Source organism: Lacihabitans sp. LS3-19 (genome assembly GCF_024343575.1).
Lineage (GTDB): Bacteria > Bacteroidota > Bacteroidia > Cytophagales > Spirosomataceae > Leadbetterella.
In genome coordinates this window covers 173,015-230,685 of sequence record NZ_RJUA01000003.1, presented here as the reverse complement: position 1 = coordinate 230,685, position 57,671 = coordinate 173,015, and the positions used below count along the sequence as shown (strand labels likewise).

Below are 57,671 nucleotides of genomic sequence, written 5' to 3'. Positions count from 1 at the left end.
AAAGGCAAAGCCGTTTCGGGCTTTGAAATTGGGGAAGAAGTATATGGATTTTTGGACCACGGTTTAGGCTCCCATGCCGACTATTATTGTATTAAAGCAGACCGTCCGATACTCAAAAAACCAGAAAATATTAGTCACGAGCAAGCAGCGGCAGCCTTGGAAGGAGCACATTATGCGTATTATTTTTTGAATAAAGTAGCACTTAAGCCAAATGACAATGTTTTGGTAAATGGAGCTACAGGAGCCATTGGCAATGCTGCAATTCAGTATTTAATTGAAAAAGGCATAAACGTAACTTTTACATATCCTACAGACAGTTACGAAAAAATAAAAAAAAATTAAAAGCCCTAAGAATCATTGATTATTTAAAAGAAGACTTCACAAAACAAAACAACCAATTTGATTTCATATTTGACGCAGTTGGTAAAAGTTCATTCGGTGCATGCAAACAACTTTTAAAACCCGCTGGCGTTTATATTTCATCAGAACTAGGTCCCAAAGGGGAAAATATTCCTTTGTCTATTTTAGGTTTGTTTAAAAAAGGCAAACGAGTGATTTTTCCATTTCCGGGTAGTCCAAAAGAAAGTATGGCCTATATAAAACCTCTTTTGGAACAAGGTAAATATGTACCACCGGTAGACAGATACTATACCTTAGAAAACATAAAAAAGGCTTACAAATTTATGATATCAGGTGAAAAAAGAGGCAATATTGTTCTACTTTTAGAAGATTGACAAAAACATTAAAAAAGGATTTGTATTATCGAAAATAAATGTCGTTTATTTTAAAGCACCTATTTATATCCCTCTCCATCGGGAGAGGGACTTAGGATGTCGGACTTTCCTTGAGGTTTTAGGATTACAAATTCCCTTTATTAAAAGAAATAATATTATTAATGCATATGTTAAAATCGAATCAAATCGATTTTCTTAACCAATCACTCATACTCACACAAATAGCTCGTTTGAAAAGGCACATTTACCTTAAACTTACTATTGGCAGGCACCTCAAAATATTCGCCATCGGTATAAACATTTGCCAAAGTTTCTCCTTCCAAAAGTACCTCCATAGTTCCTTGAACTACGGTCATTTTCTCTGCAGAACCTGTTCCAAATTCATATTCACCCTCATTCATCACTCCGATGGTAGACTTTCCATTTTCAGTTTTGTAGCCTAAAGACTTTACATTTCCATCAAAATATTCGTTAACCGATATCATATTGCTTCTTTATTTTTAAATTTTCTCAAAGGTAAATAAAGGCGGAATCAATAAAAATTCAGATTTAAAGTTTTACAAAAAATCGGTAATTAAATTTCTTTCAAACCAAAATTCAGATAAAATCTATATTTTTGACCTAAGCATTGTTCAATTCTAGAAAAATACTTCATCAATGAAATTAAAAATACTAATACTTCTTATTCTTAATATTTATTCGCAATTCTTATTAGCCCAAAACTATATCTTTCTAAAACCAGACAGAGTTTTTGATGGTGAAAAAATCATTGAAAATGCAGGCGTTTTAGTAAAAGACAATAAAATAGAAAAATATGGACTCCAGAATATTTTAGAAAAAAACCTTCCCCCAAATACGAAAGTAATTGACTTAAAAGGTAAAACGCTTCTTCCTGGCTTAATAGAAGGTCATTCTCACTTATTTCTTCATCCTTACAACGAAACCGCTTGGAACGACCAAGTACTTGAAGAATCTCGATCATATCGCACAGCCCGTGCCGTAAAACATGCTGAAAACACCCTTTTGGCGGGCTTTACGACAGTGAGAGACCTTGGAACAGAAGGTTCCGAATATGACGACGTAGGTCTCAAAAAAGCCATAGAAGATGGAATTATTTTAGGTCCAAGAATGCTCATTGCTACCAAAGCACTCATAGCCACAGGAAGCTATGGACCAAAAGGCTTTTCTGCGGATATTGAAGTGCCTCAGGGTGCCGAACAAGCCGATGGACATGATAATTTGACAAAAGCAGTAAGAACTCAAATAGGCAAAGGTGCAGATCTCATAAAAGTTTATGCCGACTACCGTTGGGGACTTAGGGCTGAGGCTATGCCGACATTCACTTTAGACGAGCTCAAACTCATAGTTGAAATTGCTAAAAGTAGCGGAAGACCAGTAGTAGCTCATGCCTCCACACCTGAAGGCATGCGAAGAGCAATACTAGCTGGAATTGAAACCATAGAACATGGAGATGGCGGCACACCAGAAATATGGAAAATGATGAAAGAAAAGGATGTATGCTTCTGCCCTACATTAGCTGCTGGAGATGCCATAAGCCAATACAGAGGTTGGAAAAAAGGCATAGATCCTGAGCCCGAGCGAATAATAGCAAAAAGAAAAAGCTTTGAAGAAGCACTAAAGTATGGAGTAAAAATCTGTATGGGAGGAGACGTGGGCGTATATCCTCATGGAGACAATGCCCGCGAGATAGAAATGATGGTGGAATACGGCATGAGCCCCTTGGAAGTTTTAAAATCTAGCACTTCAATAAACGCAAAAGTTTTTCACATTGACGACCAAGTTGGGAAAATCCAACAAGGTCTTTTGGCAGATATAATAGCTATTGAAGGAAATCCAATCCAGAAGATTTCGGATATCAGAAATATCCAATTGGTCATAAAAGACGGAAAAGTGATTTTGGAGAAGTAAAGAATTTCAATCCTTAAAATTCCTTAATCAACCAAATACTAAGCTTTTTTCCACTAATTTTGAATCGAAATAGGAATTGCACCAAATGAAGACCCTCGATAAGTATTTTATTAAAAAATTTCTCACCACTTATGTTTTTGCGGTATTCATAATCGTATTGGTCATCATTGTAATTGATTTTGTGGAAAAAAATGACAATTTCATAGAACACAAAGCTCCCACCAAAGCCATTTTCCTACAGTATTACGCCAACTTAGCACCTTACTGGGCAAACTACATCAGCCCATTGATGATTTTTATTTCAACAGTATTTTTCACTGCAAAACTTGCTGCTCATACTGAAATAGTGGCGATTTTAAGCACAGGAACGAGTTTCAGAAGATTAATGTATCCTTACTTTTTGGGTGCTAGTATAGTTGCAATTTTCTCATTTTTGATGGTAGGATGGATATTGCCCAAGGCAAACAAAACCAGAATAGCTTTCGAAAATAAATATATAGAAGATAAATATTATTTTGCCGACAGAGACATCCATATGGCCGTTGAAAAAAACGTTTATGCCTATCTTTCATCTTATGATTCACAAAGTCAAACCGCGTATGATCTAACTTTAGAGAAAATAGAAAATAACCAATTGGTGGAGAAACTCACGGCTAGGCGAGCTGTTTATGTCGATACACTAAGCAAATGGCAATTGTATGATTATAAAATTCGTAAAATTGGCATAATGAAAGACCAACTTACAATACAAGCCAATTCAATTCCACTAGATACTGTAATTAATATGCTTCCAGCGGATTTTGAGAACTCCAACAATATCCATGAAACGATGACAATCCCTCAACTTCGCAACCAGATAAGTCTCGTAAATAGTCGTGGAGCAGAAGGTGTAGAAACATTCCAGATAGAATATTACCAACGTTTTGCAACGCCTTTCGCAGTTATTATACTCTCTTTAATGGGTTTGATTGTGTCAGCCCGCAAAACCCGAGGCGGTGTAGGTTTACAGATAGCTATAGGGTTTGTACTAGCATTTGTCTATATACTTTTCTACATCATGTCTAAGGGCATAGCAGAGTCTGGAAATATGCCTCCGCTATTAGCAGTATGGTTGCCTAATATCGTTTTCTCTGTCATTGCCACCTTTATGTATTTTACCGTACCACGATAATCACTTCCACCTTATCTTTTTGGGATTGGAGAAAAGGGTTACAATTCCAAAAAATAATAGATAAACAGCATATAGAAAATCGAAGTAAGGAATTTTCCAAGATTTAATGGTATTACTTAATTTCTGGTTGGCTTTAGCCAAAACAAACCATTTGACCAGAATCCACAACACAAAAACACCCAAAACTAATCTCATCCAGTCATTAAAAGGATACCAATGAGCTAGATTATATTGTTTTAAAAATTCATTAGGTATCCTAGACCATTCTGGAGCCTGGTACCAATCTGGCAACATAAAAAAAACTGGAATAAAGAAAAACCAAGAGATTAATTCGCTCATCCAAAGTAAGCCAAGATTAAATTTGTCTCTAAATTTATATTTTTTACCAACAGATAAATGTCGACGCTTTTGGATAAACCAATCACCCCATGATTCTTTTGGGATGGAATTGGTTGCAGAGTCTTCGTCTATAGATATTGCCACATTATGCTTGTTTGCAGCTGCATTGATAAACAAATCATCGTCACCACTAAGTAAGCCGAAATGCTTGGTAAATCCATTGTTTTTCCAAAAGAGGGATTTTTTATACATTAAATTACGCCCAACACCCATGTAAGGAACTTTGGCCAATGCAAAAGAAAAATACTGCAAAGCTGTTTGAAATGTCTCGTACCTAATCAAAGCATTCAATGCTCCTGGGAAAAAATTATATTTTGAAAAACCCAATACTATATCTTTTTCTTCGTCCATTTGAGAAACCATCGTTTTCAACCATTGATCACTTTCTGGTCTACAATCAGCATCAGTAAATAGTAGGATTTCGTTTTTCGATTTCTTTACTGCCATCGTAACTGCATATTTTTTTGCAGTAAAATGTTGCGGCAAGTCTAATATTCTCAAAAAACTCAGATGTTTGATATTATCTTGATTGGTCAGTAAATAGTCATAAGTACCATCGCTAGATCTATCATCAGCAACCAAAATTTCAAAATTTGGATAATCTTGACTATCCAATATTGGCAATAATTGTCTTAAATTATCTAACTCATTTGAAGCTGCCAATATTATAGAAATTGGCGGTAAATGCTGACTAGTTTCTTTGTCTTCGTGCCTTACCAATTTGGTAAAAATAAATAGTACGAAAACCAATTGAACAGCTAGTGCAACAAAAAATATTATTGGGATTATAAACGCCAATGCTTTATGGTTTAATGGTTTTAACCGCAAAAATACTATTCCTTTTCTAGATTTAACAATATTGTGCTTTAATTAATCAAATGGTAGTATTAGAGCATACTTATTTTCCCATATTTATAAAAAAGAGTTTGTTATGAACTTTCAAAGGTTGAAATTTGCAGAATGAAATTCGAATTAGAAAAAACAGATACTAAAACAAAAGCCCGCGTAGGCAAAATCACCACAGATCATGGTGAGATACTAACACCTATTTTTATGCCTGTAGGTACAGCAGGAACAGTAAAAGGCCTCCACCAAAGAGAACTATTGGAAGATGTGGAAGCCCAAATAATTTTAGGAAATACCTACCATTTATATTTAAGACCTGGCCTTGACATTCTTGAGAAAGCTGGTGGATTACATAAATTTAACGGCTGGAGCAAACCCATCTTGACAGATTCGGGTGGTTATCAGGTATTTAGTTTAAAAGAAATAAGAAAAATTACTGAAGAAGGTGTGTATTTCAACTCACACATTGATGGCTCCAAACATTTGTTTACACCAGAATATGTGATGGATATTCAGCGAGTAATTGGTGCGGATATCATTATGGCTTTTGATGAGTGTCCACCCTACCCTTGCGATCATACTTATGCAAAAAAATCAATGCATCTTACACACCGTTGGCTGGAAAGATGTGTTAAAAGGATCTCTGAAACTGAGCCAAAATATGGATATTCTCAGGCACTTTTCCCTATAGTACAAGGTAGTGTTTACAAAGATTTAAGAATTCAATCTGCGGAATTTATAGCATCACAAAATCAAGCTGGTAATGCAATAGGTGGCTTATCGGTGGGCGAACCCGCAGAAGAAATGTATGAAATGTTGGAAATCGTAAATGGGATTTTACCAGCAGAAAAGCCTCGTTATCTTATGGGAGTTGGCACTCCAGAGAATATTTTAGAAGGCATAGCATTAGGAACTGACATGTTTGACTGCGTAATGCCTACTCGAAATGCAAGAAATGGAATGTTGTTTACCACCCAAGGAATAGTAAACATTCGCAACAAAAAATGGGAAGATGATTTCAGTCCTATTGATGCGGAATTGGGAGGTTATGTAAGTACTTTTTATTCAAAAGCTTACCTAAAGCACCTCAATAAATGCCAGGAAATGCTGGCAGCTCAAATAGCAAGTGTGCATAATTTGAGATTTTATTTATGGCTAGTGGGTGAAGCAAGAAAACATATTTTAGCAGGGGATTTTGCTGAATGGAAAGAAGTCGCAGTGAAAAAACTCATGCAAAGATTATAAGTAAAAAAGGGAGCGTTTGCTCCCTTTTTTTATTCAAAATAAAACCTATTTTCTTCTTAACCACCAACCTAACCATAAACCTACCAAGCCAAAACTAACCAAAGCATCTATTAAATCAGGCAAAGTCTTGGTTTCAAACCAAATAGAAAACGTATAAGTAGTTGATAAATAGCCAACAAAACCCATAATTATTGAAGTCAGAAATATTGTACTAAAACTAGCATTTCCCATTTTCATAATTACCCAAATCAAGAGCAACATCGCCACAAAGTCCACAAAAAGACCCCTAGACATATTAGAAGCCATGTTCATTTTCATAGATTTATGATAATACACCTGAGCCCACGGTTTGCCAAGCTGTTCTTCCATAAACTTTTGATTTTCTTCTTGAGAAGAGCCTTCAGGAAGCGTCGGCAAATAGTATGCTCCTTCTTCCAAATTATCACCTAAAAACTTCAGGACCTCGTCTTGATTAGGCGTATAAGTTTGGTTTCCTATGTGCAAATTGAGAATTGACCAAGACAAAAATTGCCAAAAGAATAAAATGATTCCGCCCACTAGGGCACCGATTAGTAGTTTTTTCATATCTGTAAGGGTTAAATTTAAACTAAATTTAACCCAAAATAATACATTTTCAGAAAACTATCAACCGAAAAGAAAAACTTGTTCTACTATTTATTTTGTCAAAGAAACCTCCATTGCTGGTTTTGGAGCAATAATACCTTCTGAAACAAAACTTCTTTTGATATTTTCTTGCATAAAATAATAGGTGTCCCAATAATGTTCACTATTACACCATGGTCTAACATCAAATTTGGTTATTCCTATTTCTTGGCTATTCACCAAAATATCTGTCGGTTTATCTTTCAATAAAAACGGACATGCGTCAGAAACAGATTTGATAACTTTAGTTACTTTGTCAATATCTTCAGCTCCCGAAACGGCATATTGCATGTCAACTCTAATAGTACCTTGACCTGAGATATTGGTAATAGGACCTGATGTTACCGATCCGTTAGGAATTATAATTTTTTTATTATCTAAGGTTCTAAGTACCGTATTGAAGACTTGAATTTCTTCAACTTCTCCAGTAAAACCGCTAATAACAACCAAATCGCCCACTTTATAAGGTCTAAAAGTTAGCAACAAAACACCACTAGCAAAATGCCCCAAACTACCTTGAAGTGCTAATCCAACTGCCAAGCCTGCAGAGGCAAGAATTGCTATGAAAGATGTGGTTTGAACTCCAAAAATTCCTGCAACACTAATAAGTACCACAACCTTAAGGAGTACACTTACAATGTTTGAAAGAAAAGGAATAACGGTATCATCCACTTTTCTATTTTTAAGAATTTTTGATGTAAAACCAGCAAGCTTATTTGCAATCCAAAAACCAATAATCAAAGTGATTACAGCCAATAATACTTTAGGTGCGAATTCAATCGCCAATGTTGAAATGTGATTCATTAATTTTTCCATATTTTTAAAATTTAGTTTATTTAGTGACTATAATTATTAAAAAAGGTAACAATCCTATTCCCTAAATGATGATAGATTATTAAATTTTTTGAGGTTAATTTCGTTAACAATAAGTTAAAGTCAAGATATCCTCTTATTCATTCTTAACTTTGAGGAGATTTTTGAATCTAATAATTAAACAACATAAAATCACGAATCATGAAATTGAAAATCAGTTTATTATGCTTAATCCTTCTACCATTTCTAAGCATAGCTCAATCAGCCGACGAAACCATCTCTAAATTTTTAACAGCAGCGGGCGGTGAAGATAAAATAGCAGCCATCAATAGTTTTCAATACAAAAGATCTTATAAAGCCAATGCTGCCACAGACTTTGATGAAGAAGTGACAGTTTCGATGAATGACAAGAAATTTTCAAGAAAAAAATCTATATTAGAAAGAGATTTTTATTATGTATTAAATGGAAATGCTGGTTGGGTAAAAATCCCAATGGGAAGCCGTGACAAAGCTCCTTCTTACACTACCAAAGATCTAAATACTAAGGAAAAAGCAGACCTGATGGTTGAAGTTAATGATGGTCTAATGCCATTTTACAAGTTCGAATCTAAAGGTTATAAACTTAGTAGCCCAGTTTCTCAAACCACTTTTGAAGGCAAAAATGTTGTGAAAATATCGATAGAAAAATCTGGAATCTCTAGAGAATATTTTTTTGATAAAGAAACAGGCCTTTTAGCAGGTGAATCTTGGACGGTAAATGGAATAACTTATAATCTAAACCATACTAAATATGCCGAGACTAGCAATGGAATTAAACTACCGACTGAGTCTATGTATACAAACTCTAAAGACAAAAAAGAAACTAAAGTAACTACCGAATGGAAACTTGAAAATCCAACCCAAGGGGTGTCATTTATAAAGTAAAACCGTTTTTAAGTTCCTTAAAAATATTAGCATCGGCTTCACCGTCGGTAAAAACTTCCAGAAGGGCGGCATGATTGTCGTCCTTTATTATTAAATCCAAACTTTCAGCCATTTCTACTATATCACTCGCTTTATAATATCTGACCCCAGCTTCCAGACTTAAGCTTTTCGCCATTCTGGTTTGTTTTGTCACAAAATGACTTTCCAATTCTTGCTGTTTGGAAGGCCCATCTATTATTCTAAAAATATTGCCTCCTGCATTGTTTATAACAACTATTCTAAGATTTTTGGGCAGGTTTTCTACAAAAAGAGCGTTGCTATCATAAAAGAAAGACACATCACCAAGCAAACATATTACCAATTTGTTGGTTTTCAGAGCCTGCCCAATAGCTGTACTCAATATGCCGTCTATTCCGCTAGTTCCACGGTTTGCGAAAACTTTAATCTGCGATTTACAAATGCCCCCAAGTAAGTTTCCATACCTAACTGGCATGCTATTTCCCAAATGCAAAATACTATCCAATTCTAAAGACTCTAATAACATGGAGGTCGCCTTCATTTCTCCAAAGTCAACAGTATTTAGAAATTTATATAAATACCTTTTAGATGTTTCGTCATTAATATTCCAGTCTAATTTAAAATCATTTTCTTCATCATTTTCACCACTTTTTATTTTTCTAAAATCAAGTGTTTCAAACAATTCTTTGAAGAAATACGCAGGAGAAACTTCTATTTTATGTGTAATACTTTGAAGTGGGTCTATCAGCTCTGGATTTTCTTGAATATGCCAATGAAAACGTGGTTTGTTATTTCTAATAAACTGTTTGAAAGGTTTTGAAATAAAGGATTTCCCGGCTGTAATTAGTAAATCTGCCTCTAAATCAGTGGATTTTGAAAGAAAAATATCATGAAAACTTATTTTACTTTCGATATTTATATTTGAAATAATATCTGCTAAAACCACCACACCTTCTTCTTCTGACAATCCCTTTAGGGCAGCATCCAAATCATAGAAATTTTGCCCAATAGCTATCATTTTCCTTTCCGAACTTTCCCAAATATCAATTAATTCAGACCAAGTTTCATTCGATATTATTTTTTCAGTAGAAATGAAATTCACCTTTCTATAATTAGCAAAAAAACGTTCCTTTTCATCAGGATAAAACGGCTCTCTAATCGGCACATTAATATGAACAGGCCCAAAAGGAACTTGAATTGATAAATTAACAGCCTCATTTACAATCCTTTCTACTTGCCATTGAGCATCACCGTGCAAAGTATCCACAGGTAATTCAAAGGATTTTTTTACGTGTTTACCATAGATATCTTTTTGAAAAATAGTTTGGCCGTCGTATTGGTGAATCCATTCTGGAGGACGATCTGCTGTTAAAATCAACAATGGAATTTCCTGAAAAAACGCCTCAGATATAGCTGGAGCAAAATTAAGAGCCGCAGAACCGGAAGTACAGACCAAAGCGACAATTTTACCAGATTGTTGTGCCATACCCAACGCCACAAAAGCTGCTGAACGCTCGTCTGCAATCACTTTGGTTTTAATTTTAGGATTTCTTGTGAAAGCCAATGTTAATGCCGCACTCCTAGAACCTGGACAAATTATTACGTCTTCTATTTCAAAAGCCGAACAAATCTCAGAAATTTTATACAAAGGCTCAATCAATGACATACTATTGGTTTTTTTACAAAGTTAAAGGATGTAAATAATTTGCATATAGAATTAACCACAAATAGTTATTTTTGAGAAGCTTTTGCAAATATTTTAGCCATCGAACTAGAGAATTAAATCCAAAATTATACTTGACACAACTTTTAATACTATTTTTACGTATTATAGATTAAATAATAAAAACAAAATGCAATTAAAACACTGGGGACTGATAGCATTAATTTTCACTTCTTTTTCTTGCAAAAAGTTAAGCGATGTTTTTCCAAAAAAAACAGAGACTTCTACGTCAGATAATCCGAATGCCGAAACAAATGCTTGGATTTATGACGAAATGAAAACCTATTACCTGTGGGAAAGTCAAATGACTGCCAAAACTAGCACTGATTATACTTTGGCCCCAATGGATTATTTCGAATCAATTCTTGTTAAGCCAGGTGAATTAGATAGATTCTCTTGGATTCAGGAAGATGTCGAGGCTCTTACGGCTTCGCTGCAGGGTGTAAATAAGGTGGTCGGAATAAGGTTTACTCCTTTTTTTGCTGACCCACCATTAAACTCCAAAGTAGCCCTATCCATAGCATATTCGCTGAAAGGCTCACCTGCAGATAAGGCAGGAATTAAAAGAGGAGATTTGATTACGCAGGTAAATGGTGTAGTGCTTACTGCTGAAAATTATTCTACCGCTTTTTCAAGTGATAATCTTGAATTAACTTTAGGTGATTATGCAAATGGCGTAATAACTAGTAATAGTAAAAAGGTAAGTTTAGTTAGAGCGGAAGTACAAACTGACCCTATTCAACACTATTCTATTATTGAAAAAGGAAATAAAAAAATTGGATATTTGGTTTATTTACAATTCCTTACGCAATACGACAACAATATTAGAGAAGTTTTCAAAGAGTTTAAAACCAAGGGCGTAAACGAACTTGTGTTGGATCTAAGATACAATGGAGGAGGATATATTTCGTCTTCAAATATCATAAGTTCATTAATAGTGAAAGACCTAAAACCTGGTACATTAATGAACACACAAGAATGGAATGCAGAACAATCATCCTATTATAAATCGAAATATGGCAATGACGTTTTCGATACCGATTGGCTTAATGAATCTAATAACCTAGGAAACTTAAATAGAGTTTATATACTTACTTCACCTGGAACAGCATCAGCCAGTGAATTGATAATAAACAACTTAAAACCATTTATGGACGTAATATTGATTGGAGATCACACTTACGGTAAAAATGTAGGTTCGATCACGTTATCAGATGAGAAAAAAAGATGGAAATATGGAATGCAACCAATAGTTTTAAAAACACTAAATGCTATAGGTCAGTCTGATTATGGATCGAAGGATGGTTTTGCTCCTACTATCAAAGTTTCGGATAGCTCTGTACCGTTCTTGCCTTTTGGAGACGAATCAGAAACATTATTGTCAGTTGCTATTGAACAGATTACGGGTGTTACGGCAAAAACTCAAGCACAAAATGCAAAAATCAAAGCTACGACCAAAGTTAGTGTTTTAAACAATGCATACCCTCTTGATAATCCAAAGCGTGAAATAAGAGATATGTATCTGGATAAATTACCTGGAAATTAACAGTAATAAACAATTGAGTCATAAATCTAAATGCTTGAATACCAAATTCAGGCATTTTTTTTGCTCTAAATATTTTACAGAAAAAATTACTTGCTTTGACAACTAATTTAAAAAAAATAAATAACTTGCAAACTCTAATTAAACAAGGTACAATGGAAACAGAAACAATGAACATCAAAATCAGGCTTACAGAAGAAAGCCGCGTAAATCAATTAGACCCAAATAATATAGTTTTCGGTACACTATTTACCGACCACATGTTTGTGGCCGATTGTGTCAATGGTGTTTGGCAAACTCCTGAAATTGTGCCTTATGGTGATATCGCTTACAATCCTGCATTTGCAACTTTACACTACGGACAGTCTATTTTTGAAGGGATGAAGGCTTTCAAAAACGAAGAGAACGATGTTTTGATATTTAGACCATTAGAAAACTTCAAACGTTTTAACATCTCTGCAGAAAGAATGTGCATGGCTCAAGTACCTGAGGAAATTTTTATTGGTGGCCTAGAAGAATTATTAAAAATAGATGCTGCATGGGTGCCTAAAGGTGAGGACAACTCACTGTATTTAAGACCATTTATGTTTGCTACAGATGTGTATTTGGGTGTAAGACCATCGCTGAACTACCGTTTCATGATTATAATGAGCCCAGCAGGTAAATATTACGCTACGCCTCCAAAGGTGAAAGTAGAGACAGAGTTTATCAGAGCTGCTCCGGGTGGTGTAGGCTATGCAAAATGTGCTGGTAACTACGCTGCTTCATTGTATCCAGCAAAACTAGCTGCAGAGCAAGGGTACACGCAATTGCTTTGGACTGATGCAATTGAGCACAAATATTTTGAAGAATCTGGCACCATGAATGTTATGTTTGTGAAAGACGGCAAAATAATAACGCCTGCTGTAAGTACGACGATTTTAAAAGGAATCACAAGAGATACTTTATTGAAACTAGCTCAATCAATGGGAATTGAAATAGAAGAAAGAAGAGTTTCTGTTGCAGAAATAATAGAAGGAATCTCTATTGGTAGTGTGACAGAAGTTTTTGGTGCTGGTACTGCAGTTGTAGTTTCGCCATTTGCTGCAATTGGTTTTGAAGGTACAGATTATGTATTGCCTGAAATAACTGAAAACTCGCTTTCAACAAAATTGAAAAATGCACTTAACGATATCAGAACTGGTAAAGTAGAAGATACTTTTGATTGGGTTTGGAAGGTATAATTTCCACTAAATTTGATTTCTTAAAATAAAAAGGTTTAATATTTGAAAATATTAAACCTTTTTATTTGTTCACAAATACCTAAAAATAAGCAAGTTAAAAAAACAACTATACCACTTAATAAGTTTTTTTTCAAATATACGCATCTCGTGGCAAGGTATTTGACGTTTTGTTAGTAGTTCAATAATAATAAGATGAAAAAAATAATAGCTTTTTTAATACTAACAATGGCTTTTACAGGATTTTCCTCGTTTAATAGCCTACCCGTAAAAACTGACAATGTAGAGTTTTATACTGGATCTTATGATAATTTAATAAGAGAAGCGAAAAAACAGAAAAAGGCCATCATACTTGACTTTTGGGCAGCCTGGTGCGGTCCATGTCAAAAACTCGACAAAGAAACTTTTACAAATAAAGAATTGGGAAATTATCTAAAAGATAATTTCTTGATATATAAAGTAGATATCGACACTTTTGATGGAATGGAAATAGTTGACAGGTTTGCAATTGATGTATTTCCAACATTGTTAGTTTTTGATCCAAAATCTGGACAAGTGGGTAAATTCAAAGGATTCTATCCTGCAGGATATCTTCAAAAAGAATTAGAAAAAATTCAAGCCACACATAATTTATTTCCGCCAAATTCTAAAGATGGATTGGTTGTAAATAGATAAAATCTTAGAATATAAACTCAAAAACTGTTTCCATTGGGAGACAGTTTTTTTTTGCTTAATATCCTAAAATAATAAAAGTAAAATAGCAAACTAAGCAAACTCAATTGAATAAACATTCATTTTCGAAAAATAATAATCCAAAGTTTAATAATGTTCGTAATTTTGCGATATGAAATTACAAAACGACCTATTGATAAGAGCTGCTAATGGTGAGCAAGTAGAAAGAATTCCAGTTTGGATGATGCGTCAAGCAGGAAGAATATTACCTGAATACCGTGCCGTAAGAGCAAAAGCTGGCAGTTTTATCACTTTAGCTACTACACCCGAAATGGCCGCCGAAGTCACCATACAACCCGTTGATATTTTAGGCGTAGATGCAGCCATTATTTTTTCTGACATTTTGGTGATACCTGAAGCTATGGGACTTCCTTACGAAATGGTAGAAGCCAAAGGCCCGTATTTTCCAAATACTATTTCGAATTTCGAAGACTTAAATAAACTCTCTCAAAGCAACCCCGTAGATAATCTCGCTTACGTATTTGATGCTTTAGATATTGTAAAAAAAGAACTGAATGGAAGGGTACCACTTTTAGGTTTTGCAGGAGCTCCATTTACTATTTTCTGTTACATGGTGGAAGGACAAGGCTCAAAGACCTTCTCAAAAGCTAAAAAAATGATGTATTCTGAGCCTGAATTGGCACATGAACTACTTCAAAAAATAACTAATGCTACAATAGGATATTTGAAAACTCAAATCATTCATGGGGCGGACTTAGTACAAATATTCGACTCTTGGGCAGGCGTACTTTCACCTGAACAATACAATGCTTTTTCGCTTCCATACATTGCTCAGATTTGTGATACTATTACAGAAGCTCCAGTAACAGTGTTTGCCAAAGGGGCATTTTTTGCTCGAGAGGACATCGGAAAAACAAGCTGTCAGGTAGTTGGATTGGATTGGAACATGGACATTAAAGAATCTAGAGCTTTGATACCAAATAAAACGCTTCAAGGCAATCTAGACCCATGTGTGCTTTATGCTCCCATGAAAGAAGTAGAAAAGCAAACTAAAAGTATGTTGACGGCCTTTGGAAAGCAAAAATATATAGCAAACCTTGGCCATGGCGTTTATCCTGACACCGACCCAGAAAAAGTAAAATGCTTCATAGAAACTGTTAAAGCCTTCTAACAAAATTTTTAAACAACATTTCCGTTTGATTATTAAGAACAAAATTCGTTTTTTTGTAAATAAACGCATTAGACCTGTAGATTTTTAATATATCAATTCACAAATGAGGTTTTTACTTTCTTTATTTTTTCTTCAGCTATTTGTTTGTTCCTATGCCCAAAAAGTGGAAACACTTGGTGGAGCCGTGAATACAGAATATAGCGAAATACACCCTCTAATAGCTCCTGATGGCCAAACACTTTATTTCGTAAGAGTAAGCCACCCATCCAACAATTTTGGAAAAGATGGTAGCAATGACGTTTGGTTTTCAGACCTAATGAGTGACAAAAGGTGGGCTGTGGCAAGAAAAATGGGCAATACCATTAATAAAGATCGCTATAATGACTTATTTAGTATAACACCTGATGGAAATACTGCCTTGATAAGAGGTGTGTATAACAACGGAAGAAAAACGGAAGAGGTTGGCATTTCTATTAGTAAAAAGAAAGGAAATAACTGGCAACAACCGAGCAAATTGGACATCCCGAAACTTGATGCCATGTGCAAAGGACAATTTTTAACGGCTTTTCTAAGTAACAGCGGAAAAGTTTTAATATTGGCTTTTAGTGAAAAGAAAAACAGCAAAGAAGACGACATATATATCAGCATTTTAGACAAATCTGGCAAATGGTCTAAACCCGAAAGTCTAGGAAATGACATAAATACCTCAGCTTCAGAAACCACGCCATTTTTAGCGGCTGACAATAGCACACTATATTTTGCCTCAGATCGAAAAGGTGGTGAGGGCGGCTATGATATTTGGATGTCAAAACGCAATGGAAAGTCCTGGTATGGTTGGTCTAAGCCCATAAATCTTGGAAAAAACATCAATTCTGAAAAAGATGATATGTATTTTTCTATTGAAGCCTCTGGAGAATATGGTTATATGTCTAGCAAAAACAAAGCAATAGGGAAATCGGATTTGTTCAGAATTAGACTAAAAGAAGAAGAAAAAAGAGCACCAGATGATGCAGCTTTAACTGCTTCAAAAAACGCCGAAACCAAAGTCAAACCGAAAGAAAAAGATGAAGTTCCGGTTTTTACACCTACACCTACTATACTCTTAAGTGGTACTGTAAAAAACCAAAAAACTGGCCTTCCAGCAGAAGCTAGGATTGTTTATGAAGATTTAGACACTGGTGAAGAACTAGGCGTTGCAGACTCCAACCCATTGACAGGTGAATATAAAATATCGCTTCCTTATGGCAATAGATATGCTATTAGAGCAGAAGCGAAAGACTTTATTCCTGTTTCAAAAAATATTGATTTGACCATTCAAGGGGCTTTTAAAGAAATCAAAGACTTAGAATTAGCTATTGCCCCAATCCAAACTGGAGTAACGGTTCAGTTGTACAATATTTTCTTCGAATTTGGCAGAGCTACACTTCAACCAGAATCATTTTTCGAATTAGATAGAATGATTGCTGTAATGGTAAAAAATCCTACAATGGCTATTGAAGTGCAAGGTCATACCGACAACGTAGGTTCAAACGAAACTAACCTAAGACTATCTCAACAAAGAGCTGATGCAGTTAGAGATTATTTCATCAAGAAAAACATAGCTACAGAAAGAGTGCGAAGTGTAGGTTTTGGAGAATCTAAACCCAAAGCCTCAAATGCAACTACGGAAGGCCAAGCCATCAATAGAAGGGTAGAATTTGAGATTATCAGGAAATAAGTTTTCCCGATTTTCTAAGTTTGCAAAACACCTACATTATACCTTTCAGTAATAGGTGCATGATTGGCAGCTTCTATTCCCATACTTATGATATTTCTAGTTTCGGCGGGGTCAATTACGCCATCAACCCAAAGGCGTGCAGCAGCATAATATGGACTCAGTTGTTCATTGTATTGGTTTAAGATCTTCTCCAAAAGCTCCTCCTTTTCTTCAGGACTTATTTTAACACCTTTTGATTTTAAAGCAGCCTCCTGTATTTGCAACAAAGTATTTCCAGCAGAAGCTCCGCTCATAACTGCCATTTGAGCTGTTGGCCAGGCGTAAATCAAGCGAGGATCATAGGCTTTTCCACACATGGCATAATTGCCTGCCCCGTAAGAATTACCAACAATAAAAGTAAACTTCGGAACAACAGAATTGGCCATGGCATTAACCATTTTTGCTCCATCTTTAATTATTCCTCCTTGTTCAGACCTACTGCCCACCATAAAACCCGAAACATCCTGAAAAAACACCAAAGGGGTTTTCTGTTGATTGCAGTTCATAATAAACCTCGCTGCTTTGTCAGCAGAGTCGCTATAAATCACACCTCCCATTTGCAACTCTACTTTTCCTCCAGGCATTTTAGCTTTAACTATTTCTCTTTGGTTGGCCACAATGCCAACCGCCCAGCCATCTATTCTAGCTAATCCACAAATAATAGTCTTACCGTAATCTTTTTTGTATTGCTCGAAAGAACCCGCATCAACTATACTCTCAATAATTGGCTCAATATCATAAGGTTTGGTGCGATCTAAGGGTAGAATTTCTGAGATTTTATCGGCAGAAAATTTAGGAAGAACAGCTTCCTTCCTATCAAAACCGGCTTTTTCATTATGTCCAATTTTATCGATTACACCTTTAATAGCATCTAAACAAGCCTCGTCATTAAGGTATTTATTGTCCGTAACGCCTGAGATTTCGGAATGGGTTGAAGCACCACCTAAAGTTTCAGCATCCACTTCCTCCCCTATCGAAGACTTCACCAAATAAGGACCAGCCAAAAAAACAGAGCCAGTTCCTTCAACAATAAAAGCATAATCAGACATAATAGGCAAATAGGCTCCACCAGCAACACAACTACCCATTATGGCGGCTATCTGAGGAATTCCCATTGAAGACATCTTGGCATTGTTTCTGAAAATTCTACCGAAGTGCTCTTTATCTGGAAATATCTCCTCTTGCATGGGCAAATAAACTCCTGCAGAATCCACCAAATAAATAATTGGAAGACGATTTTCCATAGCAATTTCTTGAGCACGTAGATTTTTTTTACCAGAAATAGGAAACCAAGCTCCAGCTTTTACTGTGGCATCATTTGATGCTATAACACACAGCTTTCCCTGAACATAACCTAAAACACATGCTGCTCCCCCGTTTGGACAGCCGCCGTCTTCTAAATACATGCCATCCCCGGCAAACATTCCAATTTCTACAAAAGGTTTGTCCTTATCCAATAAATAAAAAACTCTTTCCCAAGCTGTTAGCTTGCCTTTAGCCTTATGTTTTTTGATTTTTTCTAAACCCCCGCCCTGCCACAAAACTTCTCTTTTAGCATGCAACTCTTCTATTAAACTTTTCATTTATGGAAATATTTGTAATTTGTAAAACTCTTAAATCTATTTACGAAAGGAATTCTCTGATTTTTTGTAAAAAAATTCTAATTCAGATTTTCATTAAAATTCTTTTTTTGAAAATAATTAAAAACCTCCTTTGAATTTAATACTAAATTCAATCAAATATGACTAAAATTGTATAATATATAAAATTTTTATGATATTTGTTTAAATAATAGTTAGTAAAACAACCTTTTAAATATAAAAATAATGGAAAATAACCACAACTCAGACTTAATAAGACAAAGTGCCCGCGACTTTGCAGAAATGCATATCAGACCAAATATAATGACATGGGACGAAGATCAAATATTCCCTTTAGAACTATTCAAAAAACTAGGCGAACATGGTTTTTTAGGTATAATAGTTCCAGAAAAATACCAAGGTGCAGGACTTGGCTATCAAGATTACATTACGATTTTAGACGAAATATCTAAAGTTTGTGGTTCTATTGGCCTTTCTGTGGCAGCTCATAATTCTTTGTGCACCAACCACATACTGAGTTTTGCCAACGAAAAACAAAAAGAAAAATATCTCCCAAAATTAGCCACTGGCGAATGGATAGGAGCTTGGGGATTGACTGAAACAGGTTCAGGCTCAGACGCAGGTGGTTTGGCCACAGTAGCCACTAAAGAAGGGGATTATTACATACTCAATGGTTCAAAAAACTTCATAACACATGCCATAAGCTCCTCAGTTGCTGTTGTGATAGCTAGAACTGGTGAAAAAGGAGATAGTCATGGAATGACAGCTTTTATTATAGAAAAAGAAACAGAGGGTTTTTCGTCAGGAAAAAAAGAAAATAAATTGGGAATGAGAGCATCAGAAACGGCTTGCCTGTTTTTTGATAACTGTAAAATCCATAAAGACCAAGTAATTGGTGAGGAAGGTGAAGGGTTTGTACAAGCACTAAAGTTATTGGATGGCGGCAGAATCTCTATAGCTGCACTTTCGTTAGGAATAGCCCGAGGGGCTTATGAATGTGCTTTGAAATATGCCAACGAAAGAGAACAATTCAATAAGAAGATATTTGATTTTCAAGCAGTTGGATTTAAACTTGCCGAAATGGCAACTAAAGTAGAAGCCGCTGAACTCCTAACCCGAAAAGCTGGAGAAATGAAAGACAAAGGCGAAAAAGTGACAAAAATGAGTGCCATGGCCAAACTTTTTGCTTCTGAAACAGCGGTAGAAGTATCCAACGACAGTGTCCAGATTCATGGCGGATATGGATTTACAAAAGATTTTCCAGCAGAGAAATTTTTCAGAGATGCCAAACTTTGTACGATTGGCGAAGGCACCTCGAGTATTCAGAAAATGGTAATATCACGAGAAATCAGAAAAGATGTTTTATAAAAATGACGAAATAATATTGGTAGAATGCCCCAGAGACGCGATTCAGGGCATGAAAGCTTTCATTTCTACAGATAAAAAGATAGCGTATATTAATTTATTGATAAATTCTGGTCTTTTTGATTGGATAGATTTCGGAAGTTTTGTATCCCCAAAAGCCATACCTCAGATGGCAGATACAGCGGAAGTTCTAAAGAAATTGAACCTAGAAAATACCCAAACCAAACTTCTGAGTATTGTAGTAAATGAAAAAGGTGCTGAAAATGCATCGGAATATGAAGCTGTTAAATATTTAGGATATCCGTTTTCTATTTCAGAGATATTTCAGATAAAAAATACGAATGTCGGTATTTCGGAATCTTTTGAGAGGTTAAAAAATATTACAGAAATAGCCAATGCGAGCCAAAAAGAAATGGTCGTATATATCTCCATGGCCTTTGGGAATCCTTATGGCGAAACATGGAACTACGACTTAGTTTTAGATTGGATAGAAAAAATAAAACAATTAGGCATCAGAGAGTTTTCTTTAGCCGATACCACCTCTGAGGCTAGTTTGGATGATATAAAATCACTATTTGAAAAGTGTATAAAACAATTCCCAGAACTTAGAATTGGAGCACATTTTCATTCAACAAAAACAGAAAGTTTGAATAAAATCAAGGTAGCTTATGAGGCAGGATGCAGAAAATTCGATGGAGCAATTTTAGGTTTTGGTGGTTGTCCGTTTGCTGAGGACGAAATGGTGGGCAATATACCTTCCGAAGATTTACTGGACTTTTTCGAAAATAAAACTGATATTTCTTATTTAAAAACTGCATTTCAAAAATTGATATCATGACCTATCAGTTTATAAAAACACATATCGAAGACCGAGTATTCACACTCACGCTAGCCAGACCTGAAAAACGGAACGCTTTTACGCCAACCATGGTAAATGAAGTTAATCACGCTTTGGCTGCAGCAAACAGTGACAAAAATATATGGCTAATAATTATCAATGCTGAAGGGCCAGTTTTTTGTGCTGGAATGGACCTCAAAGTTTTCGAAAACCCTAGTTTAGACCGACAAAATCCTGAGATCAAAAACGAAAATATTTCATTGGCTTCAGCAATTGGCCAACTCAATAAACCTTCAATAGCCGTAATCGAAGGCGATGTAATTGCTGGAGGCTTTTTGATTATTTTGGAATGCTCTTATGTTTTGGCAAAAAAAGAAGTGAAGTTTTCACTCCCTGAAGTAAAAAGAGGAATTTTTCCTCTACAAGTTTTGGGATCTTTACTGAAAATTATGCCTTCCAGAAAAGCCATGGATCTATGTATAACAGGTCGTTCTGTTTCCACACAAGAAGCGATAGAACTGGGTATTGCTTCTGATTATTTAGATGCGGAAAATTTAGAAAATCTTAAAAAAACCATACTGAACAATGCTCCTTTGGCTATTTCAAAAGGTTTTGAGGCATTAAAAAAACTACCCGAAATATTAGATAATGACAAAGCAGATTTTCTATTAAAAACCTTGGAAGAACTAAAAAAATCAAAAGATGCAAAAGAAGGGATTCAAGCCTTTTTTGAAAAAAGACTTCCAGTTTGGGAAAACGAATGAGATTATTTGAAATTTATTGCTAATTTCATTTTTCAACCAATACAGAAAAATGAAAACCTTAAGCATCTTCCTTTTAAGCATCAGTTTTGCCTTTTCCCAAGCACCTAAAAAAGACTGGATTAAGCTATTTAACAATAAAAACCTTGATGGCTGGGACATTAAAATAGCCGGTCAAGACGTAAACGATAATTACAAAAACACTTTCCGTGTCGAAAACAAAATGATCAGAGTAGTGTACGATGACTACAAAACTTTTGACAATAAATACGGGCATTTGTATTACCATACTCCCTACTCCTATTTTATACTTGACTATGATTATAGGTTTACAGGCAACCAAACGCCAGGCGGTGCCTCGTGGAATGTGAGGAATAGCGGCGTAATGTTCCATTCTCAATCTGCTCAAAGTTTATCTTATAACCAAGGATTCCCGGTATCACTAGAAATGCAACTTCTCGGAGGACTTGGCAATGGCGTTAGACATACGGCAAATCTTTGCACACCAGGCACTTATGTATTTATGAACGAAAAGCAACGCATGGAACACTGCATAGATTCTGACTCAAAAACGTATGATGGAGACCAATGGATAAAAGCACGATTGATAGTTTATGGAGACTCCATGGTACACCAAATTATAGAAGGCGACACAGTACTAAGTTACCAAAACTCTAAAATTGGAGAAATAGGCAAAAGCTTCGATTTTAAAAGTGTGGGTTTCACTGACGAGGACGTAAAATATTGGATGGGTAGAACAGGCGAAGCCTTAAAAGAAGGCTATATTTCATTACAAGCAGAAAGTCATCCAATTGATTTTAAGAATATTAAGCTTTTAAATTTAAAAGGTTGCATGGATCCTAAAGCGAAAAACTATAAAGACTATTATGTAGCCCCTGATAATCAATCATGTAAATACTGAAATTTGCCAAAATGAAAAAAATAGCGATTATTCTGGTTCTGGGTTTAGGCTTGTTATCATTCAAAAAAAAGGAAAAGACTTGGGTGGCCATTGGCGATTCTATAACGTATCTGAATGACCACCAGAGCGAAACTGGTGATAGATTGACAAGAGGTTATATGACTTTGGTAAGTGAGCAATTGCCTCATATAAAATATATCAACCAAGGCCATAATGGTTGGACAGCCAAAGGGATAGCGGAGCAAATTGAGAAATTGAATATTGAACGGGCAGATATTTATACCATATTTTTAGGTACCAATGACTGGTGGAGAGGCTTACCTATTGGCACTATTGATGATTATTCTAAAGGCCCCATAAGCTATTTTGGGTCGATGGGGTTGATTATTGAAAAAGTAAGAGTCTTAAATCCAAAGGCCAAAATAGTTTTGATAAGTCCGATGCAAAGAGGGGATTTTGTATATGTAAACAAATACACCAACAATGCCTATGGCTCCTATCGAGCTAAAAATGAGCAGAATTTAGAAGATTTCGCGAATGCTGTACTTGAAATTGGCGAAAAACAGCACCTAAAAGTTGTAGATCTTTTTCATGATAGCGGCATAAATCTTGAAAATATGGTGAATTTCAAAAGATTAAAAAACCCAAATACTGGCGAATATCAAAACTATAAATATCCAGACTATGTGGATATTCCGTTTAACCCTAATACTGACGAATATCCATATCCTCCAGATGCTATCAGCATGACTTATGACGGTTTGCATCCTTCGGGTTTGGGGAATATGGTTATAGCAAAAATGCTGGTTAAGACATTAAAATAAAAAAAACGTCGGTAAAAAATCACCGACGTTTTCCCAAAAAAATAAACAGCTATTAAATAAACAACATATGCGTTCCTATACCTTTAGCTCTTTGATAAAAATCTCCGACAGTAAGCACACCATCAAGTTCATCAGCTAAATCTTCTTTTTTGTAATGGAACATATCCATCGCTAATCTACAAGCCCAAATTTTCACACCCGAAGCGGAAAGAATTTCGATAAATTCCTTAACACCAGGCAAATCCAGCTTATCCATTTCTTTTTTCATCATGTGTGTAGCCAGTGCTTCCATACCTGGCAATCCGCCCAACATAGTCGGCATGTGCATGGCAGGATTTCCAACGGTAGCCACATGAAGGTCTTCCATTTTTTCTTTGTGCAGTGCTTCTAGACCAAAAAACGTAAAAAACATTTCTGATTCTATACCTTCCATTCTGGCACCGTTGGCCAGCACAAAGGCTGCATATACACTATCCAAAGTAGCTTTAGATAGAATAATCATCATTTTTTTGATTTCACCATTATATTCGCTCATTGTCTTGTTGTTTTAAAGTTTAATAAAAATTAAATACAGCTAGCAGGTTTTGGTATTCCAGCTATTTTAGAGGACATTTTCAATGGGCCTGCCGGAAACAAAGCATAAAACTCTTTGATGTCTACTACACCACTTGCCCCTACTCTACGAATAGTCAAAGGCACTTCGTTTTTGTATTGATTTTGAAGAAATTCCAAAACCTCAAAATGTCTTGGGCTCAATTCAATACTGGCTTCTTTGGCCAGTTCATTTGCTATCTCAGGTGACCACTGACTTAGGTCAGTCATATATCCTTCGTCATTGACAGCTATTGTTTTTCCAGCGATTACTTTTTCCATGATTTTATATTAATTAAAATGTTTTCCTTCTTCTTGCATTTGAGTCGAAATAAAAGGTATGTGGGTTCCTTTCAGTAGCATGTTCCAATATATCCATCTAAAGGCCAGCTTGCTCATGTGATTCATACGGCTCTCTTGGAGCAATCTTAGCGGGCCAATTCCTGGGAAAGGGAAAGTACCTTCTACAGGTTCGTGGGTGTAGTTGAAATCAATCAAAAGTGCTTTGCCTCCGCCAGTCTCTACGAAACAGTTAGCATGTCCGTCAAACGTTTCTTTAAGTGGCTCTCCAGCTATATATCTAAGTATATTTTCGGTTAAAATTTCCGCTTCAAAGTGTGCAACCGAACCTGCTTTTGAAGCCGGAACGTCTGTAGCGTCGCCTATCACAAATATGTTCTCGTGTTTTTTAGATTGCAGCGTGGCTTTGTGGGTAGGAACATAATTTAAGTCATCTCCCAAGCCTGAGCGAGCCATTACCTCGTTTCCTTTGTTGGTTGGTATAGTCACCAAAAGATCAAAAGGAATCTCCCTGCCTGCATAATCTATGATTTTTTTGTTTTCATTGTCCACAGATTCAATCGCAAAATCACTCTCTATTTTTATGTTTTTTTCTACCAAAAGGTGTTCTAAAGTTTCGGTAGCTTTAGGTTTGGTAAAAGCTCCACTGAGAGGCGTTACATAAGTGATATTGACTTTGTCCCTCATATTTTTTTCTTTAAAAAACGAGTCAGACAAAAAAGTAAATTCTAAAGGTGCTACAGGGCATTTGATTGGCATTTCGGTGATATGAACTACCAAATTTCCGCCCTCCCATTCTCTCAGTTTATTTCTAAGAGCTAAGGCTCCATCAAAAGTGTAAAAATCGAAAACAGACTTTTGCCATTCACTGCCTTTCATGCCAGGTACTTCCTCAGGAGCTATATCATTACCAGTCGCTATTATCAGCAAATCGTAATGAAGTTGGTCTCCATTGGCCATTTTTACCAGGTTTTCCTCAGGAATAATCTTCTCAATTTTGTCGTTGATTAGGTTAACACCGTTAGGAATAAATTTTTTGATGGGTTTTATGATATCTTCGGGTTCGTAAATATCAAATGGCAAAAACAAATAACCAGGTTGATAATAATGGATTTGTCTTTCATCAATTATGTCTATTTCCCAAAGATTTTTATCCAATTCTTTATGAAGATGGTTGGCCATCATTGTACCGCCAGTACCAGCTCCCAAAATCAATAATCTTTTCATGTTGTTTATTATTTAAGTACTCTTTTTAAAAATCCAAACGACAATAAATTCGTCTTTTTTTTACATACAAAGTTTTCTTAAAATAAAGTTGATTTACTATGACTCTAATCATATGAAAATATAATCATATATAGTTATTTCTATTTTAAAGCATTTATAAACATCCTTTTTGGAATAAAGGGAAAGAATAAAATCAATCAATAAAACTCAAAAAAAAAGCAAAAAAGGTTGTAGCATGAATTGTAGTATTAATTTTGTAGTAGAATTTCTAAAGAAATTTGAAGAATTTAAGAAGACAAAATAATACATGAATCAATATCTCAGTATAAAATTCAAAGTGCTATCGATTTTGTCGATGATAATGGTGGTTTTTTTGCATTCAAAAAACATCCTAAGTTTATATCCAGAAAATGAAGAAATTATCAAAGGTTATAATACTTTTATCCAAGATTTTTTTTCAGAAGGAATATCTCGCATAGCTGTTCCATTCTTCTTTTCTATTTCAGGATATTTATACTTTTTGCATTTTGATGGTACGCTTAAAGCATATTCCAACAAACTTAAAAAGCGGTTTAAAACTGTTTTTATCCCTTATATTTTCTGGTCAATTTGGGGATTTGTGATTTTCTATATCTTAGAGTCAATTCCCCTTTTAGATCATTTTTTTAATAATGACAGCACAAAAAACATAGGATTAACTCAGTTTCTCAATACTATTTTCATAAACCCACTTCCTTATCAACTTTGGTTTTTGAGGGACTTAATGGTGCTAATTTTAATTTCGCCAATTTTATATTTTGTTATAAATAAACTAAAAAATTATAGTGTAATCCTCATGGCAATGCCTTGGTTTTTAAATGTTTATTTTGGCATAATCAATGTGGATTCTCTCTTGTTTTTTGTATTGGGGGGAGCCTTGGCAATAACGGATAAACTTCGAAATTTTAAAATATTCCCCTACTCGTGGCCTTTGGCTTTTCTTTGGCTTTTTCTAGTATTTGTTCACACTTATTTATTACAAACCAACTCTGCTAATACAGATTTTACAATTCTTGTCAACCGACTTTTTATCCTTTCCGGAATGTTGGCTATTTGGGGCTTATACGATGCCTATTTCAGTAATATTAAAGCCGAAGATTTACCTCAATATTTTTCATTCTCGTTCTTTCTATATGCTTTTCATGAGCCTACGTTGACGATTCTCAAAAAGGGGCTTTTCTATTTTTTAGGAAAATCAGATACTAGTTCCTTTCTTATATATGTTATTGCACCAGTTTTTACAATTTTCTTGAGCTTAAGTGTAGGAATGCTCTTAAAGCAGATATTTCCTAAATTTTATGCAGTGATTAGCGGCGGAAGATAAAAACTGTTTTTTTTGAAAACCCTAAAATCTTGTAAAAAAGGGCATAAATTTTATAAAAGTAGCGATTGCCCAGTTTGCCCTGTATGTGAAAAAGCCAAAAAATCGAATTTAGAATTTCTTCAAAAAATATCATCTCCAGCTAGGAGAGCACTCGAAAATATAGGAATTATTAATCTTGAGGATCTTACTATTTATTCAGAAAAAGAATTGTTGAAACTTCATGGAATTGGCCCAGCTTCTATACCAATTTTACGAAATACTTTAGAAAACAAAAACCTCAGTTTTAAGAAATAGAATTTGTGATAAAAATCATAATTCTTTCTGCTTATTGGTATTTCAAATTATTTTTTCCTTTATTTTCTTGCATTTGTAAAGGGCAGCTAAGCCCATTAAATTCTACTCCGATGGAAAATTAAATATTATCGATGCTTTTCAAAATGTTCTTCTCTTGAACACTTTAAAAATGTCATCCAATTTTACCTATTCACTCTCCTATTAAGTTTAAAATAACCTAAAACTACTTATTATCAAGCAATTGATAGTCCAGATTTGACATTTGAATTTTCAATTTGAATATTCAAAACAAAGAGATTCTTATTTTTCACTTAAACAAAAACAACATGAAAACCTTACTCAAACTTTCAACAATTTTGATGCTTACCTTACTTTCTACAAGTATTTGGGCTCAAAAAGTAGGCGTGCGTGCTGGTTTAAATTTCAGCAACATTATGATGGACAAAGACGAAATGTTTGGCCTTGAAAACAAGTACAAACCTAGTTTTAATTTAGGCTTGATGGCTGAAGTTCCTTTTTCTGAAATGATTTCCTTAGAAACAGGGCTAATCGTGAACGGTAAAGGATTTGCGGTTAACCAAAAAGACGAAGATTTTAGCTACAAGGCGAATATGAATTTAATTTATGCAGATATCCCTTTGACTGCAAAAGCAAACTTTGATGTGAGCGGCATAAAAGTTCATGGTGTATTTGGCCCGTATGTTGGGGTCGGCATTCTAGGAAACACCAAAGGTTCAGTTACTTACAACGGAGAAACAGAAAAAAGTAATGACAAAATTAAATTTGGCAATGATGCTGAAAATGACGATGTTAAAAGGCTGGATTTCGGTGTAATATTAGGTGCAGGAGCAACTTACAGCGGAATGGAGTTTAGACTAAGCTATGGACTAGGCTTGGCGAATATTAACACCGATACTGATACAAAAAAATTCAACAATAGTGTAATTAGCCTAAGTGTTGGGTACTTTCTTGGAAAATAAAATTCTGAATTTCTTCCAAAAATGCCTTTATAAAAAAGAAGGGGTTAGACAAACCCCTTCTATTTAATGTTGACTTAAAATTCAAAATTCTATAAATCGTCATGAATCATGAAAAATCTCTTACTCAAAATATTGATTTCAATAATTATTTTGATTTCGATAAATAGTTGCAACCTTTTTAAAGATCCTTTAGAACCAGAAAATAACAGTTATAAAATTGAAATTGGAGCTTTCTCTACACCTATTTCTAAAGATTTAGGAACAAATGGCGGTTCAATAATTATAAATGAAGGTGACATAAAAGGATTAACTGTTTCTGTACCAAAAAATGGACTTAAGAATAAAAAGACTTTTTCTTTCTCAAGTGCACCTATAACCAACAACCCTGATAAAGAAAATTTAAATATCATTACTCCAATAATTAGGATCGATAATGGTGGTGGATATGCGGATTCAGTAATGAAAATTACTATTCCTTGTGTTGTACCAAAAGATCATTTTGCTATGGGATTTTATTACGATATTGAAACCCAAGAACTTGAAGGGATTCCCGTGGTAGCAATTAACGATGATAACATTGTTTTAGCAACTAGGCATTTTTCAGGAAAAGCTCTGGGTAAAGCAAAAGTAGGTTTTACAAAAGGAATTAATAATTGGGCAGATTTAATTGTAGCTTCAATTCCAAAAAATAAACTTTTTGACACACAAGAATCTGGATTTAGGCCTGGAATCGATGACTGGGAATTCCCAAATTATGGTTCATACATTGCAAAAAATGGCCACTGCACTGGCCAATCAGTTACTGCAATGTGGTATTATACCACTCAAAAATTAGAAAAAAATGAACCTCAATTGTATGGTAGGTTTGAAAAAATCCCAGGGAAACTTTGGCAAGACAATAGAAACGGATTCCGATTTGCATCAGTGGTTTGGGCTGACCAAACAGCAGGTAAAAGAGCAGCCTGGATGGCCAAGTTTAATTCCGAAGGCACTAAACGATTTGGTCACGACAGCTTACATTTCCTGTCATTTGCTTATTCGATTCATTTAACAAAAAAACCTCAATTGGTTGAAGTATGGCATAATACTGGAGGACATGCAATGATTGTGTATAAAACAAGTAACGGTTTACTTTCAATTGCAGACCCAAATTTCCCTAGCACCTATAATCATTTGGTCACACTAAATAGTAACGGAAGATTTAGTCCTTATGAATCAAAATCTAGTGCAGATGATCCATCAACTTTTTACCCTGAAATAACATATGTTGCAAAATCGGCATTATTCAATTTTGAATCTATTGGGGCAAGATATGAAGAAATGAAAAAAGGAACAATTGGAGATTTTCCTCCAAACCAGTTCCCTTCTGTGGAATTAATGTATTTAAAAGGAAAAGATTGGGTATCTATTCCAGATACGTTTAGTACAGATTTAGATAGTATAACAGTAGGAGCTCGATGCGTTGGATGTGCCTATGGATGGCAAGGTAACATGACTTTAGTTGAGCAATACAATAAAGATGGGGCATTGATAGCACAATCAAGAGATGGTTTATTGAAAATAAAAGTTGAATCAGGTGAAAACTTAATTCCTTTTTACATCAGAGGAACACCTGATAATATAAAATGGAGATTTATCGATTTTAAAATGCCTCTTGTAAAAAAAGAGAAAGTCGCAAAATTCGAATATTGGTTAAAAAACGACAATCCGGAAGGTTGGGGTGGGCATTTTGGCCAAATGGCTGATGAAGAGTCTGATATATATGGATTTCCAGGGTTTTGGGTGGGGAATACTTACGTTATTAATAAAATATTAACTGTTGAAGGTGTTTCGTTGGATGTGAAATTTACAAGTACGTTTAATTCTGACAAAACCATAATGACAAGCTATAAGTTGGACGAAAAATACACTTTTGAAGGTGAAAGTGTAAGGTCTACCATTGAAGGTAGCAACCTTCCGAAAACTGCAACCACATCAGAATATTTTGTATATGGTGCCAACGGTGTTAGCACATGCAATTACATTTCAAATGTCTACTTTAATATCTTCATTGATGTAGAAAAATATGGATGTGATGCCGAATCGTTCATAAAGTTTAGAATTCCAAAACCATAAATACCCATAAACAAAAAACCTAGTTTATAGAAAACTAGGTTTTTTGTTATTGTAAACTGTTTATTAATTCTATTAAAATCAATGCTCTACCCCACCCTCACCATGCACATGACCATGGTCAATCTCTTCTTGCGTGGCTTCTCTAATTTCTAGAACTTTACCTTCAAACTTCAAGGTTTTTCCAGCCAATGGATGATTAAAATCTATTCTAACTGTCTCAGCTTCTACTTCATGTACACGACCGGTAATCTTGCTGCCATCGTCATTTGTAAACGGAATAAAATTACCTATTTCTAATAAATCCTCCGGGATTCCTCCATCTTCAATCTTGAACATTTCTAAAGGAAAATCAGCGATATCTTCATCAGAAAACTCTCCGAAACCTTCTTGTGGGCCAAGTTCAAAGTCAAAGTCATCTCCAACTTTCAGTCCTGCCATTTTTACCTCAAAGTCTTGTGGTAAGCCGCTGTGACCTGCCAAATAAACCATCGGCTGGTCTTCTCCGGCCACTTCTACTATCTCGTAATCGTCGTCTTCTGATTGAATGTATAATTCGTAAGTTATTGTAACTACTTTTTTGTCAGACACTTGCATATTTTAGTAATTTATAAAAGTAGATAAAAATACGGTATTAAGAGATGAATATTTTCAACCTTTTGAGATTATTAAACTACCTTTGTTATTCGAAAATTTCAGCAAAACTACAAATAAATTTATGTCTAAAAACCTTTTACTTATATTTCTACTATTCTCATTAGGCCGCTATAGCTTTGGACAAAAGAAAAACAATGACTTCAATTATTCTATAAAAAAAATAGACTCGAAAATAAAAATAGACGGTAAGTCTGATGATAAAGCATGGGAGGATTGCCAAGTGGCCACGGATTTTTATATGGTGCTGCCTATGGACACTAGCATGGCGAAAGTAAAAACAGACGTGAAGTTTTGCTATGATGATAAAAACCTCTATGTGCTTTTTATCAATTATAATTATTACAAAGGATCCAACATGGTGGAGTCGATGAAACGCGACTGGAGCTTTGGAAAAAATGACAATGACCTGCTTTTTATTGATACTTTCAATGACCTTACCACTGGTTTTTCATTTGGATCAAATGCCAGAGGTGGCCAATGGGACGGACTGATGTCGGGCGGTTCGTCTATCAATCTGAGTTGGGACAACAAATGGCAGTCGGAGGTAAGTTTTGATGAAAACCAATGGACATGGGAGGCAGCTATACCCTTTAAAACGCTGCGTTATAAAGAAAACAGCTCAGTTTGGGGAATAAACTTCAGCAGATTAGACTTAAAAACTACCGAAAAGTCTTCATGGACACCTATACCTAGACAATTTCCAACTGCATCGCTTGCCTTTACCGGCAACTTGGTCTGGGATACCCCTCCGCCTGCTCCTGGAGCTAACATTAGCATAATTCCATTTATTACCACCGGAGTCAAGAAAAACCACCAAGCCATGACCGATGCCAAAGGCGAGTTTGGTGCGGGATTTGATGCCAAATTTGGACTGACCTCTTCATTAAATTTAGATTTAACCGTTTTGCCAGATTTTTCTCAAGTAGAAGTGGATGTACAACAAACCAATTTGGATAGATTCGAGTTGTTTTTCCCCGAACGTCGTCAGTTTTTTATAGAAAACGGTGATATTTTCAATAATTTCGGTTCGTCAAGTTTAAGACCGTTTTTTTCAAGAAGAGTCGGTTTGGATGCACCAATATATTATGGTTCAAAGATATCCGGGAAACTTAATAACAACTGGAGAGTTGGAGCCATGAATATGTTAACAGGAAAAAACTCTGATGGTCAAGCTGGGTCAAATTACAGCGTGCTATCGCTTCAAAGGAGGATTTTCAAAAGATCCTATTTGGGCGGAATATATGTAGACAGAGAAACAACACTCAAAAAAAACTTAGATAGCACCAACACACTAGCTGATTATAACCGAACATTCGGTTTAGAGTATTATCTGGCTTCAGCAGACAACAAGTGGTTAGGAAAAGCCTTTGCATTTAAAACTTTCTCGCCAGAACTAAAAGGCCAAAACAATGTAGCCTCTATAAATATAGCCAGAACCGTTAAGAAGTACATTGTTTCGTTTACGGGAGAGTCTGTAGATATGGACGTTAAAGCCAACGAAGTAGGTTTTGTAAGACGAAACAATTACATTCATTTACGACCAGAAGCTTCATATTTGTTTTTTCCGAAAGGTGGAAAAATCCTATCTCATGGCCCTTCGGTGATGTTTTCAAATTATTTTTCTCAGGACAAATTTGATCGAAATGAAAACACAAACGTGTTATTCTATAAGTTTGGCTTAAGAACACAGGCTGCATTTACAGTTTGGACAGCCACAGATTTCGTAAAACTTACGGGGCTATTTGACCCAACGGGCTATGTAAAAGAATACTTAGACAAAGGTCAAGTGCATAGATGGAAGTCTTGGGGAACTATGTTTTCTTCTAAACCTCAGTCTTTGTTTACGTATGGCTTTGAGACAAGATTTGGGGGCTATTATGCCGACGGAAAAAGACTCAGATTAGACGCAGAGGTAGCTTATCGTTTCCAACCGTATGTTTCTATAGCCTTAAAGAGCAATTTTAACAAACTCACTTTTTTTGAAGACAATAGACTGACGGAAGCTTTAAAAAACACTACTCACAATTTGTGGCTTTTGGGGCCTAGACTAGATGTTACGCTATCTAACAAGGTCTTTTTTACCAATTTTATGCAGTATAACAATCAAACCAACAACTTCAATATCAACACCAGATTTCAATGGCGATATAGTCCTGCGTCTGATCTATATTTGGTTTATACTGATAATTATTTTGCAGATACTTTTGCCCCTAAAAACAGAGCGATTGTGTTGAAATTTACTTATTGGTGGAATGTTTAGTTGGGGGATTGGAGTATTTTTTATGGTATATTAGTGAATTTGTTATTGGTTTATTTGTGTATTGGTATTTCAGTGAATTTGTATTTCATTGAATTCGGAAATTGGTATATTGTACATAAGATTTTTGAGTGATAGATAATAGTAATTTAATAAAACTTATAATTCCATATTCTCAGGAAATTTAAGGTTTAGAAAAAGAATTTATCCTAATTGAAAAATTGAACCTATATTAAAAAAATAGCTATTCAGTTTGAATTTTAAATTCTTCGACATTTTAAAAACCTTTTTTTCAGTATATTGCTTTAAAAAACATCTAAAATGGACAAAAGGCAATTCTTGAAAACGATTGGGTTTACGGCTTTATCTGCACCTGTATTTAGCAAAACTTTTGAAAAAACTATAAATAGAGCAGAAAACGTTAGTCCTGAAGTTTTAGCTCAAGATGAAGCATTTTGGAAACAAATTCGGGCAGATTATAAACTTAATCCTGCTTATATCAACCTCGAAAACGGCTATTACTGTATCAGCCCCACTCCTATCAAAAATGCTTTTTTGAAAAACATTGAGGAAATCAATCTTCTTGGCTCATACTATATGCGAACAGTCAGATTTCCTGAAAATGAGAAAGTTAGAGCAAAATTAGCCGAACAAGCGGGTTGTTTATACGAAGAAATGATAGTCACCCGAAATGCAACTGAGTCTATAGATACAGTAATATCAGGGTACGATTGGAAACCTGGCGACGAAGCCATAATGGCCGAACAAGATTATCCATATATGATTCAACATTTTGAATTGATGGCCAAAAGGTATGGCATGGTAAACAAGATATTGTCCGTGCCAGCTAATCCTAAAAACGACGAAGAAATCGTAAATATGTATGAGGCCGCCATAACTCCTAAAACTAGGCTTTTGATGGTTTGTCATATTATCAACATCACTGGACAGATTTTACCCATCAAAAAAATATGCGATATGGCTCATAGCTATGGTGTAGATGTGGTGGTGGATGGAGCTCATGCTTTTGGTCAGTTTGATTATAAAATTTCAGATCTCAACTGTGACTATTACGCCACAAGCCTTCATAAATGGCTCAGTGCTCCGCTAGGCCTTGGTTTTTTATATATCAGAAAAGAAAAGATAAAAGATTTATGGGCCACATTTGCAGATAATGGTTATTCTCAGGACGATATCAGGCGAGTGGTTCACACAGGCACGCCAGCAGTACACACCGAAATCAGCATACTGAATGCCCTAGAATACCTCAACAAAATAGGCATTAAAAGAAAAGAAGCTCGCCTAAAATATATTAGAAACTATTGGATGGAAAAACTAAAAGATGTTCCAAATGTGGTAATAAACACATCTTTTGACCCAGAAAGAGCTTGCGGAATAGGTAATATTGGATTGAAAAATATGAAACCAACCGAAATGGCGGATAGATTGCTAAAAGAACATAAGATTTGGACTGTTGGCATTGAAGGCCAAAATGTTTTTGGATGTAGAATTACGCCGAATATTTATACTAACATAGCTGAATTGGACGCATTTGTGAAGGCTGTAAAAGTTCTTTCAAAGGCTTAGAAGTTCCTTTTAAGTTTTCCTTTTGAGAATAACCAATATCAAACAGTACGTTTTGTTTTCGAACATCGTATATATTAAACAAAGGATTTCTGCAAAATTATTATATAAAATTTTAGGATTTACCAATATGAACATTGAATATTTCATAAAGCAAATAGAAGAAGAAGCTTGGCGATTGGAGAAAATTACGCTGGAAGAAATGGATAGTGTAAAATTGATGGACAGAATAGATACAAAATTTCTTATTCCATTAAGTTTGATGCCTAAGATATTGGCAGAAGCGAAGGAGTTTTACAAAATTCTGGAAATAAACTACAAGCGATTGTGCCTTTATGAAACGTTATATTACGATACTGAAGGATTGGATTTATACCATGCCCATCAGTCAGGAAGGCTCAACAGGTATAAGGTGCGATTTAGAAATTATGTTGGCTCTAATCTTTCGTTTTTTGAGATAAAACACAAGAACAACAGAGGAAGAACGCTAAAAACTAGAATTCAGCAGCCAAATGAATTTGAAGAATTATTAAATTTAGAACAGGCAAAATTTCTGGAAGAAACTACACCTTTGATGGCTGAAAAACTAAAGGGAAATATTAAGGTTGATTACGAAAGAATTACATTGGTAAACAAAACTGCCAATGAACGTTTAACGCTTGATTTGAATTTGTCTTTTATTCTAAACTCCAATAAAGTTATTTACAATCAGATAGTTGTAGCAGAAATCAAACAAGAAAAAATAGGTTCTTCCCCTATTGTAGATATTTTCAAAAAATATCATCTAAGGCCAGGATCCATAAGCAAATATTGTTTAGGTGTAATAAGCACAAACAATGGAATAAAACAAAATAGATTCAAACCCGATTTTTTACATTTAAAAAAAATAATTAACCAATATGATTCTTTTACAAGAGCTAGCTAGTAAAACCGAAACCTTCCAATGGTTTGACAAAGTTTCCATAAAGTTTTTGTCCCGATTTTTAGTTGATATTGTTGCTGTATTTATCCTTGTCCGATTTATATATTTTAGGCATTATCGTCGCACAGACTTATTTCTTACATTTTTTGGGTTTAACATTATCATTTTTCTCATTACATATTTACTCAATAAAGTAGAAATGAGCATGGGAGCGGCTTTTGGTTTATTTGCAGTGTTTTCGATGCTGCGTTACAGAACTGAAAACATATCTGCAAAAGACATGACCTACTTGTTTTTTGCTATTGCCCTTGGCCTAATTACCGCTATAAGCAAAGGAAGTTGGGACGACTTGGCCATAATGTGTATAATCCTTTTGGGTTTAACGGCCCTTTTAGAAGGTGGCATATTGATGAAAAAGGAAAACACTAAAATGATAACTTATGAAAAAATCCACCTGATAATTCCAGAAAGACGAGAAGAATTGATTCAGGATTTAAGAGACAGAACTGGTCTAAATATCCACAGAGTGGACATTCAAGATATTGATTTCTTGAAAGATGCAACCCAAATCACAATATTTTACTACGAAAACTAAAACCTTTTTTTATGAAAAAAAAATTTTTTATCGCTATTTTACTTTTAGGTTTTAGAATAGGGAATGCTCAAGATGGTGTTGGGCTGAGAAGTGGAGTGAATTTACAGAAAAAAATTGCAAAAAAAATCACACTTAACGCCAATGGTCAGGTGAGATTTAATGGAGATATATCCTACCTTCAAACTTATCTATTTGAACTAGGAGGTGCATATAAAATCTCTAAAGCGTTTGATGCTGAAGTTTACTATAGGTTTGTCGACAGAAGAAAAAACGAAACAAAGGATTTTAAAATTAGACATAGATTCTACGCTGACTTAAGCTATGACAAAAAGTTTGGAGCGATAAAGTTTGAAAACCGCCTTCGATTTCAACATCAATTCAAAGACAACGACGGCATCACAGAGTTTGATGCCAGTTATATTAGAGACAAAATAGAAATTGGTTACGATAACAAATCAAAATTCACACCTTATGTCTCTACCGACTTTTTCTTTCAAATAGGCGGAACCCTAGATCAGCTACGGCCAAAAATGGGCATCAACTATAAAATAAACAAGAAAAATGCACTAGACATAAGTGTTTTCAAAGACATTGATTTGGTAGGTGTAGAAAAGCTAAGTCCTGTATTGGGCCTGATATATAAAGTTAAGTTGTGATGAAAAGGTATTTTTTCTAATATAATAATTTTATCCAAAAAAAAATCAGTCTGACAAATGGTGTCAGACTGAAATAATTATTATTACTTTAAAAGTAGCGGTTTAAAAAAATCCAAACTTTCAAATTATACAGACATTGATTCGTCTTCTTGAAATAATGAACCTACGATTGTCCTTCATGGAAATCCTAAATTGTTTGGGTTCAACGCTTAATACGTATTCAGGATTTAACAAATGTTTTCTGTTGATTCTTAAGAATCCAGGAAAATGTTCTTGATACCTTGCCAATGTAAAACTAGAAAGGATTTTTTTACCATTTCTCAAATGAATGGTTGTATAATTTGACTCCGCCTCAAAAAATAATATATTTTTTCCTTCAATTTGAAATAAATTTCTCATAATTAAATTAATGTTTAAATAGAAAATCGACTTTACTAAAAAATGTAAATAATAAAATAAAGACACTTTTGGTAATGTCATCTAATTATCACAACCCTTTATTTTTGCTTCAAAAGTCTCATTGCTTCCTACCTGAAAACCAGGCTCCAACACGATGGAACCACCTGCTGAATAGCTGGTTTGATGACTCGCATTTACGCTGGATTTGAGCTGATTTTGAGCTCGGTATATTTTATTGACACTGATTGGAACAATTAAATTAGGTGGGCATGGGCTATTCTCTACCGTGACAGTAGCACTACCCGAAGCTGTGCCTTCTCCACAGCTTGAATTGCTTACAGAGGTGACGCTATAGGTAGTAGTAGCCGTAGGAGACACAGGCAACAAAAACGGATTGGCAGATACGCCACCATGAGTCACTCCATTTATCACCACTGTATAAGGGGCAGTGCCCGTAAATACCACACTCAAAGTAGCTGTGCCACCAGGAGCTATGACTGCATTTCCGCTTAATGTGGCAGTTACAGGCGTGGCAATGGTCAGATGGAGGGTGATAATGGAGTCGCAGCCAGCGGCGTTGACAAGTGTATCTTTGTAGATACCAGAGGCCGTCAAAACGGTCCCATTAAAATCAAAACTATTGCATGCCGTGATATTGATGCTAGCGGTACTCTGTGGCAAGATGGTGAGGTTCAAGGTGATTATCGAATCACAACCAGCTGCATTGGTGAGCGTATCATGGTAAATACCCGAGCTACTGAGCGTGATACCATTGAATTGATATGGACCGCATTGACTGACAGATACTTGTGAGCTACTTGCCTGCTTGATGATTAAACCCAAAACCACCACCGAATCACAGCCGTTGCTGCTAGGTACACTGAAACTGTAGGTGGTAGACTGCGTAAAGAGCGAATCATGGAAAAAGTATGATCCACATGTGATGACAGTTATTTCAGTAAACGGCGACCTGTTAAATGTGAGATCCAAAGCAATGACAGAATCACATCCGGCTGTATTTTGAAGCGTATGATAGTATCTACCAGATTCATCCAGGTTTTGACCGAAAAAGTCAAAGACATCGCAGGCTGTTTCAGTGATGAATGTGCTGTCAGGTGCTAGCATTGTTAGGTTCAATGTCACTATAGAATCACAGCCAGCTTGGGTGCTGAGGGTGTCGATATAAGTACCCGATATCGTAAGCGTTTGCCCTCCAAATAGATACGAATTGCAAGCTTGTACATTAACTTCTTCCGAAATGATATTTACTGTAAGATTTAAAATAACAATGGAGTCGCAACCAAAGGAATTCACTAAAGTGTCGATGTAAGTGCCTGATGATGAAAGTATTGTGCCGTTAAATTCATAAACCGTGCAAGAGGTTTCATTGACGATACTTACCGACTTTCCAGATGGGTTTCCTGAAAGATTGACGATATCTGTATCCCGATCAAAAGCCGAAAGCGAAACAGTTGTATTATCTACGCTATTTGTCAAAACATTTTCACCGACATTCTCATTAAAGTTCCAGAAAAGCCTTTTGGAATTAAGAGAAACGTTTCTTTTTTGAAAATGAAGGGAGTCAATTTCTGAGGCTGTAAGTGCGGTATCCCATATTTCCAGGTCTTCCATCATACCTTCAAATGGCCCATAAATGTTTTGGAATGATCCAAGAATGATATTTCGATTTCCGGTAAAGTCTCCTCCACCACCAGTTCCAATCAATTCACCATCTACATATATTTTTTTCTTTTCGTTGGAGCCAGCATTTTTGTCATATACAAATACGTAATGATGCCAAAGCAAATCCTGGTTTCTATTCACCTCCAAATCATTGCCTCCAAATCCGAATAAAATATTATTATTTGTCCTGAAACCCAGGTGAAGGGTTTTATTATTCGCCGATTCTGTACCTTGTGTCAAGTAAATTTCCTCAGTGTTAATGCGGTCTCTTTTTAACCACAGTGAAAAAGTAAGAGAGCTGCCTGAAAGTGCAGGGCCGGCATTGTTAAAGATTTGACTTTGAGTACCGTCTAATTGTAATACTGTATTGCAGGCGTCCTCGTTGGGGTTTAATTGACGATCAAAAACAACATCATAAATAGACAAGCTATCACATCCAGCGGCATTTACCAGCGTATCGGTATAGCTGGTATCAGAGCTAATTTGTAAACCATTTATCTCAACTGTGGTGCCTATTTTTTGAGTAGTGAAATTATAACTTGTAGAAGGACCTGATGGATTTCCGAGCGTGTCTGTAAAGGCTATTAGATCATTCAAATCGGTCAGTTCATGAATTGTATTGTCGACTTTATTTGTAAGAACCGCATTGCCTCTAGTCTCGTTAAAATCCCAGAAAATCAGTTTTTGGCTGTTTTTGATATTGTTTTCTCTGTTGAACAGTGCAGTCACATCTGCTGCAGAAAGCGTGGTATTCCAAATCTGTAAATCTTCCAAAAAGCCTTTAAACGAATCTGCTACATTCGAAAATGCCCCTAGTTTCATTTGAGAATTGCCTGAAAAATTACCATTCGAATTTCTAGACCCTAGCAGCACACCGTCATGATAAATTTTTTGAATTCTTGTAGCGGTGGTGTTGCCACTTTGGTAAGTAAAAACATAATGGTGCCAGTTATTATCTTGAGGCTTGGTCACTTCCATATCATTACTAAAGAAGCCAAACAATATTTTACCGGTATCTCTGAAACCTAAGTGAATAGCCCTATTGTTATTGTTCTCACTTCCTAACCTGAAATAGACTTCTGTGGGACCACTACCATTGACTACTTTCTGTCTTTTAACCCATACAGCAATGCTGAACGAGGAATTGGCAAGGTTAGGGCCGCCTGAAAGGTCCTGAATTTCATTATTCAAATGAAGAACACTGGTGCAGTTTTCTAAGAAATTTTTAAATGTAATTTTATGGATGAGTACACTATCACATCCAAGTGAATTGACAAGGGTATCGATTAATGTCGTATCACTGAAAACAGTAAGATTAGCTACAATGACGGAATCCCCTGGTGCCTTATTGGTAATTGTGAAACTACCGGTTTTACCATCAGGTAGTTCATTTTGATTCACCAAAGCCGAAGCGTTTGAGATTTGACCTAGTGAATTTACTTCTCCATTTACTCGGTTTGTTAATTCATTTACATTACGAAAATCATTGAAATCATAGTGTAGTAGCTTATTGTTCAATGAAATAGCATTGTTGCCAGCAATAAGCTGGGCCACTTCTGCCGAATCTAATACTTTGTCCCAAACCTGTAGATCTTCAAGTAAACCATTGAATTTCGAACCTCCGTTTTTATAGGAACCTAAGGTGATTATCTGACTACCTGTAAAAGCTACACCCGTGGCCTCTGCAATTTTCTTTCCGTCTTTTCTGATGGTTCTTATTCCAGTAGTGACGTCAAAGGAAAAGCTGTAATGGTGCCAGAAATTGTCTTTGGTTTGTGGTATAGTAAGGTCTGCTCCAAGAAAGCCAAACAAAACATTTCCATTGGGCTGCCAGCCTAGATGAATTAAGTTACCTGTGGTTTCCACATCTCCAAGAGAAAAGAAGATTTCATTCTTATCAAGTGCACTGTCTTTTCTCCTAGCCCATGAACTAATAGTGAATGATTTATTGGCCAGTACCGGGCCGTTGGCGAAAGTCTCAAACTTGCTTCCATCCAGTTTCAGTACAGTGGAACATTCTTCCTCCAAGGGATTTATAAAAAATGAAACGCTGACTTTTACAAGACTATCGCAACCGATGGTGGTCAGCAGGCTATCTGTAAAAGTAGTATCTGCCGTGAACTTAAGGCCTTTGTAGCTTATGGTATCCCCCAAAGCTGCCGTTAGTAAGTGGTCTGTGGTGATTGGTCCAGCTGGTACAGCATTTAAATCAGTGAAAATTTGGAGACTATTCAGCGTGGTGAGGTTCACTATGCTCCCATCAGCCCTGTTTGTTAGGACATCTGCTCCCCGTACCTCATTGAAATCATAAAAGAGCTTTCTGTTGGCTGTTTGTACCTCATTGTTTTGGTTAAAAAGGCTATCGATATCCGCCTGGCCCAGAACGCTGTCCCAAATTTGTAAGTCTTCCAGCTGGCCTTTGAATCGTACTTCACCATTACGAAATGCACCCAGAAACTGAGTTCTGTCACCCGTAAAAGCGGTGCCCGAGCCCTGACCTATAAATTTACCATCTTTATAAATTTTGCGAAGGCTTTGAGCATTGTCAAAAACAAATGCATAATGGTGCCAAAGCGTATCTTGCGGTTGGTCAATTTCGGTGTCTGCACTAAGGAATCCCATAAAAACTTTACCATCTGGCCGCCAACCCAAATGCAGTCCTTTATGGCTGTTAACACTTGTTTCTCCCATAGAGTAGAAGACCTCTGTGGTGTTTAATCGCTTGCGTTTGGCCCATACGGCTACACTAAAGGATTTATTGACCAAATCTGGTCCTAATGGATCGGTAGTTTTTTGAAAACTTAGGCCATTCAGATTTAGTACGGTGGTGCAATTTTCAAGAACTGGTTCTTTCAATGTAATAAAAAACAAGGTGTAATTTACCATGCTGTCACAGCCGGCCGTGGTTTGGAGCGTATCTGTAAAAGTGGAGTCTTGAGTGTACGAATTTCCGTTTAGGACTACGGTGGTTCCAGTCAATGGTCTTAGCGTAATACTGGAATAGGTAGCTCCACCTACACGTCCCAAACTATCTGTTTGCTGTGTGTTGGTATTGATATTAGTGATATCAAAAAAGGTATTATCTGCCGAATTTTTTAGTTTTTGGACTCCTCTTATATCGTTGAATTTAAAATGTACTAGTTTAGATGCAGTCTGCACCGAATTATTTAACCGATATAGATCGATAATCTCCGAACTATTTAATTTTTTTCTCCAAACCTGAAAGTCTTCCAGAAAACCATTAAAACTATCACCTGTGCCCGAAAATGCACCCAAAGTTACTGTACGGTTACCCACAAAATTTCCCAAGGCCAGTTTTTGTGCAAGTAAAGTTCCGTCTACATATATTTCTTGCTGTTTGGTGGTGGCATCATAAGTAAATACGTAGTGATGCCAGTTGAGATCTACAGTAGGTGGGGCAAACTCCAAATCATCACCAAAAAAACCAAAAAGCACTGCATTGGTATCTCTAAAACCCAAATGAATGGCTCTATCTACTGCATTTTCTGAACCTAATCTGTAGTAGACTTCGGTACGGTTTAGTCGTGTTCTCTTTGCCCAAACCGAAAAAGTAAAGCTACTGTCTCTCAGCAAAGGGCCCGTTCCTTGAAAAATTTCTGTATTATTTACAGTATTTAACACCGTTTCACATGGCGAGACTTGGGGTGTTATTTTATTTGGTATTAATTTGAAATTAATTCTTCGGACAAGACATCCATTATTATCCAAATCATTGAAACTCGGATTTTCGCCAATCTGATAAAACTGCCCACGAAGTAAAATACTATCCTGAATCGCCACTGTAGTATCTTTATTAATAGGAAGTGATTGAAAAGTGGCCGTGTCAGAAATAATAGTACAGCCTGGGAATACTGTTTTTTGAACATGATAGGCACCGTCATCCAATATTTCTATGGAATCTACTTTGATAGTTTTAAAAAGTGAGCCGTTACGGAAAAGATTATAGTCAGGCCCTATAAAACCTCCATCTGTTATGTGCAAAACCGGAAACTCCGCACAGGTAAAATTATTCGGAGCGATATGAAGTGGGTTGTCAACATGCATGTTCATAACAAATCGCACATCCGAACGTGTCGGTAAGCTATTAGTACCAAATGGATAAGCATTATTCGTTCTGAACATAATGGTTTCAGATGTCTGATTTGACAATCGAAATGAATAGGTTCTATTCGCTACCAATGAAACGGCGATATTGTCAAATGTAAAATCCAAAGGAAAATCTGAAACTGCTGCATATGTGATACTGGCGGTTTGAGTGCCTATAATATTTCCCTGATCAAAAATTTCAAGTTTTACCGATGTGGTGTGAAACTGGCCATCATTTACGTTATGGCCGGTAAATATCCTCAACATAGTCATATTGCCGGTGGCGGTAGACACAAAAGATTGTGTAACATTATTAAACGCCGGGGTACCAGTGGAGCTAATTGAGTTCTCAATCATTACTCCATCACAGGATTGGGCGTGGCTGAAGGTGGAAAACCTGACAATCAAAAAGAGGGTCAGTAGACAAGGCAGCATTTTTCTGGAAAGGAATTGTAAGTCCATAATGATAATTATTTAAAGATTAGGAGTTCAGCAAAAACAAAAATTCATTTGACATTGAACACCGCAAAGTACGCCCCCCAAAAAACCGATTCCCTGCCAAAAATATAGGTGACTCTGCCACCTTTTTTCACCTGGATCCGTACTGTTATCAATACTCTTTGACCATAAGCTCCTTCTTAATTGCGATATTCTGCCAAAGGGCTATTTTTTTCTGCCATTTTGTTTAATGAATTGATTTTAACTTATTTGCATCATATAAATTTGACCCCATTATAAACAATGCGTATGTTGAGAATTTTACTTTTAATGCTTTTGGGATTTGCAGCACAGGCCCAAATGCTTTCTGCCGATCAAGTTTTTGAAAGATTGAAAACGAAGATTGAAAATGGACAAGATATACGAACACCAAAGCAGGAAGTGTTCCTGTTGCCCATCATTTATCCTGACTCTTTTTTAACAGTTTTAGAAAAAATAAAACCATTAGTAAATAAGTATCCCCAATTAAAATACAAAGCATGGTACAAGGTGTCAATGTCCGGCACCTTAGAGAAAAAAGCAAAGTATCAGGAGGCTTTAAGCTATGGATTGGATGCTTTGAGGGACCTCCAAAATTCGAAAGAAAAATTGCTACTAGCCGATGCTCACAATACAGTGGGATTGATACACATGAGGCTAAAAATTAAGCCCGAGCAAGCCCTAGACCATCTGCAAAAAGCACTAGATATTTACGCCGAATACCAAGAGAATTTGTACATGGCCTTGGTGCATCTCAACAAGAGCAATGTCTACTTGCATTTGCTACATGATACAGAAAGCATGGCCAAAGAAATCGAAATCTGTAAAACCATTACAAATAATCTGCCTCCCAGTACCATTAAGTCAATGCTTAAAATTGGCATTGGGTCTGGATATATGTTTACCGGTGACTATACCGATGCCATAGCTTATTTTAAGGAAGGGCTACAAAATGCCGATAACATGAGTCCTACAGTACGAGCCGCCTCTTATCAAAATCTTGGTGTGACTCAGAGTTTAGTGGGGGATTATAAAAATGCCAAAGAGAATTTATTGATAGCCATCGATATGATGGATGAATTAGACAACACGCCACTGGTAAGGAGTGCTATATTTGCCTTAGGGAAAGCCGCCAAGAGAACCTACAATTATGAAGATGCTGCAGAATACCTCCAATTGGCTTTCGAATGGTCTGATACCCTGTTGCTGGAGAATCAAGAGAAATTGTCTATTGAAATCGCTGAAAAATATGAGACGGAATTAAAAGAACAGGAGAATAAAAACCTTCAATCCAGACAAAACCTGCTCTATATGGGATTGGCGGTACTGGCAGTAGTCTTGAGTTTGCTGGGTTTTGCCTTTTTAAAAAATAGAAAGAAAAATCAATTACTTGCTGCTCAAAAAGAATTGCTTCAAAATCAAGAAGTTCAGAAAAGAGAATTTTTTGAAAATATCACCCATGAATTCAGAACACCACTCACCATTATACGTGGATTGACGCAATCGCTACAAGAAGAAGTGACCGAGCAAGAGGATGTATCAAAAAGACTCAAACTCATTGACCAAAACGCCGGCCGTATCTCTCACATGGTAGATGATGTGCTTCGTTTGGCAGGTGAAAATAAGGCGGATTTTAACCTGCTTCGTACTCGCCTAAATATGAAGTCCTTTTTCCGAAAAATGCAGGCCATGTATGATTTATTGTTGAAAGAGAAAGGCCAAAAATTGACATGCACCATTACAGAGCCAGACCTCACCCTCATGCTAGATGAGCGTAAAATGGATATCATTTGGTCAAATTTGATCTCCAATGCGATCAAATATAGCCCAGAAGGTGCCAGAATAAGTATCGACCTAAAATCTAATGGTGATCAGGTCAAAATTTTGATCAATAATGAAGGTAGTGTCATTCCTAAGGAGAAGTTTGATTCCATTTTTCAGAGATATCATCGAGAGCATAAAACTCAAAATATCAGTGGCAATGGGATTGGCTTGGCGGCTGTAAAAGAGCTGGTTGAGATACAAGAAGGACAAATAAGTGTGGCTTCTAGTGAGGACGAGGGAACAACTTTTACACTCAGCTTCCCATTATATCTCAAAGCCGAGTCTCCTATCAGCGAGGTAGAATTTAGCTCCACCAAAGAAAAAACCCAAGTAAATCAATCTACCCGCATTTTGGTGGTGGATGATAACCCTGATCTCCTACTATTTATGGAGCAATTGCTAGAGCGGGAAGGCTATAAGGTTTACATGGCTCGTAGTGGATCAGAAGCCCTGAAAATGCTGAATGTAGTGCGGCCTGACCTCCTGATTACCGACCTAGTGATGCCTGAGATAGATGGCAAGGAGCTTTTGACAAAAGCCCGAGAAAATACCTTTTTCGCAGAGTTGCCTATCATATTCCTCACTGCCAGTGCCAATGAGGAAACTCGCCTTGAGCTCTTGGAGATGGGTATTGATGATTTCCTCAAAAAGCCATTCGAGAAAAGAGAATTGCTGGCTCGTATCCGATTTATTACTACCCGCCAGCAAGTCGCCAAACAGGAGCGAGACAATGTATTAGCCGAAATTGATGAATCTCCTCAAAGAGACTTGATTGGTAATTTGAAGCAGTATGTCAATAAAAATCTCTCTAATCTTAAGCTAAACATTCCAGAACTGGCAGAAGCCATGAACATGACAGAGCGAAGCCTGTATCGTCATGTAAAATCACAAACGGGCCTAACACCTAATGAGTTGATTAAAGAGCTCCGTCTACAAAGGGCCCGTATCATTTTGGAGCTGGGCAAATACAGCACCATTAAACAAGTAGCCTATGAGGTAGGTTTCGAGTCATCGAGTCACTTTGCCCAGATCTACGAGCAGCGGTTTGGCAAGCATCCTTCAGAGTATTTTAATTAATCTAAGAGTATTTTTGATTTCAAGAGCAATGGTTGCTGCTTTTTGGGCTTAAAGAAGTATTTAATTGTAAACTTTTTTAATGAATAAATATAGGAAATATTTAAGTTGACGTGTTCTTTAAAAATAAGAATATTGTTTTTTTGCAACTTTATAATAAAAAAATACTGGCATCCGACTAAAATATATTTTACAGGCAAATCGGCCTTGAATGGCCTTTCAAGGTGCTTTTTTTGTCTATGGTGAAAATGACCCTCTATTTACTTTGTGTCGGCTGCCGCCTGGGGACTAGCCGTCCGCCCTTATTTTTTTTCAAAAAAAAGAATCGGAGTGGCGTACCACCAAAAAAACAGCACGGCTGCGGCCGACCGTCCACAAACTCACGCACTCAAATTTCTCTAAATCAGTAGTTTATGTTAGTAGTTTTTTCGAAAGAGAATTTTGATTGCGTTCTAACAGTGCTGGCTGATATAATGAATAATATTTATTTATTTTTAATCGGATACCAGTAATAAAAAAATAACATATCTAGTTCGATAAAAAATATCCAAAATGGTCGAAAATTAATCAGCAAATATATTTTTTTCTGACAATATTTTATTGATATTTGATGTAATCCTAATAATCTAAAATTTCATCAATAGTTTATATTTATTTGGCTATTTATTCTTACTTGATGAATTGATACCTATGTAGCCTATTTAAAAAACAACCATGATAAAAACCCAAAATAAACCATTATATTTTTCAAAGAAATTTCATTTTTGGAGTTTAGTTTTGTTTTTTATTTTCCCTAATTTATTTGCTCAAAATCAAAAAATAACAGAACTCAAATCACAATTTTCAAGATCACCTCAAAATGTCGAAATACTTAGTGGGGTTCTAAAAAACCTAAGATATGTAGATATAAAATCTGGCATAAAATACTGCACTGAACTTTCCGCAAATACAAATTATAAGACCAACGACATTTTTCAAAACATTATTAATCAAGAGCTAGCAAAGTGTTTGATGTCCGATGGAAATTTTGAAGAGGCCATGAAAGCCGCGGATAAAAGCTACCTCCTTTCTCAAAAACTCAAAGATAGGGAATCAGAAGCCTTAGCCTTAGCTATAAAAGGCTATCTATACAGAAGAACAGGCAAAGTTGAGCTTTCTAAAAGCAGTTACGAAAAATGTCTAAAGTTAAGCTACGAAATAGGATATAAAACGGGAAAAGGTGAAGCCTATAAAGGACTTGGAGATCTTGCTGAAAAAGAGGGCAACTACCCCATGGCATTAGAAAACTACGACTTGGCCATAAAAAATGCCAAAGAAGCCAAAGATTCGGAGTTACAAATGTGGATACTCAATGCCACCGGAATAATCTTCGACTATCAAGGCAATTTCGAAAAAGGTATGGACTACTATTTGGCAGCCATAAAAGAAGGTGAAAAAATTGGCAATTTGGTAAAAGTCGGTGATATTTATGGCAACCTTGCCTCTATAAACTTTTACCTAAAAAACGACGAAAAAGCGGTCGAATACTACTTAAAAGCTCTAGAGATTGCAGAAACTACCTTTAACAAATCTGGGATTTCGGCAGCTTGCCAAGGTATAGTACCTGTTTACAACAGATTTAAAAAATATAAAGAAGCTGAAAAATACGCAACAATGGACCTCAATCTTCGGAAAGAAATGAAAGATGAAAGAGGGATGGCTTATGCTTACAAAAACTTAGGAACAATAAACAATTATCTCAAAAACTACGCTTTGTCGGAGGAATATTATTTAAAAGGACTTGAATATGCCATAAAAACAGATCAAAAACTGAAAGTGGCGGTTATGAATCTAGAATTGGGCAGATTGATGAATAAAATGGGAAACTATACTAAAGCCGAAAAATACCTCAATGAAACAGTGAGAATAACGAAAGAGATAAATGTGCCTCGAGAGCAAAGTTTTGCCTATGAAGACCTCGCCAATACCTATAGCAATGCCAACAGAATGAAAGAGGCCTTTGAAGCTCAAAAACAATTTTCAATTTTAAACGAACTAATCAGCAACAACGACATTAAAGAAAATACAGCCAGAATGGAGGCTATTTATGAAACAAAAAAGAAAGAAGACCAGATAAATAGTCTAAAAAACGAGGCCGAACTTCAGGAAAAATTAATAGAAAAATCAAATTTGGCTCGAAACCTTGCATTGTTAGGAGTAGTTTTATTTGTGTTACTAGCTGGCTTATTTTATAATCGTTCCAGAATAAAACAAAAGAATAACGCTATACTTTTACAAAAAAACGAAGAAATAAGCAAGCAAAGCGACATAATCCAATCTTCTCTTGAAGAAAAAGAAACACTGCTACGCGAGATCCATCATAGAGTTAAAAACAACTTGCAGATAATCTCTAGTCTCCTCAACATACAATCCGACAATATAGATGACCCTACCCTGCTTTCAAATATAAGAGAAGGTCAAAACCGTGTGCAAGCCATGAGCTTGATTCATCAAAACTTATATCAAAGTGATCATTTGAGCAATGTAGATATAGAAAACTACCTAAAAGAACTTGTAGTGTATCTCTCAGAAATGTTTGAAAAAGACGGCAAGAAAATTGATATAGAAATAGAAGCCAATAAGATAGAATTTGACATAGATACTGCCATTCCTTTGGGATTGATTGTGAACGAACTGGTATCAAATGCTTACAAATATGCCTTTGAAAACCAGGCCAATGGAAAAATAAAAATAGATATTAAAGCTTTAAATGAAGTGGAATACGAACTAAATGTCAACGATGACGGAAAGGGACTTCCAAGCGATTTTGACCCCGTAAAAAGCAAGTCCTTAGGCTTAAAACTAGTGAAAATTTTAAGTAAACAATTGAGAGGAAAATTTTCCTCAAGTTCAGACAAAGGTGCTAACTTTAGGGTATTATTTAAAGACATTCGTGCATTTCAATTAAGTCAAAAATAAAAAAATGGTAAAAATTCTACTCGTAGAAGACGAAGGCATAATAGCGGCTGACATGGAAAACATGTTGAGCAAAATGGGTTATGACGTCCTTGAAACTGCCATGGACTATGACGAAGCCATCGAAATATTAGAAGTTGAAACCCCAGACTTGATTTTACTCGATGTGAACTTGGGCGGAAAAAAGGATGGAATAGACCTTGCAGAAGTGATAAATGAGCGGTTCAAAATTCCTTTTATTTTTACCACTTCTTATTCTGACGGTCCTACCATAGAACGAGCAAAAAAAGTAAACCCGACCAATTACCTCGTGAAACCGTTCAAACAAGAGCAATTGTTTACGGCCATAGAAATGGCACTTTTTATTATTTCGAAAAAAACAGAAGAAGATACAAAACCCGAGGAGTCTGATAATCTTGTAATTAAAGACGCACTGTTTATAAAAGACAAATATCGATATACCAAATTACCACTTTCTGAAATCCTTTGGATTAAGGCAGAAGGAAATTATGTTGAAATTCACCTAGCTGACCGCAAAGAAATCATCCGAAATTCATTGAGCTTGTTTTTAGAAAAATTGAAAAAACAAAACTTTTTCCGCACCCATAAATCCTTTGCTGTCAATTTGGATTATTTAACACGGTTTGAGCCAACGGTAGTATATATTTTAAACACCGAGATTCCGATTTCTAAAAAATACGCCGAAGAGCTTGTGAAGCGGTTGGAAGTGATGTAACCTACTCTTCATAAGTTATTAAAACCTTAACATTCCTATTTAACAAAAACTCAGCATTACCTGATTTTAACATAAAAAAAACAACAGTATCATTATACCCTACAGAATACTCTAGACCAGGTGCTAAACTATTTGGCAGGGTGTATGCCGTGGCATTTCCCACCGGTTCAACTTTTGCGTTTACTGCTAATATTTTAGAGGAAATAAGACCATGTGGAATATCATACCAGGAACCTTCGGAATTTCCAAATGAACCTGTTATAACTTTCATCTTTATTTTAGGTGCATTATTGCCTAGCTGTGTATAACCCTCCATTTTGGTATTTCCATCACCAGATATGGTCAGTATATTTCCAAAAGAAGTATGGAAAAAATTAAACCTTGATGAACTAGGTACTACCGAATTTATACCATACAATGTCCATCTGTTTGAGCCTACTCCAGCATTTTCAAAATTGATTCTTGCTCCATCACTTACATTATCTTCTCGGAGCAATATATGAGGTACAGAAGGGCTATTATTAGTTTCAATATGCAGTTTAGCTAGGGGGGCATAAGTACCAATTCCAACTCTGGAGGTGGTCCTATTCCAAACTATTCCACTTAAAGTGGGTCCATTTGAAAGATTCAAAACACCATTAGCATCATCATAATATAAACCACCCCTATTTGCAGCCCCTTGGAAAAACCTTAAACCTACATAATTGTTCGTTCCTGTTTTATGCAGATCCAAATAATTGGTGGTGGAACTTGAACTGATGGTATTGTCTAAGTTTGGATCAATAATAATTGATTGACCATTGGACCAATACGTAACAAAAAAAGCTGCTAAAATAGTAAAAAATGAAGTTTTCATGCTTTAAGGTTTTAAGTATAATTGATATATTTTATTGCCATTTTTTTCAATTTTGACAAATGCTAAAATTTGATGCCTTTTATCACCAAGACCTTACTCGGGTCTTCATTAGTCATCGTCAGAATCAGTTTGTTGTTTGAATATTCTATAACTTTCTCGGTTCCCACAAAACCTTCAATATCAGTCGAATTGGCCTTTTTTAATGTCACATTTTCAAGTTTACTATTCGAACTTGAAGAAATACCAAACTTTGTAAGCGTAAAAAAGAAAGTAAAAGAGGCGACATTATCTTCTACTTTGTAAGCACTTATTTTGCCTGTTGCGGTTTCTCCTGAACTATTTGTGGCAGGCAAAGTCACTTTTTTGTTATTTACAACATAATAATCCACCACATATTCGCCTGAAACCATGTCTGCAAGGATTGGCTCTGGCTCGTCTTTTGAACAAGAAAAAAACAAAAGGCTTAACACAAAAAAATACAATAACCTGTTTAAGTTTTTCATGGAGGTAAAGTGTTTTAATAATAATGCCTCAAAGCTCCAATAAAAAAAAACACTGCACCATACTGTATTTAGGTATTTTTTGGTTTTCTGAGATAAAACTTAAATCTTACAAAAGCAGTATTTTTAAAGAAAATTACTATTTTTACTCTGTCCCAAATTCAATTCACCTATACGAATGATTAAAATAGCCTTAGTCGACGATCACGAAATATTCTTAAAAGGTCTTGAAAGATTATTTGCTAGCTATAAACAGTTAACTGTCTTGGCAACTTTTACTAATGGCCAATCTTTACTAAATACTTTGGAGATAATCGACATAGATGTTCTCCTTTTGGACGTTCAGTTGCCTGATTTTGAACCTGAAGAACTATTAAAAAGCATAAGGATCTTAAAGCCTAATTTACCGATATTATACTTGACAATGATGCGAGGCTCACGAGCGATTAAAAAATTGGAAAAGTTTGATATTCAAGGATATATATTAAAAGACGCATCAATAAATGAACTCTTAGAGGCCATTGAAAATGTAGCAAATGGCGAAAAATACATAAGCTCTGATTTGTATATAAAAGAAGAAATCGATGCTATAAACACTACTACGATACCCGAGAACAAACTTGGGAACTTGTTGAGTCCCCGCGAAAGAGAAATTTTAGTGCTGATATGCAAAGAATACAGTTCGGCGGAGATTGGAGAAAAACTGTTTTTAAGCACCGGAACAGTTGATACCCACAGAAGGAATATTTTAGTAAAAGCAGGGGTAAGCAATACCGTGGGTTTGGTGAAGTTTGCAATAAAAAACGGCCTTTTGGAAAATGAAGACAACTAAACACATCTTAATTCTATGTCTAATATTCAGTAATTTCTTGAGTTTCTCTCAAAAAATAACTGAAAAACAAATCGATTCCTGGCTAGAAACTTGGCCTGTTTCAGACGGTTCAAAAACCGACAGTATGCTTATTTGGTCTGAGCTTTTATCCAAAGCATACAATGAAACCAAATCAAAAAAGGCAGAAGCCTACGCTCAGAGATTCAAAGGTTTACATTATGATTACACTGGAAATCCTACAGAAGCCACAAAGTATTATTTAGAATTTTTGAGACTTTCAAAACTCAACCTTGGACTTTCTGACCAAATGTCTGCTGCCTCAGACTTGGTATATATTTATGTTAATTCAAACCAATTAGAAAAAGCCAAAGTTCTCATATTAAGCTATATAAATCATCCTCAAAAGCAAGAACTTAACGAGAAAAAACTTTCAACGTTTTATAATAATTTAGGGGTAATTTATCGATCTGAGAGTAAATTGGACTCTGCCATATATTTCTATAAAGAAGCTTTAAAAATAAAATCGAAGCTCAAAGATGAGAAAGGTATGGCCAATCTAAGAATCAACCTTTCGGCACTTTATATCACAGAGAAAAAATATGTAGAAGCTGAAAAACTTACAGATTTAAACTTTGCATATTTAAAAACCAAAACCAATAAGTCAGATCTATGGTATAATTTGATCAATAAAGCTGGGGCTTTAGAAGGCCAAAAAAAAATAAAAGAGAGCATTATTTTTTTAGAAGAAGCTGCTGAGTTGGCAAAGAAACTTGAATCGAAATCATTCCAACAACAGACCATCGAGCAGCTTTCGAGCCTTTATGCTAACCTAAAACAACACGACAAGGCATTTGCATTATTGTTAGAAAGCAATAAACTTAAAGCAGAAATACTTAATAATGAAACGAATAACAAAATAGCTGAACTCCAGGAAAACCACAATGCGATAGAAAGAGAGCGGCAAAACCAATTATTGAACGCTCAGTTGGAAGCTAGTAAAAACCGTCAACTATTTTATATATCTGGAATACTAAGCCTACTTGTATTGGCCTTTATTGTGAGTTTTGCTTTATATAAAAACAAGAAAAAAAATAAGCTAATTGAAAGTCAGAACTATAGGCTGAATGAATTGAATGCCAAGAAAAACCATTTGATGTCGGTGGTATCCCATGATTTAAGTAGTCCTTTTACTGCAATTAAACTTTGGGTACAAAACTTGAGCCAAAATTCGACAAAAGATTTAAAAGAAGTAGAAGAGAAAATCTTGGAAACAACGGATTTTGGCCTGAGAATTATCAGAGAAATTTTAAGTATTGATAAAAATGAAATGCAAAAATTGGACTTAAAAGAAGTTGACATAGCTGAGCTTTTGTCAAAATTACAAACTCGGTTTTCGACTATTGCCATTTCAAAAAACATTCAATTCAAAATCTTAAATCTTCAAGAAAACGAATCTATCCTTACAGACAAAACGCTGTTGTTTAGAGCATTAGAAAATCTTATCAGCAATGCATTAAAATTCACTGAAAGTGGCAAAGAGGTAAAGCTTGAAGTAGAAGCAAATCCTAAACAGCTTGCTTTTTCAGTGATAGACCAAGGGCCAGGAATTGAACCAAAAAGTCAACAACAACTATTTGAAAAGTATACTACCATAAAAAGCGAAAATAAAAATGGTGATCCAAGCTACGGTCTTGGGTTGAACATAGTACAAAGAATTGCAGAAGAACTTGGTGGAGAAATTACATTAGAAAGTGAAATAGGTAAGGGATCAAAATTTAAGTTTTCTCTAAACATTTATTGAAATTTTAAACAAAGGTTCTTAAAAATTTTGCTTTTTAAATTTCAAAATTATTTTTTTCATCACTTCTCCAGCCCATTTAATACCAAGTGTAGGGCGTTTCAGCCCTTTTTTTTGATTGCCTGGATTAATAAAAATAGCTTTAGACTGAATCTAAAACTTTATAGCCATGATTACACCTAAAATAATAAATCAAATTTCAGCCCAAAGCAGCATTTTGTTTGTTGAAGCTGACCAAAACTATTCGATCTTCCATCTTAAAAATGGTCGAAAAGAAGTTTCTTCCTACACTTTAAAATTCCATCAAAATCATTTGGACCTAGACCAATTCGTCAGACCAAACCGCTCCTTACTCATTCACAAAAGCTTTATTAAAAATATTAAAGAAAGCCCCAAAGCTTGTTTTATACAATTGTTGAATGGCAAAGACGTGCTCGTCAGTCGCCGAAGATTGAAAGTAATTCAGGAGCAATATTCAGAGGCTTGTTGATTTTTACTTTATTCAAATTGAGAAAATTTGAATTAAAAACTCGCGAAAGGAAGTTAAAAAATCCATTAGATATGTATTGAATTTCCTTTTTCAAATATGTATAATTTAGATTTTTAGGTAAAGTAACAGATTAATTTATCTACCTTACAATAATCTAATTTTATTAAATATAAAGAAGTCCTGAAATCGTTCTTCATTTTTCGATATTAAAGAATACACCTAATTCCTTCATTTCTGGGTATTCCCTTTAAAACATTATAGACATTGAAATCAATTTTACTTAACATTTGGAAGTGTCCAAATGGCTTTATCCTTTTTTTGTATTTTATATCTTTACCTATTTCGAGTTTTGCCACGGTACATTATGTTTTGCCGGGTGCTACAGGTAATGGGACTTCATGGGTGGCTGCATCTGGCAGTCTTCAAGCTATGATAAATTTAGCCGCAATTGGTGACACGATTTGGGTGAAAGCAGGAACCTACCATCCAACAGAATCTCCAGATGGCTCTACAAGTGATGTTCGAGATAAGGCATTTCATCTCAACAAGGATTTGAAAATCTTTGGTGGTTTTGCAGGTAATGAGACCTTACTTTCTGAACGAAACTGGACCACCAATGCCACCATACTAAGTGGAGACTTGAATGACACCGATGTGATAACTGGCACAGGCAGTACTTTAAATATTGCCAATAACTCTGAAAACACGTATCACGTTTTAATTACTGCTTATTTGAGCTCTAGCACTATAATAGATGGTTTTCAAATAATAGGTGGAAATGCAAATGGGACTGGATCTACAAACTACAGTGCTAACATTATTGAACGAAATTCTGGTGGGGGAATGTACAATGGGTATTCTACTATTATATTGAGAAATATGATTTTTAAAGGAAACTCTGCTAGTTCAGGGGGCGGAATAAGCAATAATGGCTCATCGCTTACTTTGGTTAACTCCATAATAACTAAAAACATAGCATCTGTAAGTGGCGGAGGAATAAATAATACCTCGGGTTCTTCACCAACTTTGACAAACGACCTTTTTATTGGAAATTCTGCATTTTCCGGTGGAGCGATTTATAATTTTTCTTATTCATTACCAGTTATCACAAATACTATTATTTGGAAAAATGGCTCCAACGAAATTTATAATGCCGACCCGAACGTTTTAATTTCTCATAGTATAATATTAGGGAGCGGAGGAAGTACAAGCTGGAATACTGGATATGGTACAGATAGTGGTTTTAATTTAGATTCTGACCCCTTTTTTCTCGATGAAACTGCCGGGGATTTCCGATTGCAATTTTGTTCTCCTGCTTTAAATGGCGGAAACACAAGTGCTTGGAATTATCAAGGTTTGACTAAAGATTTTTCAGGAAATATCCGACCAATTGGTGCAAACGTAGAAATCGGCCCGTTCGAAATACCAAGTACCAATCTTACCTATGAAGCACCGATTTTAATTCAACCCGATTGCTCCATTCCTTTTGGAACAATCACTTTTCAAGCATCCTCAAGTTACGGTACATTGAGTTATAGCATCGATGAAGGTAACAGCTATCATTCCAGCCCTATTTTTGGAAATTTACCAGAGAATGACTATTCTCTAAAAATAAAATTGACCACTTCTGCATGTGAGGAGGTCACTTCTTTATCATTTGTAACCATTGCAGCACCAATAATAACAGTTTCAATTCCTGCTATTACACAACCAAACTGTTTGGACCAAAGTACCTCCATATATGTGAATGCATTAACAACCGGGGGAGATCTAGAATATAGTATTGATGATGGAGTAAACTACCAAACAAGCCCACAATTTCCATCATTAACTCCAGATTTGTACAAGATAAAAGTAAGAATCCAAGGGAGGTTATGTCCAATATCGGGAAATGAAGTGATTGTGAAAAAATTGATAGTCTATGTAGACAAAACTGCCACTACTGGTGCAAATAACGGGACTTCTTGGGTCGATGCCTATTTAGACCTTCAATCGGCCATAGATAATTATCCTTGTTTTGGTTCTGAAATCTGGGTAGCAAAGGGTATATACTTGCCTACTTCGGCTCCAGATGGCATTTCTGTTATTTCGCGAAACCTGGCATTTCATATTGCCAATGGCTTAAAAATGTATGGAGGTTTTGTGGGCGGCGAAGACTTCCTAGTAGAAAGAGACCCGACCTTGAATGAGACAATTTTAAGTGGCGATTTATTAAATGATGACGTAATAACTGGTAATGGAAGCACTCTCCAATTTAGTGGAAACACAGAAAACACCTATCATGTATTGATTGCAAATAACCTTGGACCGGAATCTATCATTGATGGTTTTACAATCTCGGGAGGACATGCAGATGGATCTGGCACTATGAATTATGAAGGAATTAACAATTCAAGAACTTTGGGAGGCGGGATTATTATTTCCAACGCTAGTCTAACTTTATCAAATATAATATTAAAAAATAATGTAGCCAATGAAGGTGGAGGGGCTATAATTCATTTAAATTCAAACGTAAGTTTAATAAATTCCACAATAGAAAAAAACTACTGCTCTGTTTTCGGTGGAGGAATAAATATTACAAGTTCAAATTTACAAATTACGAATACCAAAGCAAATGGTAATTCAGGAAATTACGGTGGCGTTTTATGTGCTTTTGGAGGTAGTAATATAGAAATTCTTAATTCCCTCTTTATTAATAATATCGCCATTTATGGTGGGGCCATTGCTAATTATAGTTCTACTGAGAATATAACCAATTCCACATTTGCGAAAAACACCGCTACTAGCTTTGGTAGCTCAGTTTATAATAATGCTTCCAATTTAACTATTAGCAACAACATCTTGTGGAACAATGGGGATTACGAAATTTCGAACACCTCTAGTACTTTGGCTTTTAACAATAACATTGTCAAAGGAAGTGGTGGCAGCGGTAATTGGAACAATAGTTTCGGAACAGACAATGGAAGTAATTTAGATTCAAACCCTTCTTTTGTTAATCCCGATATTGATGATTTCCGATTGTTGAATTGCTCAGCTGCAATAGATGCTGGCAACAATACAGACTGGCTTGCAGGCGGTCTTCTTAATGATTTTGCTGGAAATTTACGTCCACAGAATTCAATAGTTGACATGGGTGCTTTGGAAGGAAGTGTAGCTGCTACAAGAATTTACGTAAATAAAAATGCCGTAGGGCTTAATAATGGCAAGACTTGGTTTAATGCTTTTACTGATCTTCAAGCTGCA

General features: G+C 35.7%; 46 protein-coding genes (2 of these 46 running past the window's edge). 32 read left to right on the top strand and 14 right to left on the bottom strand.

Features of this window, described 5'->3' with window-relative positions; translation table 11 throughout:
* Together EGI22_RS04785 and EGI22_RS04780 are read left to right on the top strand one after the other, a co-directional pair.
* Window positions 1-342 carry the 3' portion of a hypothetical protein gene (locus EGI22_RS04785; RefSeq protein WP_255066725.1) on the top strand. It extends 12 nt beyond the left edge of the window, so only the last 342 of its 354 coding nucleotides appear in the window; the start codon falls outside the window, past its left edge; it ends in the stop codon at window positions 340-342.
* The gene (locus EGI22_RS04780; RefSeq protein ID WP_310588128.1) at window positions 303-734 is read left to right on the top strand and encodes a zinc-binding dehydrogenase; all 432 of its coding nucleotides are present in this window, start codon (window positions 303-305) and stop codon (window positions 732-734) included. Before EGI22_RS04785 ends, EGI22_RS04780 begins: the two co-directional genes overlap by 40 nt.
* A 203-nt stretch (window positions 735-937) precedes the next feature.
* Here the strand turns inward: EGI22_RS04780 and EGI22_RS04775 are convergent, their stop codons facing one another.
* Window positions 938-1,219 (bottom strand): pyrimidine/purine nucleoside phosphorylase, encoded by a 282-nt coding sequence (locus tag EGI22_RS04775; RefSeq protein ID WP_255066724.1) that lies wholly within the window; start codon window positions 1,217-1,219, stop codon window positions 938-940.
* A 172-nt stretch (window positions 1,220-1,391) separates the two neighbouring features.
* On the opposite strand from EGI22_RS04775, the gene EGI22_RS04770 reads away from it, so the two are divergent.
* Together EGI22_RS04770 and EGI22_RS04765 are read left to right on the top strand one after the other, a co-directional pair.
* Entirely contained in the window at window positions 1,392-2,663 is a 1,272-nt protein-coding gene (locus EGI22_RS04770) for an amidohydrolase family protein (RefSeq protein ID WP_255066723.1), read from the top strand.
* Window positions 2,664-2,748: 85 nt separating this feature from the next.
* Entirely contained in the window at window positions 2,749-3,834 is a 1,086-nt protein-coding gene (locus tag EGI22_RS04765) for an LptF/LptG family permease (protein WP_255066722.1), read from the top strand.
* On the opposite strand, the gene EGI22_RS04760 is transcribed toward EGI22_RS04765, so the two are convergent.
* Window positions 3,835-5,031 carry a glycosyltransferase gene (locus EGI22_RS04760; RefSeq protein WP_255066721.1) on the bottom strand — a complete coding sequence of 399 codons (1,197 nt, stop codon included), beginning with the start codon at window positions 5,029-5,031 and terminating at the stop codon, window positions 3,835-3,837.
* A 162-nt stretch (window positions 5,032-5,193) separates the two neighbouring features.
* Here EGI22_RS04760 and tgt point away from each other — a divergent pair, with 162 nt between their 5' ends.
* Window positions 5,194-6,324 (top strand): tRNA guanosine(34) transglycosylase Tgt, encoded by a 1,131-nt coding sequence (gene tgt, locus EGI22_RS04755; RefSeq protein WP_255066720.1) that lies wholly within the window; start codon window positions 5,194-5,196, stop codon window positions 6,322-6,324.
* Window positions 6,325-6,369: 45 nt separating this feature from the next.
* Here tgt and EGI22_RS04750 read toward each other — a convergent pair whose 3' ends face one another.
* Together EGI22_RS04750 and EGI22_RS04745 are read right to left on the bottom strand one after the other, a co-directional pair.
* Window positions 6,370-6,909 (bottom strand): hypothetical protein, encoded by a 540-nt coding sequence (locus EGI22_RS04750; protein WP_255066719.1) that lies wholly within the window; start codon window positions 6,907-6,909, stop codon window positions 6,370-6,372.
* A 90-nt stretch (window positions 6,910-6,999) separates the two neighbouring features.
* Window positions 7,000-7,791: a mechanosensitive ion channel family protein gene (locus tag EGI22_RS04745; protein ID WP_255066718.1), complete on the bottom strand. Its 792-nt coding sequence runs from the start codon at window positions 7,789-7,791 to the stop codon at window positions 7,000-7,002.
* A 210-nt stretch (window positions 7,792-8,001) separates the two neighbouring features.
* Here EGI22_RS04745 and EGI22_RS04740 point away from each other — a divergent pair, with 210 nt between their 5' ends.
* Window positions 8,002-8,724: a hypothetical protein gene (locus tag EGI22_RS04740; protein ID WP_255066717.1), complete on the top strand. Its 723-nt coding sequence runs from the start codon at window positions 8,002-8,004 to the stop codon at window positions 8,722-8,724.
* Here the strand turns inward: EGI22_RS04740 and menD are convergent.
* Complete coding sequence (gene menD, locus EGI22_RS04735) at window positions 8,714-10,408, bottom strand: 2-succinyl-5-enolpyruvyl-6-hydroxy-3-cyclohexene-1-carboxylic-acid synthase (RefSeq protein WP_255066716.1); 1,695 nt, start codon at window positions 10,406-10,408, stop codon at window positions 8,714-8,716. The genes EGI22_RS04740 and menD overlap by 11 nt on opposite strands.
* Before the next feature lie 187 nt (window positions 10,409-10,595).
* Here menD and EGI22_RS04730 point away from each other — a divergent pair, with 187 nt between their 5' ends.
* The 5 genes from EGI22_RS04730 to EGI22_RS04710 all read left to right on the top strand — a co-directional run bounded on the left by EGI22_RS04730 (window position 10,596) and on the right by EGI22_RS04710 (window position 16,809).
* Window positions 10,596-12,011: a S41 family peptidase gene (locus EGI22_RS04730; protein WP_255066715.1), complete on the top strand. Its 1,416-nt coding sequence runs from the start codon at window positions 10,596-10,598 to the stop codon at window positions 12,009-12,011.
* A 152-nt stretch (window positions 12,012-12,163) separates the two neighbouring features.
* A complete protein-coding gene (locus EGI22_RS04725) occupies window positions 12,164-13,231 on the top strand; it encodes a branched-chain amino acid aminotransferase (RefSeq protein WP_255066714.1) in 1,068 nt (355 codons plus the stop codon).
* Between the two features lie 192 nt (window positions 13,232-13,423).
* On the top strand, window positions 13,424-13,903 hold the full coding sequence (locus EGI22_RS04720; protein ID WP_255066713.1) for a thioredoxin family protein: 480 nt from the start codon (window positions 13,424-13,426) through the stop codon (window positions 13,901-13,903).
* A gap of 169 nt (window positions 13,904-14,072) precedes the next feature.
* Entirely contained in the window at window positions 14,073-15,092 is a 1,020-nt protein-coding gene (hemE, locus tag EGI22_RS04715) for a uroporphyrinogen decarboxylase (protein WP_255066712.1), read from the top strand.
* A gap of 163 nt (window positions 15,093-15,255) precedes the next feature.
* On the top strand, window positions 15,256-16,809 hold the full coding sequence (locus tag EGI22_RS04710; protein ID WP_255066711.1) for an OmpA family protein: 1,554 nt from the start codon (window positions 15,256-15,258) through the stop codon (window positions 16,807-16,809).
* A gap of 14 nt (window positions 16,810-16,823) precedes the next feature.
* Here EGI22_RS04710 and EGI22_RS04705 read toward each other — a convergent pair whose 3' ends face one another.
* A complete protein-coding gene (locus EGI22_RS04705; protein ID WP_255066710.1) occupies window positions 16,824-18,431 on the bottom strand; it encodes an acyl-CoA carboxylase subunit beta in 1,608 nt (535 codons plus the stop codon).
* Window positions 18,432-18,674: 243 nt separating this feature from the next.
* Between EGI22_RS04705 and EGI22_RS04700 the strand changes: the two genes are divergently transcribed.
* The 5 genes from EGI22_RS04700 to EGI22_RS04680 are packed head-to-tail and all read left to right on the top strand — an operon-like array spanning window position 18,675 to window position 23,159.
* Window positions 18,675-19,817, top strand: coding sequence for an acyl-CoA dehydrogenase family protein (locus EGI22_RS04700; RefSeq protein ID WP_255066709.1), 1,143 nt, complete (start codon window positions 18,675-18,677; stop codon window positions 19,815-19,817).
* Window positions 19,807-20,652: a hydroxymethylglutaryl-CoA lyase gene (locus EGI22_RS04695; RefSeq protein ID WP_255066708.1), complete on the top strand. Its 846-nt coding sequence runs from the start codon at window positions 19,807-19,809 to the stop codon at window positions 20,650-20,652. The genes EGI22_RS04700 and EGI22_RS04695 overlap by 11 nt, the downstream gene beginning before the upstream one ends.
* Window positions 20,649-21,416, top strand: a complete 768-nt coding sequence (locus EGI22_RS04690; RefSeq protein WP_255066707.1) for an enoyl-CoA hydratase/isomerase family protein — start codon at window positions 20,649-20,651, stop codon at window positions 21,414-21,416. Before EGI22_RS04695 ends, EGI22_RS04690 begins: the two co-directional genes overlap by 4 nt.
* Before the next feature lie 49 nt (window positions 21,417-21,465).
* Window positions 21,466-22,335 (top strand): DUF1080 domain-containing protein, encoded by an 870-nt coding sequence (locus EGI22_RS04685; protein WP_255066706.1) that lies wholly within the window; start codon window positions 21,466-21,468, stop codon window positions 22,333-22,335.
* 11 nt (window positions 22,336-22,346) lie between these two features.
* Window positions 22,347-23,159, top strand: a complete 813-nt coding sequence (locus EGI22_RS04680; RefSeq protein ID WP_255066705.1) for an SGNH/GDSL hydrolase family protein — start codon at window positions 22,347-22,349, stop codon at window positions 23,157-23,159.
* A gap of 52 nt (window positions 23,160-23,211) precedes the next feature.
* Here the strand turns inward: EGI22_RS04680 and EGI22_RS04675 are convergent, their stop codons facing one another.
* The 3 genes from EGI22_RS04675 to EGI22_RS04665 are packed head-to-tail and all read right to left on the bottom strand — an operon-like array spanning window position 23,212 to window position 25,277.
* Window positions 23,212-23,694, bottom strand: a complete 483-nt coding sequence (locus EGI22_RS04675; protein WP_255066704.1) for a DsrE/DsrF/DrsH-like family protein — start codon at window positions 23,692-23,694, stop codon at window positions 23,212-23,214.
* A 29-nt stretch (window positions 23,695-23,723) separates the two neighbouring features.
* Complete coding sequence (locus EGI22_RS04670; protein ID WP_255066703.1) at window positions 23,724-24,032, bottom strand: TusE/DsrC/DsvC family sulfur relay protein; 309 nt, start codon at window positions 24,030-24,032, stop codon at window positions 23,724-23,726.
* A gap of 9 nt (window positions 24,033-24,041) precedes the next feature.
* Window positions 24,042-25,277 carry an NAD(P)/FAD-dependent oxidoreductase gene (locus EGI22_RS04665; RefSeq protein WP_255066702.1) on the bottom strand — a complete coding sequence of 412 codons (1,236 nt, stop codon included), beginning with the start codon at window positions 25,275-25,277 and terminating at the stop codon, window positions 24,042-24,044.
* A gap of 307 nt (window positions 25,278-25,584) precedes the next feature.
* Between EGI22_RS04665 and EGI22_RS04660 the strand changes: the two genes are divergently transcribed.
* From EGI22_RS04660 to EGI22_RS04645, 4 genes are all read left to right on the top strand, one after another.
* Entirely contained in the window at window positions 25,585-26,640 is a 1,056-nt protein-coding gene (locus EGI22_RS04660) for an acyltransferase (RefSeq protein ID WP_255066701.1), read from the top strand.
* Window positions 26,641-26,652: 12 nt separating this feature from the next.
* Window positions 26,653-26,934 (top strand): RNA polymerase alpha subunit C-terminal domain-containing protein, encoded by a 282-nt coding sequence (locus tag EGI22_RS04655; RefSeq protein ID WP_255066700.1) that lies wholly within the window; start codon window positions 26,653-26,655, stop codon window positions 26,932-26,934.
* A 326-nt stretch (window positions 26,935-27,260) separates the two neighbouring features.
* Window positions 27,261-27,914 carry a porin family protein gene (locus EGI22_RS04650; RefSeq protein WP_255066699.1) on the top strand — a complete coding sequence of 218 codons (654 nt, stop codon included), beginning with the start codon at window positions 27,261-27,263 and terminating at the stop codon, window positions 27,912-27,914.
* A 108-nt stretch (window positions 27,915-28,022) separates the two neighbouring features.
* Window positions 28,023-30,029, top strand: coding sequence for a hypothetical protein (locus EGI22_RS04645; protein WP_255066698.1), 2,007 nt, complete (start codon window positions 28,023-28,025; stop codon window positions 30,027-30,029).
* A 78-nt stretch (window positions 30,030-30,107) separates the two neighbouring features.
* Here EGI22_RS04645 and EGI22_RS04640 read toward each other — a convergent pair whose 3' ends face one another.
* Window positions 30,108-30,623, bottom strand: a complete 516-nt coding sequence (locus tag EGI22_RS04640; RefSeq protein ID WP_255066697.1) for a peptidylprolyl isomerase — start codon at window positions 30,621-30,623, stop codon at window positions 30,108-30,110.
* 121 nt (window positions 30,624-30,744) lie between these two features.
* Here EGI22_RS04640 and EGI22_RS04635 point away from each other — a divergent pair, with 121 nt between their 5' ends.
* The 5 genes from EGI22_RS04635 to EGI22_RS04615 all read left to right on the top strand — a co-directional run bounded on the left by EGI22_RS04635 (window position 30,745) and on the right by EGI22_RS04615 (window position 36,697).
* Entirely contained in the window at window positions 30,745-32,943 is a 2,199-nt protein-coding gene (locus tag EGI22_RS04635) for a DUF5916 domain-containing protein (protein WP_255066696.1), read from the top strand.
* 318 nt (window positions 32,944-33,261) lie between these two features.
* Entirely contained in the window at window positions 33,262-34,527 is a 1,266-nt protein-coding gene (locus EGI22_RS04630) for an aminotransferase class V-fold PLP-dependent enzyme (RefSeq protein WP_255066695.1), read from the top strand.
* Between the two features lie 127 nt (window positions 34,528-34,654).
* A complete protein-coding gene (locus EGI22_RS04625) occupies window positions 34,655-35,449 on the top strand; it encodes a polyphosphate polymerase domain-containing protein (protein ID WP_369010866.1) in 795 nt (264 codons plus the stop codon).
* Window positions 35,424-36,041, top strand: coding sequence for a DUF4956 domain-containing protein (locus tag EGI22_RS04620; RefSeq protein WP_255066693.1), 618 nt, complete (start codon window positions 35,424-35,426; stop codon window positions 36,039-36,041). Before EGI22_RS04625 ends, EGI22_RS04620 begins: the two co-directional genes overlap by 26 nt.
* Before the next feature lie 11 nt (window positions 36,042-36,052).
* Entirely contained in the window at window positions 36,053-36,697 is a 645-nt protein-coding gene (locus EGI22_RS04615) for a DUF2490 domain-containing protein (protein ID WP_255066692.1), read from the top strand.
* Window positions 36,698-36,817: 120 nt separating this feature from the next.
* Here EGI22_RS04615 and EGI22_RS04610 read toward each other — a convergent pair whose 3' ends face one another.
* The gene (locus EGI22_RS04610) at window positions 36,818-37,096 is read right to left on the bottom strand and encodes a LytTR family DNA-binding domain-containing protein (protein WP_255066691.1); all 279 of its coding nucleotides are present in this window, start codon (window positions 37,094-37,096) and stop codon (window positions 36,818-36,820) included.
* A gap of 81 nt (window positions 37,097-37,177) precedes the next feature.
* Complete coding sequence (locus EGI22_RS04605; RefSeq protein WP_255066690.1) at window positions 37,178-43,243, bottom strand: LamG-like jellyroll fold domain-containing protein; 6,066 nt, start codon at window positions 43,241-43,243, stop codon at window positions 37,178-37,180.
* A gap of 390 nt (window positions 43,244-43,633) precedes the next feature.
* Between EGI22_RS04605 and EGI22_RS04600 the strand changes: the two genes are divergently transcribed.
* The 3 genes from EGI22_RS04600 to EGI22_RS04590 all read left to right on the top strand — a co-directional run bounded on the left by EGI22_RS04600 (window position 43,634) and on the right by EGI22_RS04590 (window position 49,952).
* Window positions 43,634-46,264, top strand: a complete 2,631-nt coding sequence (locus tag EGI22_RS04600) for a response regulator (RefSeq protein WP_255066689.1) — start codon at window positions 43,634-43,636, stop codon at window positions 46,262-46,264.
* A 711-nt stretch (window positions 46,265-46,975) separates the two neighbouring features.
* Entirely contained in the window at window positions 46,976-49,219 is a 2,244-nt protein-coding gene (locus tag EGI22_RS04595) for a tetratricopeptide repeat protein (RefSeq protein ID WP_255066688.1), read from the top strand.
* A 4-nt stretch (window positions 49,220-49,223) separates the two neighbouring features.
* Window positions 49,224-49,952, top strand: a complete 729-nt coding sequence (locus EGI22_RS04590; RefSeq protein WP_255066687.1) for a LytTR family DNA-binding domain-containing protein — start codon at window positions 49,224-49,226, stop codon at window positions 49,950-49,952.
* Between the two features lies 1 nt (window position 49,953).
* On the opposite strand, the gene EGI22_RS04585 is transcribed toward EGI22_RS04590, so the two are convergent.
* Both EGI22_RS04585 and EGI22_RS04580 read right to left on the bottom strand, forming a co-directional pair.
* Window positions 49,954-50,808, bottom strand: coding sequence for a hypothetical protein (locus EGI22_RS04585; protein WP_255066686.1), 855 nt, complete (start codon window positions 50,806-50,808; stop codon window positions 49,954-49,956).
* A 62-nt stretch (window positions 50,809-50,870) separates the two neighbouring features.
* Window positions 50,871-51,311, bottom strand: a complete 441-nt coding sequence (locus EGI22_RS04580; RefSeq protein ID WP_255066685.1) for a hypothetical protein — start codon at window positions 51,309-51,311, stop codon at window positions 50,871-50,873.
* Window positions 51,312-51,486: 175 nt separating this feature from the next.
* On the opposite strand from EGI22_RS04580, the gene EGI22_RS04575 reads away from it, so the two are divergent.
* The 4 genes from EGI22_RS04575 to EGI22_RS04560 form a co-directional block, all read left to right on the top strand.
* On the top strand, window positions 51,487-52,140 hold the full coding sequence (locus tag EGI22_RS04575) for a response regulator transcription factor (RefSeq protein WP_255066684.1): 654 nt from the start codon (window positions 51,487-51,489) through the stop codon (window positions 52,138-52,140).
* Window positions 52,127-53,941: an ATP-binding protein gene (locus EGI22_RS04570; protein ID WP_255066683.1), complete on the top strand. Its 1,815-nt coding sequence runs from the start codon at window positions 52,127-52,129 to the stop codon at window positions 53,939-53,941. The genes EGI22_RS04575 and EGI22_RS04570 overlap by 14 nt, the downstream gene beginning before the upstream one ends.
* Window positions 53,942-54,107: 166 nt before the next feature.
* Window positions 54,108-54,428 carry a LytTR family DNA-binding domain-containing protein gene (locus tag EGI22_RS04565; RefSeq protein WP_255066682.1) on the top strand — a complete coding sequence of 107 codons (321 nt, stop codon included), beginning with the start codon at window positions 54,108-54,110 and terminating at the stop codon, window positions 54,426-54,428.
* A gap of 264 nt (window positions 54,429-54,692) precedes the next feature.
* Window positions 54,693-57,671, top strand: the 5' portion of a protein-coding gene (locus EGI22_RS04560) for a choice-of-anchor Q domain-containing protein (RefSeq protein WP_255066681.1). Its footprint extends 4,218 nt past the window's final position; the window shows 2,979 of its 7,197 coding nt (coding positions 1-2,979); it begins with the start codon at window positions 54,693-54,695; its stop codon lies beyond the right edge, outside the window.

Excerpts from the sequence above, each read along its gene's own strand:
- EGI22_RS04775 (WP_255066724.1), bottom strand. The coding sequence starts at position 1,219 with ATGATATCGGTTAACGAATATTTTGATGGAAATGTAAAGTCTTTAGGC.
- EGI22_RS04770 (WP_255066723.1), top strand. The coding sequence starts at position 1,392 with ATGAAATTAAAAATACTAATACTTCTTATTCTTAATATTTATTCGCAA.
- EGI22_RS04765 (WP_255066722.1), top strand. The coding sequence starts at position 2,749 with ATGAAGACCCTCGATAAGTATTTTATTAAAAAATTTCTCACCACTTAT.
- tgt (WP_255066720.1), top strand. The coding sequence starts at position 5,194 with ATGAAATTCGAATTAGAAAAAACAGATACTAAAACAAAAGCCCGCGTA.
- EGI22_RS04750 (WP_255066719.1), bottom strand. The coding sequence starts at position 6,909 with ATGAAAAAACTACTAATCGGTGCCCTAGTGGGCGGAATCATTTTATTC.
- EGI22_RS04745 (WP_255066718.1), bottom strand. The coding sequence starts at position 7,791 with ATGAATCACATTTCAACATTGGCGATTGAATTCGCACCTAAAGTATTA.
- EGI22_RS04740 (WP_255066717.1), top strand. The coding sequence starts at position 8,002 with ATGAAATTGAAAATCAGTTTATTATGCTTAATCCTTCTACCATTTCTA.
- menD (WP_255066716.1), bottom strand. The coding sequence starts at position 10,408 with ATGTCATTGATTGAGCCTTTGTATAAAATTTCTGAGATTTGTTCGGCT.
- EGI22_RS04730 (WP_255066715.1), top strand. The coding sequence starts at position 10,596 with ATGCAATTAAAACACTGGGGACTGATAGCATTAATTTTCACTTCTTTT.
- EGI22_RS04725 (WP_255066714.1), top strand. The coding sequence starts at position 12,164 with ATGGAAACAGAAACAATGAACATCAAAATCAGGCTTACAGAAGAAAGC.
- EGI22_RS04720 (WP_255066713.1), top strand. The coding sequence starts at position 13,424 with ATGAAAAAAATAATAGCTTTTTTAATACTAACAATGGCTTTTACAGGA.
- hemE (WP_255066712.1), top strand. The coding sequence starts at position 14,073 with ATGAAATTACAAAACGACCTATTGATAAGAGCTGCTAATGGTGAGCAA.
- EGI22_RS04705 (WP_255066710.1), bottom strand. The coding sequence starts at position 18,431 with ATGAAAAGTTTAATAGAAGAGTTGCATGCTAAAAGAGAAGTTTTGTGG.
- EGI22_RS04700 (WP_255066709.1), top strand. The coding sequence starts at position 18,675 with ATGGAAAATAACCACAACTCAGACTTAATAAGACAAAGTGCCCGCGAC.
- EGI22_RS04695 (WP_255066708.1), top strand. The coding sequence starts at position 19,807 with ATGTTTTATAAAAATGACGAAATAATATTGGTAGAATGCCCCAGAGAC.
- EGI22_RS04690 (WP_255066707.1), top strand. The coding sequence starts at position 20,649 with ATGACCTATCAGTTTATAAAAACACATATCGAAGACCGAGTATTCACA.
- EGI22_RS04685 (WP_255066706.1), top strand. The coding sequence starts at position 21,466 with ATGAAAACCTTAAGCATCTTCCTTTTAAGCATCAGTTTTGCCTTTTCC.
- EGI22_RS04680 (WP_255066705.1), top strand. The coding sequence starts at position 22,347 with ATGAAAAAAATAGCGATTATTCTGGTTCTGGGTTTAGGCTTGTTATCA.
- EGI22_RS04675 (WP_255066704.1), bottom strand. The coding sequence starts at position 23,694 with ATGAGCGAATATAATGGTGAAATCAAAAAAATGATGATTATTCTATCT.
- EGI22_RS04670 (WP_255066703.1), bottom strand. The coding sequence starts at position 24,032 with ATGGAAAAAGTAATCGCTGGAAAAACAATAGCTGTCAATGACGAAGGA.
- EGI22_RS04665 (WP_255066702.1), bottom strand. The coding sequence starts at position 25,277 with ATGAAAAGATTATTGATTTTGGGAGCTGGTACTGGCGGTACAATGATG.
- EGI22_RS04660 (WP_255066701.1), top strand. The coding sequence starts at position 25,585 with ATGAATCAATATCTCAGTATAAAATTCAAAGTGCTATCGATTTTGTCG.
- EGI22_RS04650 (WP_255066699.1), top strand. The coding sequence starts at position 27,261 with ATGAAAACCTTACTCAAACTTTCAACAATTTTGATGCTTACCTTACTT.
- EGI22_RS04645 (WP_255066698.1), top strand. The coding sequence starts at position 28,023 with ATGAAAAATCTCTTACTCAAAATATTGATTTCAATAATTATTTTGATT.
- EGI22_RS04640 (WP_255066697.1), bottom strand. The coding sequence starts at position 30,623 with ATGCAAGTGTCTGACAAAAAAGTAGTTACAATAACTTACGAATTATAC.
- EGI22_RS04635 (WP_255066696.1), top strand. The coding sequence starts at position 30,745 with ATGTCTAAAAACCTTTTACTTATATTTCTACTATTCTCATTAGGCCGC.
- EGI22_RS04630 (WP_255066695.1), top strand. The coding sequence starts at position 33,262 with ATGGACAAAAGGCAATTCTTGAAAACGATTGGGTTTACGGCTTTATCT.
- EGI22_RS04625 (WP_369010866.1), top strand. The coding sequence starts at position 34,655 with ATGAACATTGAATATTTCATAAAGCAAATAGAAGAAGAAGCTTGGCGA.
- EGI22_RS04620 (WP_255066693.1), top strand. The coding sequence starts at position 35,424 with ATGATTCTTTTACAAGAGCTAGCTAGTAAAACCGAAACCTTCCAATGG.
- EGI22_RS04615 (WP_255066692.1), top strand. The coding sequence starts at position 36,053 with ATGAAAAAAAAATTTTTTATCGCTATTTTACTTTTAGGTTTTAGAATA.
- EGI22_RS04610 (WP_255066691.1), bottom strand. The coding sequence starts at position 37,096 with ATGAGAAATTTATTTCAAATTGAAGGAAAAAATATATTATTTTTTGAG.
- EGI22_RS04605 (WP_255066690.1), bottom strand. The coding sequence starts at position 43,243 with ATGATTGAGAACTCAATTAGCTCCACTGGTACCCCGGCGTTTAATAAT.
- EGI22_RS04600 (WP_255066689.1), top strand. The coding sequence starts at position 43,634 with ATGTTGAGAATTTTACTTTTAATGCTTTTGGGATTTGCAGCACAGGCC.
- EGI22_RS04595 (WP_255066688.1), top strand. The coding sequence starts at position 46,976 with ATGATAAAAACCCAAAATAAACCATTATATTTTTCAAAGAAATTTCAT.
- EGI22_RS04590 (WP_255066687.1), top strand. The coding sequence starts at position 49,224 with ATGGTAAAAATTCTACTCGTAGAAGACGAAGGCATAATAGCGGCTGAC.
- EGI22_RS04585 (WP_255066686.1), bottom strand. The coding sequence starts at position 50,808 with ATGAAAACTTCATTTTTTACTATTTTAGCAGCTTTTTTTGTTACGTAT.
- EGI22_RS04580 (WP_255066685.1), bottom strand. The coding sequence starts at position 51,311 with ATGAAAAACTTAAACAGGTTATTGTATTTTTTTGTGTTAAGCCTTTTG.
- EGI22_RS04575 (WP_255066684.1), top strand. The coding sequence starts at position 51,487 with ATGATTAAAATAGCCTTAGTCGACGATCACGAAATATTCTTAAAAGGT.
- EGI22_RS04570 (WP_255066683.1), top strand. The coding sequence starts at position 52,127 with ATGAAGACAACTAAACACATCTTAATTCTATGTCTAATATTCAGTAAT.
- EGI22_RS04565 (WP_255066682.1), top strand. The coding sequence starts at position 54,108 with ATGATTACACCTAAAATAATAAATCAAATTTCAGCCCAAAGCAGCATT.